Origin of the sequence: Streptomyces sp. NPDC046197, from assembly GCF_040646295.1 — a bacterium.
GTDB lineage: Bacteria > Actinomycetota > Actinomycetes > Streptomycetales > Streptomycetaceae > Streptomyces.
The window spans coordinates 56,410-113,383 of sequence record NZ_JBEYZY010000010.1 but is presented as its reverse complement, the minus strand read 5'-3'; the positions used below and the strand labels follow the sequence as shown (position 1 = coordinate 113,383).

Genomic DNA, 56,974 nt, shown 5'->3' with positions numbered 1-56,974 from the left:
GTACACCGTGCGCGTGGTGCCGTACGCACCGCTCGGTGACAGGTTCACCGGCGTCGCGAGCCTGGTCGCCAACCCGGCCGATCCGCCGCCGAGCACGGCGGTCCCGCCGACGTACGCCAACTCCTGGGCGCCTGACGGCATCAAGGACGCGCACAACGCCGGTGAACCCTCGATCGGCGTGGACCGCGCGAGTGGGGCCGCGATGTTCCAGGCGTACACCTCGACGCTCAAGGTCACCTACGACGGCGACGGCACCGCCACTTGGCAGGACAAGAGCGCGCACGCGGCCAACGGCTGTCCCCTGGGCAGCACCACCAGCCTCGACCCCATCCTGTTCACCGACCCTGCCGCCCACCGTACCTTCGAGTCACAGCTCGCCGGCAAGACTGCTCTGACCTGCTACACCGACGACGACGGCGAGACATGGACGCCGACGGGCGGCTCCGGCGTCAACTCCGGTGTGGACCACCAGACCATCGGTGGCGGCCCCTTCGCCCCAGGCGGACCTGGCGCCCTCACGTCCTACCCCAACGCCGTCTACTACTGCTCGCAGGACATCGCCGACGCCTCCTGCGCGGTCAGTCGGGACGGCGGTCTCACCTATGGGCCCGCCGTCCCGATGTACTCGCTGCTGGACTGTGGCGGCCTGCACGGGCACGTGAAGGTCGCGCCGGACGGCACGGTGTACGTGCCCAACAAGGGCTGCGGCGGCAACCAGGCCGTGGCCGTCTCGGAGGACAACGGGCTGACGTGGACGGTCCGCAAGAACCCCTCCAGCACGCCCGGTGACTCCGACCCGAGCGTGGGCGTCGGAGCCGGCGGGACGGTCTACATGGGCTATCAGAACAGCGACGGCACTGCGCGGATCGCCATCAGCCACGACAAGGGCAAGACGTGGCTGTACGACCAGAACGTCGGCGCGTCTCTCGGCATCAAGAACATCGTCTTCCCGGCCGTGACCGCGGGCGACGACGACCGCGCCGCCTTCGCCTTCCTGGGCACCACGACCGGCGGCAACTACCAGGACACGGCTGGCTTCAAGGGCGTCTGGCACCTGTACGTGGCCACCACCTACGACGGCGGCCAGTCGTGGGTCACCGTCGACGCCACACCCACCGACCCGGTCCAGAGGGGCTCGATCTGCACTAGTGGCACCACCTGCGGCCAGGACCGCAATCTTTTGGACTTCATCGACGTCACCCTCGACGCCCAGGGCCGCGTGCTCGCCGCGTACGCCGACGGCTGCACCGGCACCTGCGCTACCGGCGGGCCCCAGAACTACGACGCACTGGCCTCCATCGCCCGCCAGGCCACCGGCAACACGCTGTACGGCGCGTATGACGCCGTGGTCCGCGGCGCACACAAGAAGCCCGAAGGAGGCCAGTAGGTGAAGTCCTTCCTCCGCGCTGCCGCATTGGGCGGCGTAGTCCTCAGCCTGGCGACTGTCACGGGATGCTCGACGACCACCAAGCACGCCGGGCCCGAAAGACAGACGCGGTATGCGGCCGGGCAAGGTGGACATCCGTCTGCCGCGAATGCGGCCGACACCGCGTCCGGCGGCTGTCCTACCGCCGCCTCAACGCCGCTGCCCAGGGACTTCCCGGCGACCCTGCCGGTGCCCGCCGGCGCGGTCGTTACCTCGGTGGAGCACCGCACCGGTAACCGGCTCGTCGTTGTCACAGTCGTACGGGGCGGCTTCGACTCTGCGCTGTCCTTCCTGCACAAGCAACTCCCGAAGGCCGGATACGCCCTGAAGGAGGGTGAGGTGGAGCAGGACGACGCCGAGTCGAACTTCTCCTCCGCGACCGTGAACGGCCGCTGGACCCTGCAAAAGATGCCTGACTGTGAGGGAGGGGTGTGCCTGACGTACCTGACGTCCGCCGCCTCCTGAGCTCGGTCGGACCGACGCCACTTGTCGACCAGGTGGAACCACTAGGGCATCGAGCGCGCACCACATCACGGCCTCCGACGCGGACGGCCAGGCCTTCGCCATGGAACTGGCGCCGCGCGACGCCGGCCTGGCCCCGGCGGACATCGGGGTCGTACACGCCCACGCCACCTCGACGGAGTCCGGTGACCTGGCGGAGGCCGAGGCGATCGGCCGGGTGATCGGCAGCCACGCCGCGGTGACGGCGACGAAGTCGATGACCGGCCACATGATGGGCGCGTCCTACTCCGCGGCGGCCCACGCGGCCGTGCTGGCCGGCCACTGCCTGACCGCGGCCGGCGAACGGCCGCAGGTGCGGCAGGCACTGACGGACGGCGTCCGCGCCCTCATCCGCGCCGACGACGCTCCGACCGCCGGTGAACTCGAGCAGCTTGAAGCGGCACTCGGGCAGGCGGACGATCACCCAGCGGATCCGGGACGGCTGGCGTGGCTCGCACCGGACGCCACGGCACCCTCGGCACTGCTCGGCGGCCTGTATGTCGCCGCTTCCTTCCCCGACCGAGCCGAGGTGGGCGCCGCGCTGCGCTTCGCCGCCGGGGCGCCGGACGGCGACTCGGTCGCCTGCGTGGCCGGGGTACTGCTCGGAGCGCTGCACGGCGCGGAGGCGCTGCCCGTCGATCTGATCAGCCGCCAGGAACTGGCCTGGGTCCTCGACACCCTGGCCCGCGACCTCGTCGTCCAGCTCACCGACGCCCCCAGCGGCGGCGAGTACACCGCGGGCTGGGACCGGCACTGGTGGGACCGCTATCCCGGGTGGTGACCAGCGGCAGCGGCCCTGTCGGCGGCGCTCTGGCCGTCCGGTGGCAGGAGAGCGGCAGCCGCGGTGCGCAGCAGGCGGACGAGTTCGGGGGTGTCGGCCGCGGGGTCGTGCGCGTACAGGAGGTTGCTGGCGAGCATGGCGCGTTCCGCGGTCGTGCCCTGGCGGAAGTCAGTCGAGTCGGCCAGCCGGAGCACCCAGGCCGGAGCGGCGGCCTTCCACTGCTCCCGCTGCCGTTCGAGGAGGAGTTCTCGTGCGCTAAGTTCACAACGATTCGCTACCTGAATCGACACTCAGGCTGTCCATCGGCGAGCGGGAGGCATAGGCTCGCCCAGCAGCACATGGCCCACGGGGAGGGGACCGCCCATGCGGAAGGGCAGCCACGAATACGAACAGGCGCTGAACGCCCTGTTGGGGATTCTGCGGGACCGAGCGCGTCAGGGGGCGGAACCCTTGCAGTACGGCCAACTGAGCAACGATCTCCAGCGGCTCGGTCATCAGGTGCCGGCTCACGAGGGGCCGATGCCTTACCTGTTGGAAGACGCCTCCGCTCGCGAAAATTCGGACGGTTCGTTGCCCACGTTGTCGGCGCTGGTGGTGCTGCAGGAGACACGCATGCCGTCCGGCGGCTTCTTCAAACTGGCCCGCCGTGCTCCGTACCGACGCGGCGGCGACGACGTGGAGCTCTGGGTCAACGAGCTGAGGGCCCTCGCGGCGCATCACGCCCGCCGTTGACGCCTCACCGCGTCAACACACAGAAGCATTACAGCCCTGCCTGCTCGCCATGGCCGACCTGCCGCGCTGGTGAATGCGCTCCTGCTGTGCTCGCCGCGTCTTCGGACCTCCGATCCCTCTGACCACCCATCAGTCCCCTGGCCCGCTGGGGCAGACCAACAGTTCAAGGAAGTGTGCGTGAGCGAGAACGGCTCCGGCGGAAGAGTCCAGCCCGCCCGCCCCGGCGATCCCACCGGCATAGGCCCGTACCGCATCGTCGGCCGTCTCGGCGCCGGAGGCATGGGCACCGTCCATGCCGGAGTCACCTCCGACGGAATGCGAGTGGCGGTCAAGGTCGTCCACCCCGAGCATGCCCAGGATCCCGAGTTCCGGGCACGGTTCAGGCGTGAGGTGGAACTTTCCTCCCGGGTCACCGGGCCGCACCTCGTCCCGCTGCTCGCCGCCGATCCGGACGCGCCGACGCCGTGGCTGGCCACCGCCTACGTGCCCGGGCCGACGCTGAACCAGCACGTCAGCGCGCACGGGCCCCTCGACGAAGGAAGCCTGTACGCCTTCGCCGCCGCCACGGCACAGGCGCTGGCCGCCATTCACGCCGCGGGGGTGGTGCACCGCGACGTGAAACCGCAGAACGTCCTCCTCACCCCCTCCGGGCCCCGTGTGCTGGACTTCGGCATCGCCCACGCCGCCGACGGCACCAGCGTCACCCGTACCGGGGTGATGACCGGCACCCCCGGCTGGATCAGCCCCGAGCAGTACCGTCAGGGCACCGCGGGTCCGGCGGGCGACGTCTTCGCCTGGGGAGCGCTCGTCGCCTACGCGGCCACCGGGCGGCTGCCGTTCGGGGTGGGAGCACCCGACGTGGTGGCCTTCCGTGTGATGTCGGGTGAGGCGGATCTGGACGGCGTCCCCACCGCCCTGCGCGGAATCGTGGAAAAGGCACTGTCCAAGGAACCCGGTGACCGCCCGTCGGCCGCCGAAGCCGCCCGTGAGTGCGCGGTCCGGCTGGCCTCCGAGGCAACCCAGGTGGGCAGCGCCGGCTCGGGAGCGGTGACGGCCGTGGACATGGTCGCGGCGGTGTGGCATGTGCCGGCCGGGGATGATCCCTCATGGCACCTGACCGCAGGCCGGAAGCGGCCGAGGAAGCGGCTGGTCGGCGGCCTCGTGCTCGCGGCGGGCGTCATCGGCGGCCTGGCCGGAGGAGCGGCTGCGCTGCTGCCCCGGGACACGGGGACCGACACGCACGCGTCGTCGGCGGCGGCCTCGCTCGCCGCCCAGCGCTCGTCGTCCTCTTCGGCCGGATCCGCGCGACCGTCCGCGAAGACGGTGAAGGGCGGCGCGGCGGCGAATCAGCAGACCGCGAGCGGCGACTCGGCGACCGCGGAGAGCTGGAGCCAGGCGCGGGAGGCTCAGGGCGCGGGCGAGCACGACGTGGCGCGCGCGGTCCTGCACGACGAGGGTGTCGTCGCCCAGGAGCTGAGCAGCGGCGCCGACTTCTCCCCGGAGGCCGTGCGGTTCCACGCGTCGCGCCAGGAGGTCTACCTCTCGTACACGCTCAGCTCCGACGAGCAGGGCGCGATGTACGCGGAGACGGAGATCGCCAGGAACATGTGCCTGACGGCGCGGGATGTCGTACTCCGTCTGCACCCGGACCTTCCGTACCGCCGGTACGTGATGGTGAAGGAGGAGCCGGGCCGGAATCCCGAGGTCACCTGGCAGGACGACTTCGTCACCAACTCCAAGTGCCAGGTGGCGGCCGACGACGGCAGCGGGCAGGCCTCGGACGGCAACGCGCAGGACTGGGCACCGGACGAGGACGGCCTCGGTCAGGCGATGATCCCCAGCACCGACGGCGACGAGATCCGGGTCGCGGACCACCTCGCCCGGAGGATCATCCAGCGGAGCAACTCCATGCGCCAGTCCCTCGGCACCGATCGCGTGCTCGGCAACGCGGAGATCAAAGTGGGCTTCGACCCGGGCAACTCGGTGATGTACGTCTGGTCCGACTACGCACCGTGGAACCAGGGGAAGGCCGAGTCATGGGCGGCCATGGCCGCCGGCGAGGCGTGCCGGGCTCTCGTGGCCCAACGGGAGAGCGCGGGTGACGCGTGGCCGTACACGCGCTATGCCGTGGCTCAGATCGGCGGTAACCACTACCTGATGATGCGTTGGGGCGACGCCACCACAGGGGCCGCCTGCCCTGCCTGAGCGGTAGGCCGGAGTTGAGGCGGAGTTGACCCTCGACCTTGTCGAGGGCCCAGAGTTCCGGGTGTGGAGAACGAGATGCGCAGCATCGGGGAGATGGCCCGGGACAGCGGACTGAGCGTGAGCGCGCTCCGGTTCTACGACCGTGCCGGCGTCCTGATCCCTGCATGGGTGGACCCTGTCAGCGGGTACCGCTGGTACGAGCCGGAGCAGCTCGAAGAGGCCCGGCTGCTGGCCCGGTTGCGCCGGGCCGGTATGCCGTTGGCGGATATTCGCCTGGTGCTGGCCGGTTGGGCCGGCGCGGACACAGACCTCGTGCGCGGGCTTCTGCAGGCGCATCTGCGCCGCCTCGAATTGGGACTGTCCGACGCCCGTGGCGAGTTCTCCACCCTCCGAGCCCTTCTCGACCGCAGGGAGAACCCCATGACGTCGCTCCGCACCGCCACCGTCCGGCTGTCCGTCCCCGCACCGGAGCTGGCCGCCGCGCTGGACGCGGTCCGTTTCGCTGCCAGTACCGACCCGGAGCTGCCGGTGCTCGGCGGAATCCTGTTCGACATCGAGGGCGGGGAACTCCGCGTCGTGGCCACCGACCGTTACCGGATGGCCGTGGCACACGCGGGCACCACGGGTTACGGCGGTCCCCGCGTGGAGGTCGTCGTGCCCCTCCCCCTCGCCGACGCGATGCGGGCGCTGCTGAGCGGCGAGGTACCCGTCCGGCTCGCCGTGGACGGTGACCGTGTGACGCTGGAGGCCGGTGACCGCCGGGCGGTCGGCCAGTGCCTCGATCACGAATTCCCCGCCTACCGCCGCTTGATCCACGTGCCCGCCGGGCGGCGGGCCCTCGTCGGCGTGACGGCCTTCCGGAACATGCTCGAGTCCGGTCCGGTCCGGGCGAGCGAGGCGCGCGAGCAGGACGGCGTGTCCTACGACCTCAGTGTGCTCAGGGTGACGGACGACGGCACGGTCGCCCTCTGCGAGAAGGACGACGACGGCCAGAACAAGGTCGCCGTCAACCGCGAGTTCCTGCTGCAGGCGCTCGCCGCCGGGGCCAGGGACGAACTGCTCCTGGAGTTCGGCGCCCCCAGGGCGCCCCTCGCGATCCGCCGGGTCGACGACGAGCTGACGTTCTCGCTGCTGATGCCGGTCCGTCTGGAGGACTGACTCGGTCATCTCGACCACTGTGGCCGCCTACCGCCCGTGGCCCGGGAGTGGGCGGTCGCCGTTCATCCGGCCCTGCTGCCTCTTCCCTTTGCTCTTGGCGCTGCGTGCGGTAGCGGCCCGTGCGGACTGCTTGGACTTGGCGTTCTTCTTCTTGCCCTTCCCCGCTCCCTCGGCCAGGTGGCTCCGCAGCCAATTCCGGGCGTCGACGACCTCGGCGCGCAACTGAGCACTCTGCGCCCGGGCAAAGAGGGGAATCACCTCCTCACCTTCCCTGATCAGCGCGGCCACGAGTCTGGGGGCTCGGTCGTTGCGCGCCGTTGCAAGGTCCCGTCGGAGCTTCTCCGCACGGTTGAGGTCACGGGCCTGGCGGTACCGGTCGTCCTGCAGAAGCTCGCCTCTGCTGTGCACGATGACGCGGGGCTGTTGCGGCGGGGCGCTGTCCGCGGCGATGTGACCGTCCCTGTCGATCTCGAGCCGAGGAGGAGGGTCCGGGGCGGGGTCCCATGCACCGCGAAGGCACGGTCCACCTCGCGTTGGCACCAATGTTTCAGGACGGCGGCCGTCGCCGGTGATCCACAGCCGACTGCCCGGCTCAGCTGTCCGAGGTAGACCGGTGTGCCGCCCTCATCGGTTCGCAGCAACGCCGACAGCAGTGGCCTGCCTTCCCGTCCCGCCGTCTCGTCTACCTCCAACCGCGGTCTGCACCAGCCTGCTGTCCGCGTAGGTCATGTGCGCCCCCCTCAAGGCCTCGCGCCCAGGAATGCAGTCTCGACGCGACAGTCGGAGTATGCGCTCCGTGCACTGAGTTCACAAGCCATCATCGGCCGGGCAACTCAACCGACTTGACCACGACGCTGCTACGGGGCGCACGTGTATCGGAACTGAAATCCTGCACGCCCTGCGGAACCAGGAACGGCCGGCTGGGATCCTCGGGCACGGTGTGCCTGACGGCCAACTCGGTCGCGGCTGCGGCAGGTGGGGCGCGAGAGCCGCGTAGACCCCGGCGGCGGAGGAAGGACGGTCCTCGGGCCGTTTGGCGAGCAGGGTCGTGAGCAGGTTCTGCAGGTCGGCGGGCACGTCCACCCCGGAGTCGGCGATGACGGGCGGGGGGCGAGGCGAGATGGTGGGAGGACAGGAGCGCGGGCTGATGGGCGGGAAAGGGAGTCTCACCCATCAGCACGTGGTGCAGCAGGCAGCCCACGGCATACAGGTCGCTGCGGCCGTCGAGCCGGTCCCGCCCCGCCAGCAGCTCGGGTGAGGCGCAGAAGAGGTTGCCGATGCCCTCGCCGGTCGTGGTCAGCCGCGGATCCGTGTCACGGAGCAGCTTGACCAGCCCGAAGTCCAGGATCTTCACGACGCCGTCCCGCCGGATCATGATGTTCTGCGTGTTCACGTCCCGGTGGACGAGGTCGGCGGCATGGACCGCGGACAGTCCCGCGCAGAGCTGGGCCGCGACGGCGACCGCCGAGGCGAGGTCGAACCGCCCGTCCTCCTGCTGGTCGAAGAGGTACTCGAGAGTGGTGCCTTCGATCAGTTCCATCACGAGGCAGCAGGTGTCGTCCGTGAGCGATGCGTCGAAGACAGTGGCGACGTTCGCATGGTCCAGGCGTACGGCCGCCCGCGTCTCCCTGCTGAACCGGGCCAGGGCCGCTTCGCGGCTGCTCGCCACGGCCAGCAGCTCCGTTGCGACGGTCTTGACCGCGACGGGCCGGCCGAGGGGCAGGTCCTGCCCCTGCCACACCTGCCCCATCACACCGCGGCCCAGAACCGACTCCAGCCGATAGCGGCCACCAAGCACCATTCCCGGCGCGAGACCCGGCATCTTCCCCGACCTCCACATCTCCCACACATCGCAATGGAACGTAAACTCTGTGAACAGAGTCAATGAGCGTAGTAGCCTTCTTTTCATCGGTTGCTGGGGCCGACCACCCGCCAGCCACCAAGCACCTCGGAGACTGATCGATGAGTACCCCCGACGTCGTACCCGTCAACCTGGCCGAGATCGCCCGGATCGCCGGCGTCGGGCGAGCCGCCGTGAGCAACTGGCGCCGACGCCACGACTCCTTCCCCACACGGATCGGGGGCACCGACGTCAGCCCGCAGTTCTCGCTCGCCGAGGTCGAGCAGTGGCTGCGCGACAACGGAAAGCTGAGGGACGTCGGCGGCAAGGAACTCCTCTGGCCGCGCTTCGAGTTGCTCGGCAGCCGGAACGAGTCGGGGCTGGCCGTGGCCGAGGCCGCCCGCCGGATGCGGTCCTCCAGGGCGCGAATCTCCCATCCCGAGCTCTCTCCGCAGGCTCGTGAGCTGGTGGCCGAGGCAGCGAAGCTGGGGCGGGCGGAGGGGCCGCGCGACACCTTCGAGTTCCTGCTGCAACGGTGGCTGGAAACACATGTCCGACAGCTCAGCACTACACCACCACCACTCGCCACACTGATGACCCGGATCGCCCTCACCGCCCGTCTCGGTCCGCAGAATGGCGGACTGACCGTCCTGGATCCGGCTTGCGGCACGGGACACCTGGCGGCAGCTGCCGCTCAGGAGTACGATGCCCCGGGCCTCGAGCTGCTCGCGTGTGAGCGGGATCCGGCGCTGGCCGCGCTGGCGTCCGCCCGGCTCGGCTTCGTCGCGGACGACCGTCACATCCGTACACGGATCGCCACGGCCGACGCGCTGCGGGAGGACCCCTTCACCGGGGCCAAGGCCGACATCGCACTGTGCAACCCACCGTTCAACGAACGAGACTGGGGATACGAGGAACTCGCCACCGACCAGCGCTGGACCCATGGGCTGCCCCCGCGGACCGAGCCCGAACTGGCCTGGGTGCAGCACCTCCTCTCCCACCTCAGACCCGGCGGAGTCGCCGTGGTGGTCCTCCCACCCGCCGTGGCATCACGCAAGGCGGGTCGGCGTATTCGCGGCTCGCTGCTGCGCACCGGAGCACTTCGGGCGGTGGTGTCCCTGCCTCCGGGCAGTGCACAACCCCACAGCGTGTCACTGCAGTTGTGGGTCCTGCGAGCAGCGGCGGACGGTCCTGCCGCCCCTCCTCCGAGCCAGGACGCCCTCCTGGTAGACGCCACGGGCTTCGCACGACCGGGAACACGCGAGCCGAGCCCCGACTGGGACGCTCTCGGTTCCTTTGTCCTCACCGCGCTGGCGACCCTCGACCATTCCGATCAAGAGCCGCCGGAGAGCGCCGTGCGCGTTCCCTTGCTCGACCTTCTGGACGACGAGGTGGACGTCACCCCGGGACGCTACACCGCGTCGGCGTCCGAACCGTCGTCAAAGGAACTTGCCAATAAGTGGAGCGAGTTCGGGGCGCTGCTGAGCGACCTGGCCGACCAGGCACAACATCTGTCCGTACTCGATGTCGAGACCGGCACCCAGCAGACCACGACGACAGTGGGAGACCTGGTCAAGGCCGGCGCGCTGACGCTGCGCACCGGTCAGCAGCCTCCGGAGAAGTCGGCACCTGTCAGCGGGAACGCCGTACCGCTCCTCACCATCGCCGACCTGCTGCTCGACGGTGCGCCCAGCGCGCTGCTGGCCACCCAATCGGCCCACACCCTTGCCGAAAAGGGCGACGTAGTGGTCGCCGGAGTGACCCGGGCCTTCAAGGCGTGGGTGCATGAGGGCGCACCGATGGCTCTCGGCCCGCAGCTCTACACCCTGCGGGTGGACTCGGAGAAGCTCGATCCCCACTTCCTCGCCGGCTGTCTGAGCGCTCCGGCCAACGGCCGCCAGGCAGGCACCCATGCTTCCAGTTCCTCCCGGGTCGACATCCGGCGGTTGCAGGTACTCCAGCTTCCCCTGGAGAAACAGATGGTGTACGCGGATGCGTTTCGTCGCCTCAGGGCCTTCGAGGCGCTCGTCGCCAGAGCCGAGCGTTCAGGTCAGGGGTTGGTGAGCGACATGAGCGATCGCCTTGCGGCAGGTGGACTGGCTACCTGACCCCTACCGGACCGTCGGCCCCGGCTCAGCAAACACCGGTGTCGACCATGCGGTTGTCGATCCGGAACCCCCAACGGCCGCAGCGACTCGGCGCTGCTACCTCGGGTTGACGACTGCACTGGAAGTCCGTCACCGAGTCATGGCGAAGGTTCATGGCGGCGAGTGCCGGCCGAGCGCGTACAGCGGCGTCTGCGCGGCATACCGCGTCTGCGGTGATCAGTGAGACGGCGCAGCCGTTCTGCCGGCTCTGATCTCACATGCACGCCGCGCCTGCGCCAGCCATTTATCCAAGAACGGTCGGGTCCCAGGGCTTGGAGCGCCTCCGCCCCGTGTCCACCCAGGCAGTGCCGTGAGGCGTCGGGCAGAGCGCACGTTTCCGCAGCCTCTACCACCACTTCGGCAGCATCAGGGTCTGGTGCTGGGCATCACGATCACCCGCGAAAACGCAACGAGGACCACGACCGAAAGGTCGAGGCCCTCGTTACTATGAGTGTCCGAGGGGCAAGTCGACGGCCGACGATAGAGTCTTGGTGGCGCAAGGGCGGTTCCATGCACAGAGCGCGGCGTGAGCCATACGACTTCAGGCTTTATCCCCAATTTCTGACTCAGAATACCCGCGATCCTTCTCCTCCCCCCGTCACTTGACGGCACACAGAACGCCGGCCGCAAAGGGGTGACGCGACCGGGGGTTGTACCGCTCGGGCAACGGCGCTTCTTACCGAGCGGGGTCTGATGCGGGAGGCACGACTTGGGCATCGCCCCATCGATGCATGGGCGTGTGCAGAGCAATCTGGTGGTGGAACTGAACAGCGGTTGCCGTGCATGGCCGCAATCGGCCCGTCGGTTACGAGGTCACCGGGAGATTCTGCTCGGGGCCCCGGGTTGCCGGCTGCGCGCTCCTGGCGGCGACGCGGCGGACGGTAAGAGCGCCGACGGCGGACAGGACAAGGAAGACGGCCATCACGGCGGTTCCGGCGGTGTACCTGCCTGTGGTGGTGCGGAGTGCGCCGGTGATAGAGAGGCCGATGACGCCTGAGATGTTGGCCAGGGCGTTGGTCATGGCGATGCCTGCGGCGACGCCATGCCTTTGAGGTAGGTGGCGGGCAGTTGCGTTCGCGAGCGCCTGCACTTCTGCGCTCTGCATAGCTGGTCCCCTGTCAACGCGCAGGGGACCAGCGACCATCGGCCGGTCTCGCGAACGAGGAACCCGCACCCGACCTGCTCCGCACAGTCGGCGGCCCTCTCGGCGTCAACTCGCGGTGGGTGCTGAGGAGTCGGTACGCACCACCAGGCAGCACGCCGATCCTCGCGGCGGGAGGAACGACCGCCGCGGCTCAGGGTGGGGCGGCCGGTTGACCGAGCGAGGGCATCTGCGGGCACCGCCGGTACCTTGTTCCCTGTGGACGGACAGCTGAGCGATGCGGAACTCGATGAGCTGGTCGAGCAGGCCACCGTTGACGCCTACGACGGCGAGGAGCAGCTCACGGGCCTTTTCACGATGCTCGCAGAGCAGCTGGCTGTTCCGTTCAAGACGGTCGTTCTCGGGGTCGAGGTCACCGTGAAGAAGGTGGACCTGCTGCCCGGCAGCCAGATCGTGGCGGTCTGCACGCGCGGCAGGCACCGACAGGCGATCGGCATTCTCGACCTTCCGTTGCCGGATCCGGCGCCCGAGGGGGCCGAGTGGATCGAGGCCTACCGGCACTGGGGCCCGTGAAGGCACCCGGGTCAGTGGTCGCCCGACAGCGTCGGCCGGTAACCCTGATCGGCGAGCCAGGCCCGGGCCCGGCCCTGCTGCCGCTCCGCGGAGAACAACCAGTACCGCTGCAGCTGCGCCGGCGAGGTGGCCAGCATTTCCTTGAAGCGGCGGAACGCTCCTGGACCCTGGATCGCGATGCCGAGGAACCGGGCGAGGTCCGGGGCGTCGAGGGTGGTGATGAAGTCCTCCATGTCGCGGTAGGCGTCCCGCGATCCCTCGCACGGGACGTCGAGCCACCGCTCAGTGCCTTCCGGTTCCTCCTCGTCCCATGACTCCTCGGTGTCCGCGAGGGCAGGCCGGCACTCACCGGTGCCCAGGTCGATACGGCCACCACCCCAGGCCGGGTCCCCTTCGAGCAGACTGGAGAGTTCCTCCGGGTCGACCGGCAGCGGCCGCAGCAGGCAGAGGGCACGGCCTCCCGCCGTGTCGAGCTGTTCGGCGAGGACCTCGTCTCCGGGCCAGCCCCGTTCGCGCAGTGCGGACGAGCACGCGGTCGCTGCCTCCCGAGCGCCGGGCAGGCCCCGCGAAACTGCTGCGGTGAGTGCGTCTCCACACTGCTGCAGCACTCCGACGGGGTCATGCGCACGCAGCAGGGCGAGCAGGGACGGGCAGTCCGCGTTGTGGCGGGCGGCGCGGAGTGCCTTCAGCGCGTGGTCGGTCCATGCCTCGGTCACGCCCGCGAGGCTACTCCCCCGAGTTCTCGGCTTCGCTCGAACAGGGGGACCTCCGCCGTGCGTTGCGAGCGCCGCCGTCTCCGGTGCGACAAGGGTGGCGAACGCGTCGAGCAGCAGCGCCTCGGCGGGGGCCAGGCCGTCGAGTGCCACGATGTCAAAGTTCGGCAGAACCCTGACCGGGCTCCGCGCCACGGCGGCGGGCTCCGGGCGCGGTCGGTAGGCGTCGGTGCGCCCCGTCGCGTACGCCCCGAGCGGGTTCAACCGGATGGCGAGCAGCCCGTCGTAGCGGCTGAGCCGCTGAAGCCAGTCGGCACCCCACATGTGGCGGAAGTCGTCCCGGGCGCCCTCCGGGTCGATGTACTGGACGTCGACGAGGCCGAGGGTGGCCGCGTACTCGAACAGCACACACAGGGTGTAGCGGCCCTGCAGCACCGGCCAGTCGTGGTGTCCGTCGTAGCCGAGGCTGCCGTACTGCGCGTCCTCCAGGTACAGCGTCCACAGCGCCCGCTCGGAACGGACCAGGTACGGGTCATGCCCTGCGGTACGCATCGCCTTGAACAGCTCGTCCACCGCCATCCATTCCCCTGGCGGGCAGCACTCGGCGAGCGCCGCACCCACCGCCTTCCGGCGCGGTCCGGCCGCGCTGAGGACGTTCGCCGCGCGCTGCCCCTTGACTGCCTCGATGCGGCTGAACTCGTCCAGTACCCCCTGGCTCAGCCAGCGCCGCCACAGGTGCCGGATCGTCTCGTGGGCGGGCGCGGCCAGCGCCTTTCGCCCCGCGCGGTCAACTCCAGTCGGCCGCCGGATAGTTCGGCAAGACCGCCAGCCTGGAGCAGCAGCGGCCAGGCGAACGCCCTGACCGCCTCGCCCTCGTAGAATTCACTGCCGGTGAGGACCTCGCCCAGTGCGCGGAGGGTGGCCGCGGAGGGGCGCTTCGTCTTGTCGCCGCACCGCAGCCTGCCCGCGGCAACCAGCTGCAGCACGGCCGCGAGCTCCGTTCTTGCATCATGCTCCATCGCCCGCTCGGTCCACACCGCCACAGCCCGCTCCTCCCCGCCACGGCTCGCCTCGGCTCACCCTATGACGTTTGATTGCTGCCTCCGGTCGGCTCCGCTGCCGTGGCCCATCCGCGTCCGAGCCCACTCGCGCCGGCGATAGGGTCCGCCGTGTGAGCGAGTACCAGTACTACGAGTTCCAGGCCCTCGACCGGCCGCTCAGCCGCGAGGAACAGGAGCAGCTGAGGGCTATCTCCACCCGGGCCCGGATCACCGCCACCAGCTTCACCAACACCTACAACTGGGGCGACCTGAGCGCCAATCCGCGCAAAATGGTCGAGCGCTACTTCGACGCCCACCTGTACGTGACCAATTGGGGCACCCACCGGCTGATGCTCCGCCTGCCCAAGCAGACCTTGGCCCTGCCGGCGGTGCGGCCGTACTGTCTCAACCACCACATCGAGGCCTGGACCACCCGCACCCACCTCCTGCTCGACCTGACCAGCGAGGACGAGGGCGGCGACTGGATCGAGGGCGCCGACGACTCGCTGTCCTCCCTCATCGGCGTACGCGACGAACTCACCACCGGCGACATGCGCCCCCTCTATCTGGCCTGGCTCTCAGCGCTCGCCGCCTGGGAACTCGAAGACGACGACGAAGAGGAGTACCGGACCTGCCCCGAACCGCCCGCCCCGGCCGGGCTCGGCGAACTGACCGCCCCGCAGCGGGCGCTCGCGGATTTCCTGCGCGTGGACGACGACCTGCTGGCGGTCGCGGCCCAGGCCAGTCCCGCCGCATCCAAGAAGCTGACCAGGCCTGCGAAGAAGGAACTCGCCCCGCTGATCGCCGCAATGCCCCAGAAGGAGAAGGACGCTCTGCTGCTGCGGCTCGCCCTCGGCCCGGAACCTGGGCTGCACACCGAACTCCTGCATCGCCTGCGCGGCGCCGACGCCCCCACCACGGTCCCCGGGCGCCGGTCCGCCGCCCACCTCCTGGACGCCGCCCACACCCTGCGCACCGAACGCCGACAGCGCGCCGAACACGAACGGGCCACCGCCCGCGCCCGGCATCTGACCGCTCTCGCAGGCGAGGCCGAATCCGTCTGGCAGCAGATCGAGGCGCACATCGCCACCAAGAAGACCAGCTGCTACGACCAGGCCGTCAGCCTCCTCGCGGAACTGCGCGACGCCTACGCCCACGCCCGACAGCACACCGACTTCCACCAGCGCCTGGCCCGCCTGCGCGAGGACTACCAGCGCCGCCCCGGCCTCATCCACCGCCTCGACCGCCACGGCCTCCGATAGGCCGCCTCGTCCCGGCACCGATCGAGCCGCGTTGCGCCCTCCCCACCTCACTGAGGCAACGTGAGGCCCGCACGCCGGCATCGCGGCCGAGCTTGTCGAGCTGCACGGCGAACAGGACGTTGGCGGTCTTGGCCTGACCGTAGGCCTCCCACTTGTCATAGCCCTGCCGCCAGTGGATGTCGTCCCAGCGGATGCCGGAGAAGTGGTGCCCACGAGAGGAGACGGAGACGACCCGGGCACCGCCCGGCGCGATCGCGGGCCACAGACGGTTGACGAGGGCGAAGTGACCGAGGTGGTTGGTGGCGAAGTGGGCCTCCCAGCCGGGCCCCACCCGTGTCTCCGGGCATGCCATGATCCCGGCGCTGTCGATCACCATGTCGATGGTCCGTCCGGAGACGAGGAACCGCTCGGAGAAGCCGCGCACGCTGTCCAGGTCGCCGAGGTCCAACTCGTCCAGCTCGACTCCCGAGATGCCGGACAGCGCCTGTTCGGCCGTTGCCGGGCGGCGGGCGGGCACGACCACCTGGGCCCCGGCCTTGGCGAGCGCCCGTGTGGTCTCCAGGCCGATCCCCGAGTAACCGCCCGTGACGAGGGCAAGCTTTCCGGTCAGGTCGATGCCCTGCAGGACGTCGTCGACGGTGCTGGTGGCGCCGAAACCGGATCCGATCTTGTGCTGTGCAGTGCTCATACCCGGAACGCTACGAATTCGATGGCACTCGAAGTCAAGCGGAGCCCTCAGCCGCCACAGGAAGAGAGTTCATGCCGCAGACGGCCTCACCCTGGGCGAGTACCCTCACGTGCGTCGAACGGATGCGAGGAGACCCGGAACAGGCTCATGCGCTTCAGCCCGGCCCCCTTCCCGGACAGCGAGCACGCTCCGGTTCGCGATGTGCTCCGTTACCGACCTGGCGGCATCACCGCACGACTTTCCTCCCCTGCACCCGGCAGAGCAGTCACGACGGCTCCCCGGCACGATGCCCCCTTCGCGGTCCTCCCCGAGCCGATCCGGCTGACCTCTCTTCAGCGTGCGCCGACCAGGGATTCAGCCTCCCGCTCGTTCAAGGTTCGGCAATGACTGGCGCGGCCGTTGAACCGACCGTGAGCACGGCACGTACCGCGATGGGATCCGTCGTGCGGGGCGATCCGGTTGCTCGTTCTCCGCCACGCCCAGAAGGGTCCGCACTGTCATGACCGTCGTGCGCCCGCGCGACCGTGGGCCACTCCCCACGGGAGGACGCACAGTGAGGAGCACCGCAGTGGCCCGCAAGGACCTGACACAGACGTCGCGTACTGCGCGGCGGGAGCACGCCCGGCACCGGAAGCTGTCGAAGGTGTCACTCGCGCTGATCGGCGGCCCCGTGATTCTCGCCGTCGTCGCGGGGTCGGTGTTCGCGGCGGAAGTCCGTGCCCAGCACCGCCCGCAAAAAAACCAGGCAACCGCCGCGCAGCCCGACGCGGCGGCCCGCAGACCCGATCCCAACTGCACGCTGCTGGTGCCGGACAACCCGCTCAGCGCCCGCGGCCTGGCCACGCCGTACAGACTCGTCGCGACCGACCCGGCGCAGGGACCCTGCCACGAGGCCAACCCCGACCAGTCGGCGTTCGTGGAAGCCGCGATCGTCACCCCGAACGGCAAGCTGACCCTCTACAACCCGTTGGTGATCGACAAGGGAACGAAGCCGGCCGCGCCCACCGCCCGGCCGTCGGTGCCGCGCGGCTCGACCGTGGGTATCTGGTTCGGTTTCAACAACGCCGAGCTGACCTTGCGGGCAAGCGGCCGTCGGGACGGTCCGGCACGGGGCCAGTGTGTCAACGGCCTGCCTGGATCGGTCTTCGGCCAGTTCGCGTACTGCAATGCTCCGGCCTTCTTCCGGGCCGCCAACGCCCAGATCGCCAAGGGGCACCTCAGGATTCCGGCGCTCGGGAGGGCCAAGGACGGCCTGCCCTGCCCGACCACGCGGGACTTCTCCGTCGTGGACCAGGACGGAAGCGACAACGTGGTGACCCACTACCTCGCCGACGCGCACGGCCGTATCGCCCAGAACAACGCCGCGAGCAGGGCCGCACTCAAGGATGGCGCCCGGCTGACCAACCGCGGCGACCAACACCACCGGCACAACGGCGGGGCCAGGTCGGCGACCACCCGCGCCCCGACGGATCTGGCCAACGGCAGCGACAACCTGTTGCTGACCCAGTTCATGGACCCTGCTCTTGGCTGCAAGCCCTTCACCGCGCCCGACCAGTCCGGCGACGGCCGGGCCACGTCCGCCCTCGCGCTGGACGAACTGTCCGCCGCGGCACACCAGAAAGCGCCGATCGCGCTGGTCCCGCGGAACGACCCGATGACGCTCGTCGACGGCCGTAGCAGCGTCGCGAAGACCAACGCGTACCGCACCGGAGTCGACATGCCCGCGGTCGGTGCCGGCGCCGACGGTGACGGAGCGGGCTTCTGCACCACCCTCTTCCGCGATCCGGCCGGCATCCAGCGCGTCTTCAAGGACAAGCCACTCTTCGAGAAGGCGCCCTCGCCGGACCCGGCCATGGCGCCGAACCTCTTCGGTTTCCTCGCGGCACGGGCCAACCAGACGTTCACGAACCTGGGCTGCGATCATCTGCTCGGCGCCGCCGACCCCATCGTCCTCACCACGAACGCGGACGGAGTGGTCACCGACGCCGTGTTGACAGCGCTCGGCCGGACGCCTCCCTCGGCCGCTCCCTCGACCGGCACCTCCCCGTCCACGTCGCCGAGCACACCGTCTGCGTCACCGAGCACCCCGTCGGCCGGCAGGGGCGCAGGTCCGACCGCCACCAACCAGGCCACCGCGCCGACCAGCGCCTCCGCCTCCCCGTCCCCGGCAACACAGCAGCCCCAAGGCCACCGCTACGGCTCCCCGACAGCCACGCCGACCCCCGCGTCCCCCCGCCGCACAGCTCTTGACGGTGCTTCCCTACACCCAGCCCTCCGGTACACCCAACGCCTTCTACACCCGACGGAGTAGTCACGAAGGCTCCCCAGCACGATGACCCCGGGTGTGCCATGGACAAGGCCGTGGGCTGTGATGGCTGATCTTCGCCGAGCCGGAGACGGAGAGCGAGCCGGAGGCGGGCCTCCCTCCGGCGTCCACTCCGCCGTCAGCTCCTGCCGAGCGCGCGCACCGGCCACACCGCTCCCGGCCGCGGCGGCGTCTGCGACGCGCCGCGCCGCCTGTCCCGCGTGAAACCCCGAGTTCGGGCCCCTGATCAGGACGTCTCGCTGCGGGACGGTGATGGACCGGGGCATGATCGAGATCCATGCGGGGGTCATGGATCCATCTGCTGACGCTGCCCTTGCCGAATACCTCATCCATGCAGGTGGGAGCAGCTGTCGCGGGTGTCTGAGCGTCGTGACGCGGTGGACGTCTGCATGCGCCCACGTGAGCACGATCACCGCGACATGATGGGTGGTCGTGCTGCTGCGACTGGCATACCTGGGCGTGACGAACGCGTTCGCGTTGCTGCGACTGCTGCCGATGAGTGACCGGGAGAAGGATGTAGAGATCCTGGCCTTGCGCCACCAGGTCGCCGTGCTCGAGAGGCAACTGAGCGGGCAGCGGCTGCGATTCGACGCGGGTGACCGGGCGCTCCTCGCCGCACCGCTCCACGGTCTGCCGCAAGAGGCGCTTCGGCGGATCCGGTTGCTGGTCCGGCCGGACACGGTGCTGCGCCGGCACCGCGACCTGATCGCCCGACGTCACGCCGCCGCCTCCCGGCCCAAGCGAGGCGGCCGACCGCGTACCGTGCATCCCATCCGAGCACTGGTACTGCGTCTGCCCAGGGAGAACCCGAACCGGGGTTATCGGCGCCCGCACGGCGAACTGCTCCTCCTCGGGGTGAAGGTGGCGGCGTCCACCGTCGGGGAGATCCTCAAGGACGCGGGCATCGACCCAGCGCCGTAGTGAGGGGGACTACCACATGTTGAAGGGGTCCCCGGCTGCCTGCAGGTCCTGATAGCTGACGAAGCGGCATTCTCCCGTCACGCCGTGCACCGAGATGGCGGGAGCGCCGTACAGAAGGTACTTCTTATCCCCGGTCGTCAGGAATTTGACCGACTGATAGCTGAAGAAGAAGAACTCTCCCTTCTGCGCCTTGTACCTGTCCTCCTGGAAAAGGGATACCGGGTGATCCGAGCCCGCGCTCGCTTCCCGAAGGAAGTCGACCGCCAGCTGCTCCGCCTGCTCCATCGTGTACATCAGTTGGTCCTCATCAGCTTGAATGCCTTGAATGCCATGGGGTCGACGAGTCCGGTCTGTACGTCAAGGAAAAGCACCCGACCCTGACGCCGTCCCGGCTGAAGTCGACCTGCTCCAGCACGTCCACACGGTTGTCGGCGACACGCTGTTTGCTCACGCGCCGCCCGAGCGGGTCGTATTGGTAGCGCCACACCGTACCGTCCGGGGTGACGACCTGGGTGAGCCGGTCCTCGGCGTCCCAGCTGTAGCGCCAGGTGTCCGGTTTGCGGGAGAGTCGGGTCTTCTGACGGAGTACCACACGTCCGGCGGCGTCGTGTTCGTAGCGGATCCGGCCGGCGCGCACGATGTCGGCGCCCTGGTAGGCGCGATCGCCGCACCCCTCGTCGCCGAACTGCCGCGCGGGCCAGGCTGCCGACACCTGGTTGCCGAGCGCGTCGTAGGAGTAGGCCTCCGTCCATCCGTCGCCGTTGACCCGGGTAGTCCTGCCCGCGAGGTCCGGTTCGAACTGCCGAAGGCCGTTCAGCTGGTCCTGGATCTTCGTCAGACTGCCGTCGGCACGCCGACCGCCTCCGCGATGAGATCGGGCTCGTGGGCGGCGTCGATCACGAGGACCTGTTCGTCGTCGCCGACGATCCACACGTTGTTCTCCAGATGCACAGGGACGCCGTGCGCCCCGGTCAGGCTGCCGACCGTCACCAGGCGTTCGACGTGGCCGGTCATCGGGACGTCACCGCCGGGAGCCGGCCGCCATGGCGCACCATGCGCGTGATCGGATCGCGTACCTGCGGTTTCATGGAACGCCCCCTTCCCGGCGAAGCCCCCTGCGCCTGTGGACCTAGCAGGGCGCGGCGCGGCAAGTCCGGCACGCCCTGGAGGAACCGCTGGACGGTGACGGCCGACGCCGAACTCTTCGACCGGCAAGATCAACGCCGCGCCGGCTGTCACATCGGGCGAGGACTGGCAGTCTTGAGGGAGGTGCTGCCACCGGCGGGACACGGTGATCGCGGTGTATGCGGGTACCCGTCTGCTTGAGGGTGCCCGGGCCACGCCGGATGCCCCCGCCTGCACGCCGGTCGGCGGCCGCAAAAGCCGTTACCGGGGGCCGGAACGCTTCGGGAGGCCCAGCCACGGACCAGGACACCGCGCAACAACGAGTACCCGCAGGCACTGTGGGGCTGGCCGGGCAGGTGGGGGATGCCTGGACGTCCGCGTGGGACCGGGTCATCGCCTCCGATCCCGGGTTCATCCGGCTGCTGAACGCACTGCGCATCGTCTTGAGCGTGCTGCTGTCCGTCGTCGTGATGACTGCGCTGCACATCCCTCTTCCGCTCCTGGTCACCGGTGCGACGGCGGCGGAGGTCTTCTCGTTCGCCATTTCCGATCCGCACCGGCGCGATCAGGCGATCACGCTGGCTCTGGGACTGCCGACCGGTCTGACCGCGCTGGCTTTCGGAGCCCTACTGGTGCACCACCGATTGGTGAGCGACGTGGTCTGCGTCCTGGTGATCTTCGCGGCCGCCTACGCGCGACGGTTCAGCAGACGGTGCAGCGCGTTGGGCGTCATCGCCTTCCAGATGTTCTTCATCACCCAGTTCGTCAGGCCTCACCCGCAGTGGCTGCCTCAGCTGTGCCTGCTGCTGGTGATCGGTGCGGTCTGCAGCGCGGTGGTGAGGTTCGGGCTCGTCCCGACGTCGTCGCAGGGCACCCTGCAACGCCTGCTTGAGGCGTTCCGCGCGCGACTGGTGCAGCACCTTGAGGCAGTCATCGACCTGGCTCGGCAGAAGCCGGGAACACCCGGCGCCGGACGGGCCGTGCGCCGTCTGCGGCGGCGCACGGCTGCCCTGCATCAGGCAGCACTGATGATCCAGGGCCACTTGGACGACACGATCCGGGAGCACTGCACGGCAGCCCATGTCCAGCGGCGCATCGCCGAGGCGGAAGTCGCCGCCGAACACCTCGCGGTCCTGCTGACAGGGGCGCTCGGCCTGCAGGGGGTCAATCCCGTCGCCAGCGACATCACAGAGCGCACCGGCCGCGTGCCACCGGACGTCTCGGTACCTCTGCGCACGGCCGACGAGCAGGTCATCCACCGTCTCATCGCCGATCTGCACGCGCTGAAAGTGGTCGCCGGGCGGGCTCCCGGCAGCGACCACGGCGTCGGCCTGAAGATCGTGCGGGACCGGCTCCTGGGCTACCGCGACGACGAACGGCTGCCCGACGCGCCCCCTGCCGTGCAGGACGTGTTCCGGGCGATCGGCGACGTCAGCCGAGCCCTGCTCGGCCTGCGCCTGGCACTGACCGGGCCTGACGAGAGCGAGGAGAGTCCGGATGACAGCCCCGAGACCGTGCGCTGCCGGGAGGAGCTGCAAACCGAGGACGCCGTCCTCGACGCCGAGGACGCCCTGAGGGAGAAGTCCGAGGAGGAGGGCGAACCGGCCGGCCTGGAACGCACGACCACCCGCATCGCCGTGCAGGTTTCCCTCGCCTCGGCCCTGGCGATCGTGGGTGGCGAACTGCTGTCGCCGCAGCGCTGGTACTGGGCCGTCTTCACCTGCTGGGTAGTGTTCGTCAACACCTCCTCGGCCGGAGAAATCCTGGTCAAAGGGTCCCGGCGCCTGGTGGGCACCCTGCTCGGCGTCCTGGCCGGAATCGGCTTGGCCGGCCTGGTCGGCAACCAGCCCTGGGCCGCGTTTACGCTGGTCATCCTGTGCCTGTTCGGGACTTTCTACGCGATCTCCTACGCGGTGGTGTCCTTCTTCGTCACCGCGATGATCGGGCTGCTTTACACGCTGTTGCACAGCTTCACCCCGGACCTGCTCGTGATACGGCTGGGCGAGTCCGCGCTGGGGGCCGCCTGCGCGGTCGTGGTGGGCCTGCTGGTGTTGCCGGTGCGGACGCAGGAGCGCACCGAGGAGCAGATCCGCGAAGTGCTCTCACGACTGCGTGAGGTGACCGGCCAGGGTGTGGCCGAGCTCGGCGGCGGTCGCCCCGTCGACCTGCTCCACCGTTCACGGGCCTTGGACAGCGCACTGGCCGATCTGCGGACCACCACTCTGCCGCTGCGCCATCCGATCACCCCCTTGCGCCGTCGCCGGCGGCTCACCCGTTACGTCCTGGGACTGCTGGAGACGGCCGCCTACCACGCCCGCAACCTCGCGGCCATCGCCCAGCCCGCGCCAGGCAGCCGGGGGATCGTGAGCGATGCGCGGCTATCCGAGGCGGCAGGACGCGTAGACCGCAACCTCGGCGCGCTCATCGAGTGCCTGCAGACCAAGGGTGGCTGCCGGGAGCCCCTCGACGCCGAGGCGGGAACCGCCACCGCGCAGAAGGACTCCGAAGCCCCTCACGCCCCCGGATCCGGAAGGCGGACGGCGCCGGAGACGGAGACGGAGACGGAGCAGCAGCGAAACCGGCTCACTCAGGTGGCACTGCGTCATCTGCAGCGGGTGGACGAAGACGTCCTGGGACTCGCCCGCCCGCTCGGCATGGGATTCAAGGAACAGCAGGCCAAGCCGGACACCCGGCCGGCGGAGACAGCTGCCGCGGGCCGGTAGGACGTCGGCGCCCGCGGTGGGCCATCGCGGCGGTGGTTCGGCTGACGAGGCGTCACAGTCCCGGCGGCGCGACGATGCCGGCAGGGGACCTGCGCTCACCAGGCCGATCGGGGCCGGTGACCGGGTGGTGACAGATCCGCCCCGCAGCCGCCGTGGCGTCCGGGCCTGGACGGACGGCTGGCCCGGGAAGCTCCCCCGCGGCAAAGGCAGCACCTGCCATCCGGCCACAGCGGACGGCCGGCGATGTAGAGGTCCGTTATGCGGTCTCGCGCACGATCAATTCGGGATCGAAGACGACGCAGGTCGGTTCGAGGCGCCCCCCTGTGATGTGTTCGTCGAGGATGCGGACCATCTCGGCGGCCATCTGTTCGACCGGCTGGCGGATCGTGGTCAGTGGGGGGCGGCAGGACAGGGCGATGCCGGAGTCGTCGAAACCGATAACCGCGACGTCGTCGGGCACTCGCCTGCCCCGCTCGCGGAGTATCTGGCAGGCACCTTGGGCCATGAGGTCGTTGGCCGCGAACACGCCGTCTACGTCCGGGTGTTCGTCGAGCAGTTGCCCCATGGCCGCGACGCCGCTGTCGAAGGTGAAGCCGCCTTCGGCGACGGGCAGGTACGGATGGCCGTTGCGGGCCATGGTGTCGCGGAACCCGGCAAGTCGCTCCTGGCTCGCGGTCACGGCGAGCGGGCCGGCCACGCTGGCCGGTCTGCGGCAGCCGCGCGCCAGGAGATGCTCCGCAGCGAGCCGTCCGCCGTCGCGGTGGTCCAGGTCCACATAGCTCAGAGGCGTGGGGCGTGCCGGCCTGGCAAACAGCACGGCCGGCAGGTTCGCTTCGGCCAGCAGCGCGGGCAGCGGGTCGTCGGCGTGGGTGGAGACGACGAGCGCGCCGTCGGCCCGGCCCTGCCGCAGGTAGGTCAGCACCTCGTGCCGGTCCTCGGCCGACTCGGCGAACATCAGCACCGGATGCATGGAGCGCGGGCGCAGGAATCCGACGACTCCCGAGACCACCCGTCCGAAGAAGGGATCGGCGAAGGCCCTGGCGGCGAAGGCTTCGTGGGTGTCCTGTGGGGGGTCGCCGGCTCCGCAGATCACGAGCGCGATGGTCTCGGCACGCCGGGTCACCAGAGCGCGGGCGGCCCGGTTGGGTGCGTAGCCGGTCTGTTCGATGGCCTGGCGCACCAGTCGCTGGATCGCCGGGTCCACGTTGCGGACGCCGTTGACGACGCGGGAGACGGTCGCCCGGGACACGCCTGCCTCCCGGGCGACGTCTTCCAGGGTCGGGGCCTGTTTGCTCATGACGGCACCCTAGTGGCAGGCCAGCGACACCGTATAGAGCGCTCTCCGTCTCCCGGGCCGCGCGCTGGCCTGGGTGCGTGTCACGGTGCGAGCTGCTCAATCACGGGGCTGCAGGTCCACCTCCAGTCTCAGGGGCAGGTCTCCCGCCGAGCGGCCCGCCAGCACGAGGTGCGCGCGCCCAGGTCGACCTGGAGCCACTGCGGGTCGCTCCAGTCGCTGGCCCAGCGAGTGCTGAGGTTGCCGTCCACCGCGTTCGCCGCGGTGCGCGGGCAGTCGCCGTAGCTGCCCTGGAAGGACGAGGCCGTGGCGGGCTTGCCGAGCGCAATGTTCGTGCCGTTCACCGCGGGCGGCACCACCTTGATCGAGCGGGTCTCCACGCCGACGTTGCCATGGCCGTCGGTCGCCTTGACGTAGACCTTCCACACGCCGGGCCGGTCGGGCGCTGTGATCTTCAGCCGGCCGCCGCCCAGGTTGGTGGAGGGCAGGGATGCGAGTTGCTTGCTTCCGTCGATGTAGTTGCTGTTGTCGAGGACCTCGTAGCTGATGGGGTCGCCGTCGGGGTCGGTGGCCTGCACGTCCAGGATCAGGTCGCGGCCGGCCTGCACGTTGCCGGCGCCACCCTCGACGCTCAGGTCGGAGATGACGGGCGAGGTGTTGTCGTGCGAGGTGTCCCCTCCGTACGCGCGCTTGACCGCGTAGTAGGAGAGCCGCTTCTGGCCGGCCGGCAGCAGGTTGAACCAGATGCCGCCGAAGTCGTACTCGGTGCCGTAGTGGAACATCGTCGCGCCCAGTGCCACGCCCTTGTGCCCGGTGATGCAGCCCCACGCGCGGGTGTAGGCGTCGGCCTTGGCCTGGTCCGTGGGCTCCTGGGGTACGCCGTTGGCGTCGTGGGGCACCTCCCACTCTCCCGCAGGGCCGGTCTCGGTGACGATGTACGGCTTGGTGTACCCGCCCTGCTGCCAGGCGGACCTGACGTCGCAGACGGCGTCGTAGGAGTTGACGGCGTACAGGTCGAGGTCGGGCGCGTTCTTCTTGAAGTACGGCCAGGCGCCGACCCATGCGTCGGTGGAGGTCACCGGGTGGTTCGGGTCGATGCTGTGGATCCTCTTGGTGATGTCGTCGACGAGGGTGGTGTAGGCGCTGCGTTGTCTTTCCAGCTCGTCGCCGCTGTAACAATTCTGCAGGCCGAGTACGGACTCGTTGCCAACGTCCCACATGAGAACGCCCGGGTTGTCCTTGTAGGTTTGCACCCACTTGGGGAACTCGTCGAGCACCTGGTTCTTGTACGTCGTGTCGGTAATGTAGTTGACGCATCCGCCGGCGCCGGGGCCGCCGCCGGGCTGGAGCCAGAATCCGGCGATGACCTTGATGCCGTGGGTCGCGGCGGAGTCGAACAGCGGCTTGCTGGAGGCGTCAGTGCCCCAGGTGCGGATGGTGTTGACGCCCATGGACTGCAGGTCGGGCATGTACTTGTCCGCGTCGGAGACGGCCGGGCCCCACGTCAGGCCCTTGATCTGGTAGGGCTGTCCGTCCACGGTCAGCTGCCAGTTGCCCTGGGTGCCGGTCACCTTCACGACGCTTCCGGCGGCGTGGGCCGCGGTCGCGGGGAGGGCGGCAAGAACGCCGACGGTCAGGACGCCGGAGGTCAGGGGAGCCAGGAGCCGGCGCGTGCGGATGCGGGTGCGGGATCGGGACATGGTGTCCTCTTCTGGTGTGGGGAGGGAAGGTGGGCGGTCCGGCCGCAGCGGGGCAGGCGAGCGACCGGACCGCCCGGATACGGGGAGGGAGGGGTGCGGCCCGTTCAGGGCAGCTGGTAGTTGGCGTCGAGCGCCGCGCCCGCCTCGGGGTGCGTCTGGTCGTAGCCGCGTGCGTCGCACTGCAGGCCGCCGACGATGCAGTGGTCCACCAGTGCCTTGAGCGTGGCGTCGTCCCAGGCGTTGAAGAAGTCGTAGTGGAAGGAGTAGCTAGGCCCGCTGGCCAGTCCCAATCGGGAGAGGTCCCCGTTGACAGGGAAGGCCATCTTGAACTCGATCATGGGCACGGCCACTGGGTGGTCGGCGGGGCAGACGTTGTCGTTGGTGCCGGGTTTGACCACGGGGTAGGCCATGTGACTCCTGTGGTCGGGGGTGTCGAGGTACTTGCCGTCCCAGCAGCTGGGGGCCTGGAAGCGGATGTTGAGCTGGACGTCGGCCCGGTTTGGGCAGTCGGTGGGGAAGTTGACGTTGAAGTAGCTGTCGCCGCACTCCCAGCCCTCTACGAAGCCGGGGTGGTGGCGGAACTCGTCGGCACTCTGCATCGGGCTGCCCACGACGAACCTCAGCCCCTTGGGGAAGGACCGCACGCTGGTGTAGTCGGTCACGCCGGCCTTGTAGTAGATCGTCTGGGGGCCGACGGGAAGCACCTTCTGGTCGCCGTTGAACAGGGTGGGCATCCAGTAACCCGATTTGTCCCCGGGCGCCTTACACGTGGTGGCTCCCGCGTCCAGGGAGGCCGTGGTGCTGTCTGCGTTCGTCGACGTGTTGCCCATGAACGTGTGGTCGTGGGACTTGCCTGGCTGCCGCGGGTAGACGATCGGGTCGTCCGGGGCGGTGTGCGACACCGAGCAGTTGGCCTGGAACTCGTGGAAGTAGCGGTGCGGCGGATCCTGCGTGGACGGGGTCACCCCGGTGACCGGCGGATTCGCCGGAATGTAACCGTCACCGTGCGGGTCCTCTGACGACGACACGGCCGACACCGCCATGGTGTGACCTTCGTGGACGGCCGCGGACGACACGACGGCTTCGCTCTCGGACGTGGACGCTCCGGCTCTTGCGGCGGCGCCACCCAGGTCGACAGAGGTCAGCAGCAGCGCACCTGCGATCAGCGCGCCTGACAGAATCTTCGATCTCCGTGGCATGGAGACCTCCTGAAGATAGGGGAAGGGGAGGTCGTGCGGTCATGGAGCGGGGAGAGCGCTCTCCCATCCCGGAGTGTCAACGCGGTTACGCCTGAGTGTCAAGCGACCTGCGGACCGGAACGGGATCCCTTATGCCTACCGTCCTCACAGCAACGGCTCGGACCGCAAAGGGAGTTGAGCGACTACTGAGATTCGCCGCGTGATGTCGCTCGCTTCGGCTCCCCGGGCTGCGGTGATGGCCCGGACATGAGGGGCTCGATTCCTGTCATGGACCTCGAGGACACCGGCTGTCGAGCCCGCTACCTGATCAGGGACCGGGACGGGAAGTTCCCCCAGCCGTTCGATGCGGTCCTCCAGGACGCCGGCATCGAGATCGTCCTCGGCGGCATCCGGATACCCCGCATGAATTCGATCACGGAGCGGTGGGTGCAAACCTGCCGCCGAGAACTGCTGGACCGGACACTGATCCGGAACCAGCGCCATCTCCTCCACACCCTGCGCGAGTTCGAGATTTTCCACAACGAGCACAGGCCGCACCAGGGCCTCGCGAACGCCCGCCCTCCGCGTCCCTTGCCCGAACCAATCGACGATCCAGAACGGATCGCACGCCTCGACATACGACGACGCGCGCGGCTCGGCGGCACCCTGCACGATTACGCGCATGCGGCTTGACCAGCATGGATGAGGTATTCGGCAAGAGCAGGGTTCGCCTGCCTGTCGGCCGTCCCCGCACCCGTCCGGCCGCCGTCGCCGGCGATAAGACCTACTCCTCCCGCGTCAACCGAGCTCACCTGCGCAAACGCCGCATCAAGGCCGTCATCCCGGAGAGGAAGGACCAGGCTGCCAACCGCAAGAAGAAGGGCTGTCACGGCGGCCGATCCTCGGCTGAGCTTGATCGGAAACCGATTCCGCGCAGGGTGAGGCGAGAAGGCCGGACCGGGCGAGGAGAGGGATCACGTGGTTCCGTACTGCTGGAGCGACCATGGGTGCGTGCTCGTCGCCGCCGTTGGTCCATCGCAGGTCAGCCACTTCGGCGGCCGGCCGGGGTACCCGGTCGATCTCAGTCCTGAAAACCGTCATGTGCAACGGCAAGCCTTCGATCGCAGCGACATCCTCAACCTCGCCCAGCAAGTTGAGACTGGTGGGAGTCACGTTGAGCTCTTCATCGAGTTCACGGATGAGTGTCTCCTCGGTGCTCTCCCCCGCCTCGGGTTTGCCACCGGGCAGGTAGAAGACCTCTGGAGCGACCTCCTTACTGACCACGAGCAGCCGCCCCTGCTCTACGATCGCCGCTGCCACCACAATGATGGTCGATGGCCGCTGACCACCGTCAGTATTCATCGGTCACACCTTCATGTAGCACACACAAAATTCTGGCTCATCTTGAGCCAAGGGCTCCGCCCAGTCCCTCGGCCAGGCTGGCGAGGCTGTGTCCGCTGGAGAAGACATCGATGTGGGGCAGTGCGGCCTGCATTCCGCGTACCAGCGGTTCGTACGCCGGATCCTCCTTGAGGGGGTTGAGCCACACCACTCGGTGAGCGAGGCGGGACAACCGCAGCATCTGCTGTCCGAGCACCTGCGGGTCACCGAATTCGAGCCCGTCCGAGCAGATGACCACCCACGCCCCTCGGGCGAGCCCACCATGGCCGTATCCGTCGAGGAAGCGCTTGAGGGATTCGCCGATACGCGTGCCGCCGTCCCAGTCGACGACCTCGTCGGAGGCACGTCGCAGTGCTTCGTCCGGCGTGCCCTGCGCCAGCTCGCGGGTCACTCTCGTCAGCCGGGTGGCGAAGCAGAACACCTCCCACCTCCGCCGGGCCCGCACTCCGGCATGGGCGAAGAAGAGCAGCGCACGCGAGTAGGCCGCCATCGAACCGGAGACGTCGAGGAGGAGGATCACCCTGCGCGGGCGACGCCTGCGGACCCGCCAGGTACGCTGCACCGGCTCGGCTCCCGTACGGAAGGAGGCCCGCAGAGTGCGCTGGAAGTCGGGCGATCCCTTGCGGGCGGCCCGGTACCGCCGGGAACGCCGGGTGGCCACCGGCAGGTGCGCGCCGGCCGCGGACAACGCGTGGAGCTCGTCCTCGGTGCAGTCGGCGAAGGACTTCTTCCGCAGCAGCTCGACGTAGCTGGCCATGGCGACCTGCTGGTCGGCGTCCTCGTCGGACGGGTCGGCCAGCCCCGCGGTGTGCGCGGTCCGCCTCAGGGACGGCGCGTCCGGCTGCGGTTCCGGCATGGACACCGACTCGTGACCGCTGAAGAAGGCCCGGAAGACGCGGTCGTAGACCGCGATCTCATCCCGGTCGCTGACCAGGGTGGCCAGGCCCGCCCAGTAGAGTTCCTCGAGTTCGGCCGCGGCGCGGCAGAAGTCGATGATCTGGCCGCTGCCTACGGCCAGGCCCTCCGCACGCAGCACCCGGCAGAAACGGGTGGCGAGCTCTACCGGGTCACTCACCGACGAGCTCATGCAGTCGCGGTTCGACCAGGCGCATGTCGTCCTGGTTCTTGATCGCCCAGCCGAGCGTCAAGCGCCCTGCCTCACCGGTGACGGCCTCGGCTCCCAGCAGTGCGAGCGCGTTGGCCCAGTCGATCGCCTCAGCGCTTCCGGGCCGCTTGATCAGGTCGAGCTCGCGCAGACGCGCCACGGCGGTGACGACCGAACGGGCCAGCGGCTCCGACACGTTCGGGGCCCGCAGCCTTACGATCTCCACCTCCCGCTCGAGCTCGGGGAACTCGATCCACTGGTACATGCACCGCCGTTTGAGTGCGTCGTGCAGCTCCCTGGTGCGGTTGGACGTGAGGATGACCGCGGGCGGCGACGCCGCCCGGATCGTGCCCAGTTCGGGGACGGTCACGGTGAAGTCGGAGAGCACCTCCAGCAGGAAGGCCTCGAACTCGTCGTCGGCCCGATCGATCTCGTCGATCAACAGCACGGCCCGCTTCTCGGCCCGAATGGCCTTCAGCAACGGCCTGGCGAGCAGGAAGTCCGGACCGTACAGCTGCCGTACCCGGTCCTGGGCATCGATCTCCCCGTCCTGCAGGGCGCGGGCGAACAGCAACTGGCGTCCATAGTCCCACTCGTAAAGCGCCTGTGAAGCGTCGATGCCCTCGTAGCACTGCAGGCGTATGAGCTCGGTGTCGAGGACACCGGCGAGTGTCTTGGCGATCTCCGTCTTGCCGACCCCGGCTTCGCCCTCGAGCAGCAGCGGCCGGCCCATCTTGAGGGAGAGCAGGATCGCGGTGGCCAATCCGCGCCCGGCCAGGTAGTCGCGGCCGCGCAGGACGTCCTGCACTTCGTCGACGGTGTCGAACGGAAGACCGGACGGCCCACTGTTTCGGTGCTGCGCGTTGCTCATCGCTGCCCTTCCAGCTGGTGCCGGGGTTGCCGTGACCACCTCGGCCGCGGCAACCCCGGCACCGACTCTGCTCGATTGCTGTGCACTCGCCGCGTTCTTCGGCTAGCCGATCTTGCCCATCAGCCGCAGCACGTAGTCGGGCGTGAGCGGCAGCTTCTCGATGCGGGCTCTGAACGGGGTGAGAGCGTCCGCCACCGCGTTGGCCAGGCTGGCGGGGGCGGCGATCTGACCACCCTCGCCCATGCCCTTGATGCCGCCCACGGTGAAGGGAGACGGCGTCTCGATACTGATCACCTCGATCGGCGGCACGTCGGAGAACGTGGGCACCAGGTAATCCATGTACGTCGTGGTGAGCGGCTGGCCCTCGTCGCTGTAGATCAGGTGCTCGAGCATCGCGCCGCCGAGTCCCTGGACGATCGCGCCGTGCACCTGCGCTTCCACAATCATCGGGTTGATCACCATGCCGCAGTCCTCGACCGCGACGATGCGGTCCAGGGTGACCACGCCGGTGTCGGCGTCCACCTCGCACAGCGACACGATGCAGCCGTTGGCGTAGTTGGCGGGCGGGTCGTAGAACCGGGTGGCCGACAGCAGCGGTTCGCTGTTGCGCACGTCCGAGTCCCAGTGCGCCGCGTAGGCCACGTCGGCCAAGGTCTTGAACCGCGACGGGGAGCCCGCGACGGAGACCTTCCCGTCCTCGATCACCAGGTCCTCGGGGGTGGCCTCGAGCATCTTGCCGGCCACCTGCAGGATCTGCTCGCGGACGTCCGCAGCGGCCCTGGACACGGTGGCACCGCCGATGACGGCGCTGCGGCTGGCGTAGGTGCCGAGCCCGTACGGCGTGTTGGAGGTGTCGCCGTGCAGGACCACGACGTCCTCGATGTCCACCCCGAGGCCGTCGGCGGCGATCTGGGCGAGTGAGGTCTCGTGTCCCTGGCCGTGGCTGGACACGCTGACCGCGACGGTCACCTTGCCCGACGGATCGACGGTGACGGTGGCGTTGTCGTGTGACGGCAGCGGCGTTCCGGCCTGGGCCGAGGATTCGCTGCCCCACGCGGTCTGCTCCACGTAGGAGCTGATGCCCAGACCGATGTAGCGGCCCTGCTTGCGCAACTCCTCCTGCCTCTGGCGGAACGCCGTGTAGTCGACGGCCTCGAGCGCCTTGTCAAGAGACTCCAGGTAGCTGCCGCTGTCGTAGACCTGACCGGTGCACGAGAGGTACGGAAGCTCATCGGAGCGCAGCATGTTGCGACGGCGGAACTCCGCCGGGTCGATGTCGAGGCCGCGCGCGATCTCGTCGATGATGATCTCCCGCGCCGTGTTGGCGGCGGTCCAGCCCACTCCGCGGTACGCAGCGACGGGGCTCTTGTTGGTCAGGAAGGCGCCGACCTCCTCCCGGTAGTTTTCGATCCGGTAGGGGCCGGGCAGCGACTTGGCGGCCAGCGCCGGCTCGATCAGCGCGCTCTCGGTGTTGAACGAGTAGCCTCCGCCGTCACCGACGAACTCTCCGCGGACACCGAGCACCTTGCCGTCGTTGGTGACGGCGACTTCGAGGTTGATCGACTGCTGCTTGGAATGGGTGGCCGCGATCAGGTGCTCGTGCCTGTCCTCGATCCACTTGACCGGACGCCCGAGCTGGGTCGCGATGTAGGGAATGGCGATCTCTTCGGGCACCGTGCACATCTTCTGGCCGAATCCGCCGCCGACCTCGGGTGCGATCACCCGGACCTTGTTCTCGGGCAGGCTGAGCTGGCCGGCGATCACCGAGCGCAGGAAGTGCGGCATCTGGGTCGACGACCAGACGGTCAGCTGCTGGTCGGCCCGGTCGAAGTTGGCCAGCACGCCCCTGGTCTCCATGGGTGCCGCCATGTAGCGGTTGTGGTCGAACCGGCTGCTGAACACGCGGTCGGCCCTGGCGAACGCCTCGTCGACATCGCCATGCGTTTCCGCCTCGCGGTAGATCTCGTTCGTGCCGAGTTCCTCGAACAGCAGCGCGGCGTCCGCCGCGCCGGAAGCCGCCACATGCGGTACCGGTGGCAGCTCCTCGTACTCGACGACAGCACCGAGTGCCTCGGCCGCGTCTTCGGCTGCGTAGCGGTCCGCTGCGAGGACGATCGCCACAGCGTCCCCGACGAAACGGACCTTGTCGATCGCGATGACCGGCTGGGGCGTCCTCAGGAGGTTGTCGAGCGCGACGTGGTCGATCAGCGGCGGCACGTCACGCAGGTCCTCGCCCGTGAACGCGAACACGGTCTTGCCGAGCCCCGGCAGCACGGACTTGTCGATGGAGACGATACGGGCGTGCGGGAGGGGGGAGCGGACGTACACCGCGTGCAGCATCTGGGGCAGTTCAAGATCCGCCACATAGCGGGCCGACCCCGTCAGGTACCGCGGGTCCTCGAGGCGCTTGGCTGGCTTCCCGATCCACTTTCCCTTGCGGATCGCGCGGTTGTCGCTTCCCCATTTCTGGATCGCGAGTTCCCTCAGGTCCAACGTTTCAGACATGTGAGCTCTTCCTCTCGCCGGAATGTGTCGCCATGGCCCTGCTCTGCACCGGGAGAATTGCGATCACGAGGCCGACTTCGCCGTCTTCGCGGCGGCGGCAGCGGCCGCGGTCGACTTGATGATGTTCTGGTAGCCGGTGCACCGGCAGAGGTTCCCGTTCATCCCCTCGCAGATCTGCTCCCGCGTGGGCTCCGGGTTCTCGGCGAGGAAAGCGTGAGCCGTCATCAGCATCCCGGGCGTGCAGTATCCGCACTGCAAGCCGTGGTTGTCGGCGAAAGCCTGCTGGATGTGGTCGAGTTTGCCGTCCGAGGCGAGTCCCTCGACGGTGGTGATTTCCGATCCCTGGGCCTGGACGGCGAACATCAGGCAGGCCCGGACGGCACGGCCGTCGACCAATATGGTGCACGCTCCGCAGACGCCGTGTTCGCACCCGAGTTTGGTGCCGGTGAGGCCGAGGTCGTCACGAAGAACGTCAGCGAGCGTCCTCCGCGGCTCGGCCAGCACCTGATGGGGAATGCCGTTGACGTTCAGCTCCATGATGTGCTTCGAGCTCGTCGTCATGATGAATCTCCTTCGCCTTGGTCGGACAGCACGAGCGGGCTTTGCGCGTTGCGCAGTGTGGTCATGCGGAAGATCCCGCACGCTCCAGTGACCGGGTGATGGCCCGCTTCGTCAGCAGTCCCGCGACATACCGGCGGTAGTCCGCGCTGGCGTGGATGTCGTCGGTCGGCCGCACCGCGGCGGAGGCTTCGCTCACCGCACGTTCCAGCAGGTCACCGTCGATGTCGCTGGCCTTCACGCCAGTGATCAGCTGCTCGACGGCGGTCATCCGGAGGGGGGTGGCAGCCCCGCCGAAAATGGTGATCCGCGCCCTGCTGACGGTGTCACCTTCGAGCGAGACGAGCGCCACCACACCGAGAATGGCAAAGTCGCCATGACGGCGGGTCACTTCCTCGAAGTACCACCCGGTCCGCCCGCTCGGTACGTCGAACTTCACCTCCGTGACGATCTCGTTGGGTTCGAGCGCGGTGGTGAGATACGACTCGAAGAAGTCGTCCGAGGCGATGGTGCGCGTTCCCGAGGCACTGCGGGCGCTCACCTCGCCGCCGACGGTCAGGAACACCGCCGGCATTTCGGCGGCGGGGTCCGCGTGGCAGATGCTTCCGACGACCGTGCCGCGGTTGCGAATTTGCGAGTGGCCGACATGGGAAAGTGCCTCCCGCACCACAGGCAGCACCGAGTGGAGTTGGTCGGAGCGCTCCACGGCGAACTGCCGTGTCCCCGCGCCGATCGCCATGTGATCCGGTTGGACACGGATGTAGTCCAGGCCCTCGATGGAGTTGATGTCCACGAGGTTGTCAGGAGCGGCCAGCCGGAGATTCAGCACGGGAACGAGGCTCTGGCCTCCAGCCAGCACCTTCGAGCCGTCCGGGTCGGAATCGAGGATGCCGACTGCCTCATCGATCGTTCGGCAGGCGTGGTACGTGAACGGAGGTGGCTTCATGGGTGGTGGTCTCCCAGGTCGCGAGCGCTCGGATTCGGAAGCATTCAGGCAAGCTCGTGTTCATCACGGAAACGGGAGTTGCCCGACCGGAATGAGCTGATGACCTGGGAGATTAGTGGCCCGGCCACACTGCATCTTCGGGCGTTCGGCCGAAGCTGGGAAGGTCACTTGTCTGATGTGCACAAGGAATTCGTCCGCCGAGCGTGAGCGGCGTCCCTGTCGCCGCACGCGGCGGCAAAACGAAGTCCCCCGAGCGCACTATCTCGGGGGACTTCGCTCCGGCTTGCTGCGGCCTGCCCCAGCTATCCGGTCGTGCCGGCCCGGTCCGGCAGTTGCTCGGTCGCCCGCAGTACCGCCCGGACGATCTTCTGATAGCCCGTGCAGCGGCACAGGTTCCCGCCCAGCGCCAGCCGGACCTCGTCCTCGTCGGGCGACGGGTTGGCGTCCAGCAGGGCCTTGGCTGATATCACGATGCCCGGTGTGCAGAAGCCGCACTGCACACCGCCTTCGTCCAGTAGCGCCTGCTGGATCGGGTGCGGGCAGGAGGGTTCCGACACACCTTCGATGGTCGTGACCTCCCGCCCATCGGTCTGCAGGGCAAGGTAGGAGCAGGAGTTCACCGGCCGCCCGTCCACAAGCACCATGCACGCGCCGCATTCGGAGTCGTCACACCCCTCCTTCGGCCCGGTCAGACCGATGTCCTCCCGCAGCATGTTCAGCAGCGATCGGTGTGGCTCGACATCCACGGACGTTTCGACGCCGTTGACCCTTACGTTCAGCGGATACTTCATCCTGTACTCCCGGCGGTGACCGTGGGCAGATTGCGGTTGGCGGGAACGGCGATGTCGGTTCCCGCGGCGCGCGCGGCGGCGGCCGCCAGCGCCCGGCTCACGACGACCGAGATCATCGCTCGGCGGTACCGGGCGCTCGCCCGGACATCGGTGATGGGCTGCACGGCCTCGGTCGCGAGCGCCGCCGCGTCGCGGAAGGACGCGCCGTCCGGTTGGAGTCCGCGCAGGAGGTTTTCGGCCTTCCGTGCCCGCACGCACGTGGGTGCTGCCGCGCTCAGTGCGATCCGGGAGTCGGCCACCCGGCCGTCGTCCCCGAGTGTGACCAGTGCGGCCGCGCCGACGACCGCGATCTCCATCGCGCGCCGGTGCTCCAGACGGACATACGCGCTCCCCGTCGCGGGGGGCAGATCCGGCAGGCGCACGGAGGTGAGCAGTTCGTCGGGCTCGGCCGTGGTGCGGCCGGGTCCGGCCAGCAGATCCGCGACCGGCACGGTGCGGGTCCCGCGAAGGCTCAGCAGTTCGACACCGGCCTCGAAGACCAGGAGCGGCGCGCCGGTATCCATGGCGGGCGAGGCGTTCATCAGGTTGCCGCCCAGTGTGCCGCTGTTCCTGGTGGCAGGTGAGCCGACCAGGGCGGAAGCGTCGGCCAGCGCGGACCAGTTGGAACCGATCAGAGGCGATCGTTCGATCCATGCATGCGACGTCAGTGCTCCCAGGCGCAACCCGTCTTCGCTCTCCGCCTGGGAAGCCAGGTCGGTCGCGCCGTGGATGGCGATCAGCACCTCGGGCATCGGGTGTTTGCCGCCTCTGGCGGCCACGACCAGGTCGGTCCCTCCCGCGACCACGCGCGCGCCCTCGTACTCACCCAGCAGCGCGGCGGCCCCCGCTGCGGTGGTGGGTGCGAAATAGCGGCTCATGCCAGCTCTCCTTCGTGCTCGTGAAGTGCCGTCCACACTCGTTCAGCCGTCATGGGCAGGGCGCGGACCCGGGTGCCGGCGGCTGCCGCGATCGCGTTGCCGATCGCCGCGGCGGTGCCGACGACCGGAGGTTCGCCCACCGCCTTCGCACCGTGCGGTCCCCCATGGTCGACCTGGTCCTCCAGCAACTCGACGTTGACTCGGGGAGCGTCAGCGGCGGTGATCAGCTTGTAGCCGAGCAGACCGGGGTTGAGCTGGCGCCCGCCGTCGTACTGGCTGCCCTCCAGCACCGCCATGCCGATGGACTGGATGACCCCGCCCTCGACCTGGCCCTGAGCGCCGAGCGGATTGAGGACGCGGCCGAACTCGTGCACGGCGGTGACTTCGGGCACCGAGACGGTGCCGGTGTCCGGGTCGACGCGGACCCTGGCGATGTGGCAGAAGAAGGAGGGCGCGAGGAAGGCGGAGTACCCGAGCCGGCCCCCACAACCGCTCAGGTCGTGCTCGGGCAGTGCCGGCGGAATGCCCGAGCCGCTGCCGATCAGCAGGGACGACGTCTGCGACGCCGCCGCAACGCTCGCGATCGGCAGCGCTGTGGACGGAACGCCGCGGACGCGGGCGGCCCCGTCCACGAGCTCCAGGTCCTCCTCGGCGACCTCCAGCATCTCGGCCGCCTTGCGCAGGAGCTTTGTGCGGACCTCTCCGGCGGCCTCGATCACCGCCCGCCCATTGTTGAACGTGGTCTGGCTGCCGGCGCTACCCAGGTCGAACGGCCCGGCCTCGGTGTCCTGGTAGACGATGGAGAACTGCTCGGGCCGCATACCGAGTTCTTCGGCGGCGAGCGCGGCCAGGCCCATCACCGAGCCGCTGCCGTTCTCCTGCGCTCCGGTGACGATCGTGCCCGTTCCATCGGCGTTGAGCTTCACGTAGGCACCGGAGCTGGCGGGCAGGCTGAACCACCAGCCAACCGCGATCCCCAGGGCCTCCCCGGGAGCGAGGTCCTTGCCGGGCCACCCGGCGATCTCCGCCGCGCGCTGCAGGCACTCTGCCGCACTCGAGCTGATGAACCGCTGGCCGGTCTGACCGGTGTCGCCGGCCCGGACGAGGTTGCGGCGGCGGAACTCGAACGGATCCAGCCCCACGAGTTTGGCGAGTTCGTCGGTGTGCTGCTCCACCGCCCAGCAGGTCTGCGGCCCGCCGGGGGCGCGGACGCTGCCGGCCGGGGTGCGGTTGGTGTAGACGGTGTGTACCTCGGCGTGCAGGTTCGGTACTCGGTAGGGCCCGGCCACCATCATCAGGCCGATTTCCGTCGCGAACAGTGCGTCCCCGCAGTAGGCGCCGGAGTTCAGCAGCATCCGGGCTCGCCGCGCGGTGATGGTTCCGTCCACCTTGACCCCGGTGGTCAGCTCGATCTTCACCGCGTGCCGCACCTTGTCCGTGGCGACGAACTCCTCGCGGCGCGTGAAGACGAGCCGTACCGGTCGCCGGGCCTGCCTGGCGAGCAGTGCCACATGGGCTTCGAAGTGGAAGTCGCACTTCCCGCCGAACCCGCCGCCGAGGTGCGGAACCACGAGCCGCACGTTGCTCTGCGGGATCTGCAGGGTCTCCGCCACGCCGGCGCGGGCCGGGAACGGCACCTGGCTTGTGCTCCAGATGGTGACCTTGTCCCCTTGCCACTGCGCTACGACGGCGTGCGGCTCGATCGGGACGGCGTGCACCATGTCACTGTCGTAGGTCTCGGTGAGAACGTGGTCCGCCTCGGCGAAGCCCGCATCGACATCCCCCTTGACCGAAGTCATGTGGCCGCAGTCGTTCGGGCCCCGGTCCACGCCGTTTTGCGCCTGGTAGCTCTTCCAGTCCGGATGCACCAGCGGCGAGGAGTTCCCCAGCGCCTCGTTGACGTCGAGGATCGGGTCGAGGTCCTCATAGACCACGCGGATCGCGGCGCAGGCCGCCTCGGCCTGCTCGGGGGTCTCCGCCGCGACGGCGGCCACGATCTCGCCCTCGAAACGGACCACTTCGTGGGCGAACAGCGTCCGGTCCTTGACGAACATGCCGTACCGCACCATCGGGACATCGGCCTGGGTGAGCACGGCATGCACACCCCGCATGGCACGCGCCGCGGAGGTGTCGATGTCCACGATCCGGGCGTGTGACCGCTCGGCGTACAAGAACTTGGCATGCAGCAGTCCGGTGAACGCCAAGTCAGCGGTATACCGGGCTTGACCGGTCACTTTCTCCAGCCCGTCCTTTCGGACGAACGCCTGACCTATGAGCGAGGTCATGCCGAGTGCCTCCTGGCTCGTTTTTGCGGTTCTGGGTACTGCTGGTTGAAAGTCACGGGAGGACCGACTGCCCGAACCTTGATCCGGACCGCGGGCTCACGGAGGTAGGTCAGCGGCACTTCCTCGACATCGACAACTCGTACGCGTGTCGGGTCGGCGCCGGCTTGGATGGCCCGCCCGACGGCGTCGGCCGAGACCTCGTCCACGGCCGCCCGGAGCTGGTCGGGGCGGCTCGCGCAGATCCGTTCCGCGTGCCCGCTGACGGGAGCGATGGCGGCGCCGAGCGCGTTGGCGACCTCGAAGTGCGGTGGCCGGATGACCTCACGGACACCGGAGAAGTGGTCCGGTGCGATGTGGCCGCCCCCGCCGACCACGACCAGCGGGAGATCGTCGGCCCCCAGCCGGACCCGGTCGACGGCCTCGGCGAGCAACCCGTCGCACAGCGCCAAGTGCTGCGCCAGCCTGGTGTGCCACTTGGCCGGAACGGGGCAGGTGGCGATCGCGGCCCGCCCGGCGGCGACGGCCGCATCGGTGATAGTGGGTGTCGGTCCGCCGAAGCAGAGCGCTTCATCAACCAGCGAGCTGCCGACGTTCAGTTGGCCGTTCGCCCACTGCTCAGCCGGGCCCAGCACGACGGAGCCACCGCCGATCGGGATGCTGAGCACGTCCGGCAGCCGGAAGTTGGTGTCGACGCCGCCTATCGAATTGGGCGGCAGCGACTCCCAGGGAAAGCCGTTGACGAGCCGTCCGACCGCGGTCGTGGCGCCACCGATGTCGGCGACGATGGCGTCGGTGACTCCGCTGCTGTGTGCACCGCCACGCATACTGTTCGCCGGGCCGCTGCCGATGGTCAGCACCGGGAACCGCATCGAGTAGTCCAGCGCCATGAGAGTGCCGTCGTTCTGGGTGATGTAGCACTCGGCGTCGAGCCCGTTTCGCTCGACCGCGGTGTGGAACGACCGTCCGACGCCGGCCGCGACGCCGGAGAGAGCAGCGTTGAGAATTGTGGCGTTCTCCCGCTCCACCAGCCCCATGACGCCGATCTCGTGGCTCATCGAGATGGGGATCTCGCCCAGTTCTCGCCGCATGATCTCGGCGGCCCGCAGCTCGTCCGCCGGGTTCACCAGGGAGAACACGGCCGTGATGGCGACGGCTGCAGCACGCGTGCCGACCTCGGACGCGAACGCGACGATCGCCGCCTCGTCGAGCGCCGCGATCGGTTTGCCGTCGAACTCGCATCCCCCGGCGACGGTCGCGCTGCCGGCGTGAACGGCGCGGCGTAGCTCGGGCGGCCACGCCACCATCGGCGGTATCGCGGAAGTAAGCGGGGCGCCGATGCGCAAGACGGCGACATGGCGCAGGCCCGACGCGGTCCGGATCGCGTTCGTCGCGCGCCTGGCGCCCAGCGTGGCGCAGCGGACCCGCGCAGGGTCGACGGCCGGATCGGCGAGCAGCCGTGCGATCCCCTGCTCGACACCGACGCTCAAGTCGTCCGTGGTCGGAACCTTGGCCTTGGCGACCAGCGTTCCCGCGGAGTCGACGACCGCGGCGTCGGTGTTGGTGCCGCCCACGTCGATACCGAGTCGCAGCTCTTCAGTTGCCGTCACCGGTTGCCCCCCGCACGTAGTCCACGTCGTATCCGAACGACCTCGGGCCGACCACCCGCAGGCCCTCTTCGGTTCGCCACACGCCGGGTCCGGGGATGACGACGACACCGACCCGCTGCCCGTAGTGCAACCGCTCGGTACCCACCGGCCGCCCCTCCGCGAGCGTGAGCACGGCGATGATGTCCGGGACCGTGACGAGCACCTCGCCGTCCTCGAGAGCGACCAGCACCTCGTTCTGCAGCTCCAGGCGGAGTCGCCGTCCCGCGCTGGCGCCTGCGCCGTCGACGACAGCGTGACCGTGGCTGAACCCGGCTCCTGTCCGCCGCTGGATCTCGGTGACCCGTCCCTCGATGAGGACACGGCCGGCGGTCTCGTCGGCGAGGGCAGCGGGCCATCCGCCATGGCGGGTTCTCATCATTTCGCCGATCCGGAGCGCCCTGGAGACCGACCCGCGGATCGTGGCCGCCGCCGCGGAGCGGGCGGTCATCGGGTACAGCGCTCCGGCGCAGGTACCACCGAACGTGGCGGTGCAGCTGCGGGCGATGCGTTCGGCGTCCAGGTTCCCGGCCGCGTTGACGACGATGACGTTGTCCCGGCCATCGGTCAGCACGACCGGACTCGCGGCGATGCCGGCAAGATGCATCGCCTGCTGCTGCATTTCGGGGAACGCCCGTCCCATGCCGTCAGCGTCGAGCAGTGGCTTGCCCAGCCGGGACGCCCACATCACCGGCAGCAGGCCGTTCACCCCCGCGATCTCGTAGCACATCATCGCGCGGACCGAGGAGTGGGTGCACCCTTCGACGGCACGCACCAGTTGCGCGCCCTCTTGGCCGTTCCACACCCGCTCCTGAGCGACCGTGGGCGAGCCGATCAGACCGCAGGGCATGATCAGGGTCTCGGGATCAAGGGCGTCGGGATCGACGATCTCGACCGGGCCGCTCTCGGCGATGGCGTGGCGTGCCATGACGAGCCCGATGGCGGTGTCTCCGCCGCCGCCGGCGCTCAGGATCGCGCAGCCCAGCGCGAACGCCTCGATGTTTGCCGTGTCCAACAGCACAGCACCGAACCTAGGGCTCCCACGTCCTGGGGTTCATTGACGTTTGACACAAAAGGCTTCTATGTTTTCGTGCACTTCACCGAGGGAGGTTGCTGACCGTGCTCGCCGACCTGAAGGACACGCCCGGACTGCGGCTTGAGTGCCTGGTCGGCGGCAGCGACGTTGCGGTTGCCGACTGCGTCTTTGTGGCCGAGCGACTGTTGGACCTGCAAAACGCTCCGGCGAAGTCCGTCGCGGTCCTCGGCTCACACGTCTGCGCGGCCGTGGACGGCTACCAGTTCGACATCGCGTTGCGTCTGGCTGTGGCTCGAGGCGTGGCCGCTCTCGTCCTCGCTGAGCCCAATACACCCCCGCTGACCTCTACCTCGGTGGAAACGGCGCGCCGGTTCGGGATCGCCATATTTCGCCAGACCGAACCGGTCAACCTGGCGGACCTCGTCACCGCTCTCGACTCCGGCATGCGCGGATCGGCGGAGCTGGCGCTGCGCCGGGCGGTCGAGGCCTTCCAGCAGATCACCGCCAAGGCCCTGGACCCCGCGGCGATGGTCGAAAATGCCGCCAAAGCGGCATCTGCGGACATAGCCGTCATAGCGGAACCCGACGGCGACCTCACGTTCCCGGTCGAGCTGGACGGCGAACCGGACCGGTGGGTCGTCGTCCGAGACGCCTCGGCCCGGTCCCGCCCCGAGCTTCTGCTGGTCGGCAGGCTGCTCGCGGACACGCTCGCGCTCGCGGCGGACGCTGCCCGCCGCGCCGAGGAGCTGCCGATCCGGTCCCGTGCCGAGCTGTTGTCCGAGATCTTGGACAGTTCGGAGCAAGGCCGCTCGGAGCTGCTGCGGCGAGCCCGGGCCATGGGCCTGCCGATCGACGGCTTGCACGTCGTGGTGCGGATCGAGCACGACAACGCCGAGGAGCTGTGGCGGGAGGAAGTCGCCGGGTTCGAGGCGCGTCAACTGCTGGGCCGGACGGTCCTGGACGCCGTCCGGTCCACCGGCGGCACCTGGCACCTGGCCTGGACCGAACGCTCGCTGCTGGTCATCCGCATGTGGAGAAACGATCCTGGGCCCTCCGCGGGGGCCCAGGCCACGAAGTCGGCGAACCGGGCGTTGCAGGAGGCCATGCTCCGGATCCCCGAGGCGGTGCTGTACTGCGGCGTCGGCACCGCGCACTCAGGTTCGCTCGGTCTGATCAACTCCGCCGCCGAGGCCAGGGCGGCCGTGGCTGCGTCCCGGACCCGCAACCGACCCAACGTCGCCACCGCCTTCGACAACCTGGGCCTGCGGCGCACACTCGTGGAGTGGTACGCCTCGCACACCGCGCGCAAGGCCATCGCCACGGTACTCGCACCGCTCGACCGAATGGGCGGCGGCAAAGCCGAGGAGGCGATCAGGACGCTGCAGGTCTACCTCGACAACCACGGCTCGCTGTCCAAGACGGCGGCGTCGCTGCACCTCCACCGCAACTCGGTTGCCTACCGCATCGACCGGATCTTCTCCGAGCTCGATGTCGATCCGGACAATCCGGACGACTGGCTGCTTCTCCAGCTCGCCTGCCGAGCTCGCGGGCTCGTCTGAGAGCTCCTCTCAGTACGGGCGGCCGATCAAGCGAGCGACGGTCGGCGCACTTGTCCGTGGTGCCGTGCCGGGTGGCGTGCTCCTGCACGCCACCCGGCACCCCTCATCCGTGCTCAACCACCGTTGGAGCCGCGCGCTCACACATAGCCGAGTAGGTCGATGCCGGCCCGGATGGCGCACACCCACCGGGGGCGTTGGCCGGGCGGGTCCAGCCGCACCGGCCGCAACGACTCGCGGATTCCTGCCCATCGAGCCCGAATCACGCAACCACTGCATGAAGCTCTGTGGTGGGTAGCAGCACAGGATGGACGCGCGCCGCAGCTCGTCGATCTCGCCCCCGTGGCCGGTAGTACCTCGCAACTGTTCCTGGTCGTACTCACCAAATCACCTCGCGGTGTTATGTTTTTTGGAGTCTCGAGCCAAGCGGCGTCCGTTGCCGCTCCGAGCGGACTGGCGGACATGGCGAGAACGCAGACGCAGCGTCGTCCACGTGAGGGGTCCGAACCCCGGGCTCATGGACCCATGCCGATCCACTCGGCGCCGTCAGGAGAGATCTCCTTCTTCCAGATCGGCACTTCTTCCTTGAGCAACTCGATACACATCCGGGCCGCCTCGAACGCTTCCGCCCGGTGCGGGGCGGACACGGCGATGACCACGGCCGCGTCGCCGATCTCGAGTGGGCCGGTGCGATGGGCGACCGCGACGCGGACACCGGTCGCGATGGACTGGCACCGGTGGATGATGTCGGCCAGGGTCTTGAGGACCATGCCGGGGTAGGCCTCGTATTCCAGGCGCGTCACCTGCTTGCCGTGGTTGTGGTCGCGTACGGTGCCGACGAATACAACGGTGCCCCCCTGCCCCGGCCCTGTGACAGCGGCTAGGACTTCGTCCACGCTGAGGGGCTGTTCGGTGAGACGGCAGTAGGGCTCGGCACCACCGGCCACCGGGGGGATCATGGCTACGACGTCACCATCGGCCAAGGGCTGCTCCGGGGATGCGAAGTCCTCGTTCACGGCCGCTTTGACATGGCGGCGGACACCCGCCAGGCCAGGGTACGTGCGGCACAACTGGTCGATGAGCCCGCCGAGTGTCGTACCGTCGGCGACGGTGACCTTCTCCTCGTGGGCACCGACGAACCGTTCGCGCAGCGCACCGAAGTACAGCACGCGGATCTGCATGGAGGTCCTCTTTCTCTCCCCGGAGGAGCTCTCAGCCCCCGATGGCGGACATCGGCCTGGACGGCTGCAGGAATCCCAGGTCATCGATGCCCGCACCCGCCTTCTTCGACCACATCGCGGCTCTCCACCGCTCGGCGAGCTCCTCATCGGTGGCTCCGGCGCGCAGCGGGGTGCGCAGATCGGACTCCTCCCGCGCGAACAGGCAGTTGCGGATCTGACCATCCGCGGTGAGCCGGGTCCGGTCGCAGAAGCCGCAGAACGGCTGGGTCACGCTGGCAATCACGCCGACCCGCCCCGGACCACTGTCCACCAGCCACGTCTCCGCCGGGGCGCTGCCACGAATCCCTTCGTCCTGCGGGGCCAGGTCGAACACCGCCGACAGCGAGTCCAGGATCTCCGCGGCGGTCACCATGCCGTCACGGCTCCAAACGTGCTGGGCGTCCAGCGGCATCTGCTCGATGAAGCGGAGCTCGTAACCGCGCTCCAGACACCAGCGCAGCAGCTGGGGCGCCTCGTCGTCGTTGACGCCGCGCATGAGCACCGCGTTCACCTTGACCGGCCGCAGGCCCGCGGCATCAGCCGCCGCGAGTCCCGCGACCACGTCGGCAAGTCGGTCCCGCCGCGCGAGCTTGCGGAACCTCTCGGGCACCAACGTGTCCAGGGAGACGTTGACACGGTCGAGGCCCGCCTTGCGCAGCGGCAGGGCGAGGCGGGCCAGGCCGATGCCGTTGGTGGTCAACGACATCTGGGGCCGCGGCTGAAGCGTGGCGACCCGGCCAACCACATCGAGCAGGTCGCGCCGCAGCAGTGGCTCGCCGCCGGTGAAGCGGACCTCCTGGACGCCGAGCCGCGTCACCGCGATGCGGATCAGTCGGAAGATCTCGTCCGCGGCCAGCAGCTCGGGTTTGGGAAGCCAGTCCAAACCCTCGGCAGGCATGCAGTACGTACAGCGCAGGTTGCACCGATCTGTCAGCGATACCCGAAGGTCGGTAGCCACCCGGCCGTAGGTGTCGATGAGCATCGGTGTCTGCTCGGTAATCCGGCCCATGCGGTGCCTCGTCTCAGGTTGCGGGATGCAGGGTGTAGGACGGGAAGTTGCCGTGCAGGGGATCCTCGGGCGCACCGTCGGTCACCGCGCGTACGAGCAGCTCACCTCCCACGAATGCGCCGCGCCACGAGGCTCCGTTGCCACCGAAGACCTCCTCGCGGTCGCCGCGGGACCGCGGCTTGTTGATGCCCACCTTGAACGCCTGCAGCTGCCTGCCCAGCCGCTGGGCCGTCGTCTCGTCGTCGCAGGCGAGCGACGCGACCAGCGCTCCGTTGCTGGCGTTCATCGCGGCGAGCAGCTCAGCCTCGGTGTCGACGAGCACGACGGTGTCGACGGGGCCGAACGGTTCGGCGTGAAAGAGCGCGGACGAGCTCGGGGGGCTCAGGATCGCGGCCGGTGCCAGGTACGCGGAGGTGTCCTGGCCGTCGATGAAGCGGCCACGGCCGACCTCTCCCCGGTACAGGGGTACACCGCCCCGGTCGAGGGTCTCCCCCACGGCGTCGTTCAGCTCTTTGACCTTGGCGGCGTTGATCAGTGGCCCGTAGTCGAGATCGGGCAGCGCATCGTCGGGCGAGGCGACCGCGAGCGGGTGACCGAACCGGACCTGATCCAGCACGGGCAGGTAGGCGGCGAGGAACTCGTCGAACAGCGAGCGCTGCACCACATAGCGGGGGTAGGCGGTGCACCGCTGCTTGGCGTAGTCGAAGCTCTTGCCCAGGTGGCCGGCGAGTGTCTTCCAGTCGCTGAACTCCCACACCCCCCAGCAGTTCAGGCCTTCCTGCTCCAGGATGTGCCGCTTGCCCTGGTCGACGAGGCTTTCGACCTGGCTGCCGGCCGCCCGGCCGCCGACGAACGAGACGCAGCCGATCTCCGGCGCCGCCACCAAGGCCGGGGACAGTGTCCTGCCGGAACCGCTGACCAGCGTGATGGGCAGGCCCTCGCGTGCCGCGAGCGCACAGGCCAACGTCAGGCAGGCCAGCCCGCCGTCGGTCGGCGTCTTCGCGATCACGGCGTTGCCGGCGAGCAACTGGACGAGCATGGCGTGCATCAGCACGCTCATCGGGTAGTTCCAGCTCGCGATGTTGCTGACCGGGCCCGCCAGAGGCGTGCGGTCGCCGAGCATCCGGTCGATTTCCTCGACGTACCACCGCACTCCCTCGATGCAGCGGTCCACGTCATTGGTCGCCAGGCGCCACGGCTTGCCGATCTCCCACACCAGCAGCAGGGACAGCAGGTCCCGGTGGGCCTCCAGCGCGTCCAGCGCGGCCGTGACCTTGGCCTTGCGCTCCGCGCGCGGAACCTGACGCCACTCGCGGTGCGCCTGCGCGGCGGCGGCGACCGCGGCGGAGGCCTCCTCGAGGCTCAGAAACGGCGGACCGGCGATCTCGGTGCCGTCGAGCGCGGAGGTAGCCGGGATCGGGGCACCGTCGCGGCGCCACTGGCCGCCCCACAGGTTGAGCACGCGGTCGTCGTGGAAGGCCTCCGGCGCGACGGCCACGCAGCGCGCGTAGGCATCCGTCCAGGCTGTGCCAGGCTTGAGGATGAGAGACATGTGCACCTCCTAGTCAGTGACTTCTGGTCAGGCCGGTGACAGCGACGCCGGAGTGCGTCTTGTACTTCTTGTTGATCGAGATGAGCACCGCCGTCAGTGGTTCGAGCTGACGGGCCAGACGCAACGCCCCGGCATCCACTCCGGTCCGGCCGGTGACCGAACACACGAGTTCCTGCACGACTCCCTTCGCGGCCGCGTCGTCGCCGCAGACGAGGACGTCCTCCGCGTCGAGACACTCGGCATCACCGAGCAGACTCACCGCGGACACGTGGTGGAAGGCCCCGACCACGCGGCTGCCCGGCAGCAACCGGGCGGCCTGTTCGGCGGCGCTGCCCTCGCTCACCGGCAGGCCGTAAGGGCCGCGCTTGTCGAACCCCAGCGGATTGACGCAGCTGATCACGATCTTGCCGGCCAGCTCGTCGCACAGGCCAGCCACGAGCTCGGCGTGGCCGTTCCACGGAACGGCCAGCAGGACGACATCGTTGACAGAAGCGGCCGTCGCGTTGGATGTCCCGCTGACGGCCCGGGCTGCTGCGGGAAGTCTGGCGCCCAGCTCCCGCGCGGCCTCACGCGCCCGTTCGGGCGAGCGGGATCCGAGGAAGACCCGGTGTCCGGCGCGAGCGAACCGGTACGCCAGGCCCTTGCCCTGTGGGCCCGTGCCACCGATCACGCCGATGGAGTAAGTCTGCGACTGCATGGGTGCTCCTGGGGGTGAAGGATTCGGGTCACAGCGGTGCGAGCTTCTCGACCGGCGTCCAGTCGTAGTCCAGGCCGAAGGCTCGCGGACCGAAGACGTCCAGCGCCTCGGGGGTGCGCATGATCTCCGGCGTGGAGATGGCGAGCACCCGCACGCGCTGTCCGTAGCGCAGTGCCTCGGTGGTGATGGGCGTCGCGGTCTCGGCGTCGAGCACCGAGATCAGATCCGGGACGATCGCGAGCAGCCGTCCGTCGCTACGGGCCACCAGGTGCTCGTTCTGGAAGACGAGCTCCACCTCGGTCGCACCGTCGAAGGTCGCGATGGTCGCGGTACCGCGGACGAAACCGTCGGCACTGCGGCGCTCGATGTCGGTGACCTTGCCCTCGAGCAGGACGCGTGCGTGCTCGTAGATGGTGCCGGACAGGTACTCGATCAACGCCTGGAACGGATCCCGCTGGCTCTCCCTGGCTTCCCGGATCACCCGACCGAGGCCAAGGGCCAGCGTCATGGTCCCGGGGATCGCGGTGCGTTTCACATCGGCGCCGCTCATGGGGTATTCGGCGATGTAGGAGACGCCCCCCATCCGGATCGTCACTCCGCGCGCGAACCACTCCATGCTGCGGTTGTCGTCGCCGGTGTCGATGATCGTCACGTTCTGGCGCTCGTCGCAGATCGCCATCGGTGAGCCGGCGACTCCGTACACCCCGAAGGTCTCCATCTGCAGCTCGGGGAAGGCGCGTCCCATCCCGTCGCCGTCGACGATCGGCAACCCGGTTCGTGCCGCGACCAGCAGCGGAACCATCGAGTTCAAGCCGCCGCACTCCATCGGGATGATGGCGCCGGCCTTCCTGCCGAGATGCTGTTCCAGCCGACGCAGAGCCGTCACCGGCTCGTCTCCGCCCGGAATTTTTTCGATGACGACGGTCGGCGCGCCCATGAACGCGCTGGCGATGACGAGCGCCTCGTCGTCGACCTCGTCCGGCTCGACCAGCCGGATCGTGCGGCCGCGTCGGAGTTCCTCGCCCACCAGCAGCGTCCCGATGTAGGGATCTCCGCCGCCACCGGTCCCGAGCAAGGCGGCGCCCCGCGCCAGGTCTTCCAAGTCGTCAAGCTCAAGCGTGTACGCCATGTTCCCTTTGTCCTTTCGATCGCCCGACACCGCACCGCCTCACCGGGCGAGGACGAGATCTCCGACTGCCTTGACCCGGATCCGTGTGGCGTTACCCGGCAGGTAGGCCAGCGGCACTTCGTCGACATCCACGATCTGCACCGACGAGCGGCTCGCACCGGCCGACACTGCCTTGTCGACGGCCTCCTGCTTGGCCTCCTCGAGCACGGAGTCCCGCTGGCCGGGCTGGATCGAGTACATGCGGTCGACCTCACCCCCCACCTGCGCGATCGCGGCGCCGATCGCGTTCGCGGTGGCGAAGAACTCCGGCCGCCGCACCTCACCGACGCCGGGAAGGCTCTCCGGGACGAGGATGCTGCCGCCGCCGACGGCGACCACGGCGATGTCCTCGGCGCTGGTACGCACCCGGTCCACCACGCTGGTCATGTCCTCGGAGATCCGCCGCAGCACGGCGTCGATGAACGACCGGTCGAGGTGACGGACCAGGCTTCGGTCCCCGATGTCGGCGATCCCGGCGGCCACCGCGATGTCGGTGGTGGTCAACGTGTCCCCCCCGAACACCAGGGCCTTCTCGGTCAGCCGGTAGCCGACGCTGTCGGGGCCCACGCCGAACGGCTCGGACCGCACCCGGCTCCCTCCGCCGATACCGATCGAGAGGACGTCGGGCATGCGGAAGTTGGTGCGGATGCCGCTCACACTGACCTCGGTCGAGGCTTCGTGCGGGAAGCCGTTGCGGAGCATGCCCACGTCCGTCGTGGTACCGCCGACGTCCACCACGGCGCAGTCGCGCAGGCCGGACAGGAAGGCCGCGCCGCGCATCGAGTTCGTCGGTCCGGATGCGAAGGTGGCAACCGGGTACTTGCGCGCGAAGTCGACATCCATGAGCGTGCCGTCGTTCTGGCTGAGGAACAGGGGCGCATCGATCCCCGCGCCGCTCACGGCCTCGGCCAAGCCGCGGCAGATGTGGTCGGCGAGCTCGCTCAGACAGGCGTTGATGATGGTGGCGTTCTCGCGCTCCAGCAGGCCCATGCGCCCGATCTCGTGAGACAGGCTCAGCGACGCCCCGGGAAGGAGTTCCTTGAGGATCTCGGCGGCCTCGCGTTCGCACTCCTCGTTCACCGGGGAGTACACCGATGAGATCGCGATACTGCGGACTCCCTGCGCGGAGATCTCCTCGGCCGTCCTGGCCAATTCGTCGCGACTGAGTGGAGCGATCCGCCGCCCGTCGATCTCGTGCCCGCCGTGGCACAGGTACGCCCGGCCGTCGATCGCGCGCACCAGACGTTCGGGCCAACTCGACATCGGGGGCAGAGCGGCGGTCGCCGGCAGCCCGAGCCGGATCGCGGCTGTCGGGGCGAGACGGTTTCCTTCCACGATCGCGTTGATGAAATGCGTCGTGCCGATCATGACGCCCTGGATCGCCGATGGTTCGTATTGCGTGCCCGACAGCAGAGCTTTCAATGCCGCGGCGATGCCTGTCGTTACGTCTTCGGTGGTTGCGACCTTGGTCTGCGCGCACACCCGGTCGCCGTCCATGAGGACCGCGTCGGTATTCGTTCCACCTACGTCAATGCCAATCCGCATCGGCTCTCCATTGTTGTTTTCGGCAGGCCTCGGCCTCGCCCCTCGTCCGCGGCGTCGCTTCCTTTCCGCGGACGAACGCGTATCCCGTCGACCTGCATTGACCTTAGATTCGGCGCGCCCGACGGGTCATTGTGCTTAGTGCGACCAACGGAGCCGGAAATTGTGCAACCCGCCCGACACGGCCGGACGACCAGCGGCGTCACACAGAGTGTCGACTCGGACCGCGTCGGCGGCGTGTCCGCGATCACGCGGGAGGCTGCTTCGGCCGGGCTGTGGAATGCCCCGCTCCGGCCCCGCCGGGCCATCCTTGCGAGATGCACAAGTTCTCGCCAGGAATCGTGGGAAGCACCGAAGACCCCCAGGTCGGGGGCTCATAGTTTTCGGACATGGGGCCGGGGCGTCACCCCGACCACCGCTGATCCACTTCGGCGTTCGTCCCCGGCCCCCTCACCTTAGGAGGAGCGATGCTTGAGCAATCTGCGGTGCGGCACCCACGGGTGGGCGTGCGATGAACGGCCCGACTGGCATACCGGTCGGGCTGGTCCTGGGAAGCCATATGCCCGCGAAGGACATCGTGGCCATGGCCCGCCAGGCCGAGGATCTCGGTTTCGGAGAAATGTGGTTCTCCGAGGACTGTTTCTTCTCCGGTGGAATTGCTGGGGCCGCCGCGGCACTTGCCGGGACCGACCACTTGCCGCTCGGTCTCGGAATCGTCTCCGCAGTGACTCGGCACCCCGCGATCCTGGCCATGGAACTCGCCACTCTCGACGTACTGTTTCCGGGCCGCATTTACGGCGGCATTGGGCACGGTGTGCCTGCCTGGCTGAACCAGATGGGCCTCATGGCGCCGGCGCCGTTGAAAACCCTTCGCCAATGCGTGACCGCCGTCAGGCAGCTGCTTGACGGCAAATCGCTCACCGAAGAGGGCCACTTCACGTTCGACAACATCGAGCTGACGTACCCGGCGACCACCCGCGTGCCGCTCTACACCGGGGTGGTGAACGAGAAGGGGCTGCGGGTGTCGGGGGCTGTCGCCGACGGCACGATCCTGTCGGTCCTGGCCAGCCCGGCGTACGTCGAGTGGGCCAAGGCCCGGATCGCCGAAGGTGCCGAAACGGCCCAGCGCACCGACCCTCACCGACTGGTGACCTACACCATCTTCTCGGTCCACTCCGACTCCAAGGTCGCCAGGGCCGCGGTGCGGGAATCCATCGCCTTCTACCTCGCTGCGATGCCCAACAGCGCCCTGTCGCAGGTGTACGGGATCCAGGACGAGCTAACGGAGCTGCTGGCGGCCGGCGGAGCCGAGGCTGTCGCGCGGGACATGCCCGACTCCTGGATCGATGACCTGGCGGTCGCCGGCGACCCTGACGAGTGCGTTGCGAAGCTGCGCCGCCTGCTCGACGCCGGCTCCGACTCCATCGGGCTGTGGCTGTTCCCGGCGGACCAGGCCAGCGAGGTCGCCGAGCTCACCGCCCGCGAAGTGCTCCCCCGACTCTGAAGAAAGGTCCCGCCATGCCGTACCGCGTCTTCTTCCTCAACAAGCTCCGCGAAGGTGTCGACCCGGCCGACTACGAGAGCTGGATTCGGCGCACCGACTACCCCGTCGCTCGCCGGCACCCGGCGATCCAGCGCTACGAGGTCACCAGGCTCGACGCGACGCTGGACGACGGTTCCCCCTCCTACGACTACCTCGAGGTGCTGGAGGTCGTCGGGATCGAGGAGTACCGCCAGGCGCTGGCCACACCGGAGTTCAAGCAACTCTTGAGCGAGTGGTCGGAGTTCATCGCCTCCTCCGAGGCGGTCCACGGTGGAGTGATCGAGTGACCCTCCGCCGGTCGGCGGCCCCTCGTTTCAAGGAAGCGACGTATGCGTGACGTCCTGCAGGCCATCACCGGCTGGTACGACTCCGGGGAGCGGTTCGCCCTCGGCACCGTGGTCCATACCTCCCGCAGTGCGCCCCGCGGCCCGGGGGCGGCCATGGCCGTCTCCGCCGCCGGCGAGGTGGTGGGGAGCGTGTCCGGCGGCTGCGTCGAGGGCGCCGTGTACGAAGCCGCCCAACTCGCCGTCGACAGCGGCGAACCGGCGCTCGAGAAGTACGGGGTGAGCGACGACGAGGCCTTCGCTGTTGGCCTCACGTGCGGTGGAACCATCCACGTCTTCGTGGAGCCGGTCGACCGGACGACGTTCCCGCAATTCGGGGAGGTCGTCGCGTCGATCGAGCGCAGCGCGCCGGTCGCGGTGGCGACCGTGGTCGACGGCCGGGGCCGGCTCGGCGCTCACCTCGCGCTGTGGCCTGACCGCGCCTCCGGCTCGCTCGGCGACGAGCGCCTCGACCACGCGGTGACCGAGGACGCCCGCGCCATGCTGGCCCAGGCGCAGACCGGCACCCGGCACTACGGACTGCACGGGGAGCGACGCCACGACGAGGTGTCGGTGTTCGTGCAGTGCTACACGCCCGCCCCCAGAATGCTGGTGTTCGGTGCGATCGACTTCGCCTCCGCCGTGGCCAGGATCGGGGTCTTCCTCGGCTACCACGTCACCGTCTGCGACGCCAGACCGGTGTTCGCCACCCGCAGGCGGTTCCCGGAAGCGCATGAAGTGGTCTGCGAGTGGCCGCACCGGTACCTGGCCCGGACGACTGTCGACGAGCGCACGGTGATCTGCGTGCTCACCCACGACCCGAAGTTCGACATACCGCTGCTCCAGGTCGCACTCGGGACGCCGGCCGCCTACATCGGTGTGATGGGCAGCAGACGGACCCACAGCGACCGGATCGACCGGCTCCGGGAGCAGGGGGTCACCGACGACGAGTTGCGGCGGCTCGCGTCGCCGATCGGTCTGGACATCGGTTCGCACACCCCGGAGGAAACCGCGATATCCATCGCGGCGGAGATCATCCAATCCCGGGCGGGTGGGACCGGCGAGCGCCTGTCGAGGATCGATGGCCCCATTCACCGCGGAAGTGCCCGACCGACCGCATTGCTGGCAGATCTCAGGGAGTGATCCATGCAGCTCGAAAACACCTTCACCGTACCCCTGTCTGCAGACCAGGCGTGGCCGGTCCTGCTCGATGTCGAGCGAGTGGTGGCATGCGTACCAGGGGCGACACTGGACTCTGTCGACGGCGATGACATCTCGGCGCGGATGCGCGTCAAGCTCGGCCCGATCATGATGACCTACCGAGGCCAGGCCCGATTCGTGGTCAGGGACGAGATCGCTCGCCGGGTCGTCATCGAAGCAACCGGTAAGGACAGCAAGGGCGCCGGAACCGCAAGTGCGACGGTGGAGACATCCCTGCGTGAACGCGGCAACGAGACCGAGGTCCACGTGATCACGCAGCTCAAGTTGACCGGGAAGCCCGCACAGTTCGGCCGCGGGGCCATTCAGGATGTCTCGTCGGCGTTGATCGATCGGTTCGCCCAGGCTCTGTCTGCCGAGCTGGCCACCTCTGAGTCGGCCACCTCTGAGTCGTCACACGACAAGGATGCCCACCAGGACGCTGTGTCGCAGATCCCGGCAGCAGTATCCAACGGCAGCGGCGCTCCAACCAGCCTCACGGCTCCCGCTACTGCGGGGACTCACCTCCGTGTCGCGGAAGACCACCTGGATCTGCTCGAAGCGGTCGGTCCCGTGGCGAGGCGAATGGTGCCGAGGCTTGCCGGCGCGACACTGCTCGTCGGCCTCTCGATTCTCCTGGCCTGGTATTTCACCCGCAATTGATCGGTTTGCGCAGGCCGGTCAACCGGCTCGTCGGCCGGGGCCCCCAAAGAGGGGCCCCGGCCCACGGCCACTGCCGCCCGCTGGCCGTCAGTTCCTCTTCGAATCCGCGTACCTGATCAGGAACAGCGCCTCGGTGAGCGAGAGCCGCTCCAGCTCTTGAGGCGACACGCTTTCGTTCACCGCGTGGATCTGCGCCTCCGGCTCGCTGAGGCCGATCAATAGGATCTCTGTCTTCGGGTAAAGCGAGCCCAGTGTGTTGCAAAGCGGGATCGAGAAGCCTTGACCGGCGACTTGCATCTCCTCTCCCGGGTAGGCGATCCGCATGGCCTCCGCCATCGATGTGTACGCCGGGCTGGTGGTGTCCACCTGGAACGGCTGCCCCTGGCCAACCTGCTCCACCGCGACCCGCGCACCCCAGGGGACCTTGGCATCGAGATGCGCGGTCAGCAGTGTGGCCGCCTCGGCCACTTCCGTCCCTGGTGGCACCCTCAGGCTGACCAGCGCGCGTGCGGACGCCTGAATCGACGCAGTGGCGCCGGTCGTAGACGGGCAGTCGATGCCGAGCACAGTGACGGACGGCCGCGCCCATAGACGGTCCGCGATCCTTCCGCTACCCGTCAGTGCCACCCCTTTGAGAATCCCGGCGTCCCGCCGAAAGTCCTCCTCCTGGTACTGCAGTCCCTCCCATATTCCGTCCGCGGCCAGTCCTTCCACGGTCGTCGAACCGTCCTCGTCCCGCAGCGAGTCGAGGACGCGGATCAGCGCGGCGAGTGCGTCGGGCGCGGCTCCACCGAATTGGCCTGAGTGGAGATTGCCCTCAAGAGTGTTCACCTCCACGCGCATCAACGCCATGCCGCGCAAAGTCGCCGTGACTGTCGGCAGCCCGGCACGGAAGTTGCCGGCGTCACCGATGACGATCACGTCGGCCGAAAGCAGTTCCGGGTGCTGCTCGGCGTACTGCTGCAGGCCTCCGGTGCCCTGCTCCTCCGAACCTTCTACGACAACCTTGACGCCGACTGGTATCCCGCCATTGGCTTTGAGTGCACGCAGCGCGAGAATGTGCATGATCAGGCCGCCCTTGCAGTCGGCCGCACCACGCCCGTACCAGCGCCCGTCGCGCTCGGTAAGCTCGAACGGGGGCGAGAGCCAAGCGGAATCATCAAGTGGCGGCTGCACATCGTAGTGGGCGTAAAGCAGCACGGTCCGGGCATGCGCAGGGCCGGGAAGATATCCGTATACGGACTGCGTACCGTCCGGGGTGTCCAACAGTGCGACGTCCCTGAACCCCTCCGCGCGGAGCAGGTCGGCGACCCAAGTCGCGGCGGCCTCGCACTCGCTCTTCGGGAACTGGGCGGGGTCGGCCACGGACTGAAATGCAACCAGTTCGGCGAGCTCAGTCCTGGCGCGCGGCATTAGCGACGCGATGGTCTCGGCCAGCGCGGTCGCGGGCGGGGAGGTCATCGATATCTCCTCGTACGTGCTACAGGGTTACGCGGTTCACGGCCGCAATGACCCGGAGCTCGGCGCGTCTTGGGCCGCCCTTCGGGACGGCGTGGTGATCGGGATCTGCTGGCAGTGGGGCGGCATGCACTACAGCCGCACCCCGACGGCGGACGCTGTTCCCGGAAGAAAAATGCGTATCCAGAAAATAGGCCGCCACTCCCAGCACATCTCCGTGGAGTTCTACGAATCATTACGCAGAACTATGCAGTCTGCACCGCAGTGTCGGGCTATCGACCGGACGGCCATCATCTACGTCGCGGGGCACTTGACGGCCGCATGCGGTGCCCGTAAGTTGCCGTTCGAAGGATCGGACAACCAAAGACTCCGCTGACGATTCTGTGCGGGATAGTCCACGTTCTGTGTTGGCGTGGCGCCGAAGGCGCAAATCCTCCCCGGAAACTCTCAGGCCTCGTTACTGCGCAGAGGAGGCGAACTCTGGAAAGCAGGCGCTCACGCGCCTCGCCCACGGTACAAGCCGCGGATCCCCGCGGCTAAGCTCTCAGGCCAATGACAGAGGGGCAGGCCCACTTCGGCCGCACGGGCTCCTGCCTGTGCTCGACACTCGAGGAAGCCTCCATGGTGTGCTGTACCCCGTCGACGTTCAACCTTCGCGCATGGTCTCTCGGAGCCCGGAACACCTCGCCGCTCCGGCCTATGACTGCGTCGAGATCACCCGCGTCGCTGCCGCCACCGTGGTGTTCGACCTGATCACGCCCACCTGACCTTTCGGCCAGGCCCGACAGCTGAACATCGCGCTGTTCGAACCGAAGCGGGAGAGTCCTCGCCCACCCTTGGCGAGGCGCCGAAGGAGCAACTCTCCCCAGAATCTCTCAGGCCCAACTACCGCTTCGGCGAGGCTCCTCTGGAAAGACAGGACGTCACGTCCTGCGCCGACGGTGCAAACCGCCGGACCCGGTGGTGAAGCTCTCAGGTACCGATGACAGAGCGGGGAGGTCACCCGTCCACGGTGCCGCGTCCGCGGTGCCTCCAACAGGGAGCCTCCCGCCATGACCTCATCCGCGTCCGGCGCGTTCGCCACCCGTCACATCGGCGTCAGCGATGCCGACCGCGCCAAGATGCTGGCCGAAGTCGGCTACCCGACGCTGGCCGCGCTCATTGACGCCGCCGTTCCGAGCGGCATCCGGAGCACCTCCGACCTGAACCTGCCCCCCGCCGCCACCGAGGCTGAGGTGCGCGCCGAACTGCAGGAGATCGCTCCTTCTCCGTCTATCCGAGTTCACCGAGACGGAGGGCATCCCTTATCTCGCTGAGCTTCGCGGTCGTGGCCGGGGTCCGCTCCTGCGCTTGTTCAGTGAGTCGGAGGGCGTCGTCAATCTCGCTGAGCTTCACGGAGGACAGGACGGCCGCTCGCTCTATCAGGTCGTCCCGGGACACAGTGGTCAGCCACGTGCACGGGGTGAAGCCTGGACGCGGGAACGCGAGCCGCAGCACGCCTTCGAACGGCAGTCCTTCACCGGCGCCGACCGTCACTTCGATGCCCAGACCGC

The 56,974-nt window shown here is 68.9% G+C and carries 48 protein-coding genes, 4 pseudogenes and 2 riboswitches (2 of these 54 running past the window's edge); of the genes and pseudogenes, 20 read left to right on the top strand and 32 right to left on the bottom strand.

The annotated features are described in order from the left end of the window. The 3 genes and pseudogenes from AB0A61_RS16480 to AB0A61_RS16470 form a co-directional block, all read left to right on the top strand. Window positions 1-1,387 carry the 3' portion of a sialidase family protein gene (locus tag AB0A61_RS16480; protein WP_361292175.1) on the top strand. It extends 173 nt beyond the left edge of the window, so 1,387 of the gene's 1,560 nt are visible here — the last part of the coding sequence; its start codon lies beyond the left edge, outside the window; its stop codon occupies window positions 1,385-1,387. A gap of 228 nt (window positions 1,388-1,615) precedes the next feature. Continuing rightward, window positions 1,616-1,891 carry a hypothetical protein gene (locus AB0A61_RS16475; protein ID WP_361292173.1) on the top strand — a complete coding sequence of 92 codons (276 nt, stop codon included), beginning with the start codon at window positions 1,616-1,618 and terminating at the stop codon, window positions 1,889-1,891. A 61-nt stretch (window positions 1,892-1,952) separates the two neighbouring features. After that, a pseudogene (locus AB0A61_RS16470) lies at window positions 1,953-2,708 on the top strand (hypothetical protein); the annotation flags it as partial. Here AB0A61_RS16470 and AB0A61_RS16465 read toward each other — a convergent pair. Next, the gene (locus AB0A61_RS16465; protein ID WP_361292171.1) at window positions 2,693-2,998 is read right to left on the bottom strand and encodes a hypothetical protein; all 306 of its coding nucleotides are present in this window, start codon (window positions 2,996-2,998) and stop codon (window positions 2,693-2,695) included. The pseudogene AB0A61_RS16470 and the gene AB0A61_RS16465 overlap by 16 nt on opposite strands. A gap of 73 nt (window positions 2,999-3,071) precedes the next feature. Between AB0A61_RS16465 and AB0A61_RS16460 the strand changes: the two genes are divergently transcribed. From AB0A61_RS16460 to AB0A61_RS16450, 3 genes are all read left to right on the top strand, one after another. After that, window positions 3,072-3,440, top strand: coding sequence for a hypothetical protein (locus AB0A61_RS16460; protein WP_361292169.1), 369 nt, complete (start codon window positions 3,072-3,074; stop codon window positions 3,438-3,440). 177 nt (window positions 3,441-3,617) lie between these two features. Further along, window positions 3,618-5,645 carry a serine/threonine-protein kinase gene (locus AB0A61_RS16455; RefSeq protein WP_361292167.1) on the top strand — a complete coding sequence of 676 codons (2,028 nt, stop codon included), beginning with the start codon at window positions 3,618-3,620 and terminating at the stop codon, window positions 5,643-5,645. Window positions 5,646-5,720: 75 nt separating this feature from the next. Then, window positions 5,721-6,803 carry a MerR family transcriptional regulator gene (locus AB0A61_RS16450; RefSeq protein ID WP_361292165.1) on the top strand — a complete coding sequence of 361 codons (1,083 nt, stop codon included), beginning with the start codon at window positions 5,721-5,723 and terminating at the stop codon, window positions 6,801-6,803. 27 nt (window positions 6,804-6,830) lie between these two features. Here the strand turns inward: AB0A61_RS16450 and AB0A61_RS16445 are convergent, their stop codons facing one another. Further along, entirely contained in the window at window positions 6,831-7,061 is a 231-nt protein-coding gene (locus tag AB0A61_RS16445; protein WP_361292163.1) for a hypothetical protein, read from the bottom strand. A gap of 559 nt (window positions 7,062-7,620) precedes the next feature. Then, complete coding sequence (locus AB0A61_RS16440) at window positions 7,621-8,625, bottom strand: serine/threonine-protein kinase (protein WP_361292161.1); 1,005 nt, start codon at window positions 8,623-8,625, stop codon at window positions 7,621-7,623. Window positions 8,626-8,765: 140 nt separating this feature from the next. Here AB0A61_RS16440 and AB0A61_RS16435 point away from each other — a divergent pair, with 140 nt between their 5' ends. Further along, a complete protein-coding gene (locus AB0A61_RS16435; protein ID WP_361292159.1) occupies window positions 8,766-10,751 on the top strand; it encodes an N-6 DNA methylase in 1,986 nt (661 codons plus the stop codon). Window positions 10,752-11,595: 844 nt separating this feature from the next. Here AB0A61_RS16435 and AB0A61_RS16430 read toward each other — a convergent pair. Beyond that, window positions 11,596-11,895 carry a hypothetical protein gene (locus tag AB0A61_RS16430; RefSeq protein WP_361292157.1) on the bottom strand — a complete coding sequence of 100 codons (300 nt, stop codon included), beginning with the start codon at window positions 11,893-11,895 and terminating at the stop codon, window positions 11,596-11,598. Window positions 11,896-12,150: 255 nt separating this feature from the next. Here AB0A61_RS16430 and AB0A61_RS16425 point away from each other — a divergent pair, with 255 nt between their 5' ends. Further along, window positions 12,151-12,465, top strand: coding sequence for a hypothetical protein (locus AB0A61_RS16425; protein ID WP_361292155.1), 315 nt, complete (start codon window positions 12,151-12,153; stop codon window positions 12,463-12,465). A gap of 11 nt (window positions 12,466-12,476) precedes the next feature. Here AB0A61_RS16425 and AB0A61_RS16420 read toward each other — a convergent pair whose 3' ends face one another. Both AB0A61_RS16420 and AB0A61_RS16415 read right to left on the bottom strand, forming a co-directional pair. Then, a complete protein-coding gene (locus AB0A61_RS16420; protein ID WP_361292153.1) occupies window positions 12,477-13,757 on the bottom strand; it encodes a UPF0158 family protein in 1,281 nt (426 codons plus the stop codon). Between the two features lie 137 nt (window positions 13,758-13,894). Continuing rightward, window positions 13,895-14,164, bottom strand: coding sequence for a hypothetical protein (locus AB0A61_RS16415; protein WP_361292151.1), 270 nt, complete (start codon window positions 14,162-14,164; stop codon window positions 13,895-13,897). Window positions 14,165-14,349: 185 nt separating this feature from the next. Here AB0A61_RS16415 and AB0A61_RS16410 point away from each other — a divergent pair, with 185 nt between their 5' ends. Beyond that, on the top strand, window positions 14,350-15,480 hold the full coding sequence (locus tag AB0A61_RS16410; protein WP_361292150.1) for a hypothetical protein: 1,131 nt from the start codon (window positions 14,350-14,352) through the stop codon (window positions 15,478-15,480). Between the two features lie 64 nt (window positions 15,481-15,544). On the opposite strand, the pseudogene AB0A61_RS16405 reads toward AB0A61_RS16410, so the two are convergent. Then, a pseudogene (locus tag AB0A61_RS16405) lies at window positions 15,545-16,168 on the bottom strand (SDR family NAD(P)-dependent oxidoreductase); the annotation flags it as partial. Between the two features lie 553 nt (window positions 16,169-16,721). On the opposite strand from AB0A61_RS16405, the gene AB0A61_RS16400 reads away from it, so the two are divergent. Together AB0A61_RS16400 and AB0A61_RS16395 are read left to right on the top strand one after the other, a co-directional pair. Then, window positions 16,722-18,479 carry a hypothetical protein gene (locus AB0A61_RS16400; protein WP_361292148.1) on the top strand — a complete coding sequence of 586 codons (1,758 nt, stop codon included), beginning with the start codon at window positions 16,722-16,724 and terminating at the stop codon, window positions 18,477-18,479. A 447-nt stretch (window positions 18,480-18,926) separates the two neighbouring features. Continuing rightward, window positions 18,927-19,412 (top strand): annotated as a pseudogene (locus tag AB0A61_RS16395) (integrase); the annotation flags it as partial. 12 nt (window positions 19,413-19,424) lie between these two features. On the opposite strand, the gene AB0A61_RS16390 reads toward AB0A61_RS16395, so the two are convergent. From AB0A61_RS16390 to AB0A61_RS16380, 3 genes are read right to left on the bottom strand one after another with little or no spacing between them, the layout of a single operon-like run. Continuing rightward, complete coding sequence (locus tag AB0A61_RS16390; RefSeq protein WP_361292146.1) at window positions 19,425-19,709, bottom strand: hypothetical protein; 285 nt, start codon at window positions 19,707-19,709, stop codon at window positions 19,425-19,427. A gap of 13 nt (window positions 19,710-19,722) precedes the next feature. Continuing rightward, complete coding sequence (locus tag AB0A61_RS16385; RefSeq protein ID WP_361292432.1) at window positions 19,723-20,232, bottom strand: RHS repeat domain-containing protein; 510 nt, start codon at window positions 20,230-20,232, stop codon at window positions 19,723-19,725. 17 nt (window positions 20,233-20,249) lie between these two features. Next, window positions 20,250-20,429 carry a hypothetical protein gene (locus AB0A61_RS16380; protein ID WP_361292144.1) on the bottom strand — a complete coding sequence of 60 codons (180 nt, stop codon included), beginning with the start codon at window positions 20,427-20,429 and terminating at the stop codon, window positions 20,250-20,252. A 467-nt stretch (window positions 20,430-20,896) separates the two neighbouring features. On the opposite strand from AB0A61_RS16380, the gene AB0A61_RS16375 reads away from it, so the two are divergent. Then, on the top strand, window positions 20,897-23,263 hold the full coding sequence (locus AB0A61_RS16375) for an FUSC family protein (protein WP_361292142.1): 2,367 nt from the start codon (window positions 20,897-20,899) through the stop codon (window positions 23,261-23,263). Between the two features lie 256 nt (window positions 23,264-23,519). Here the strand turns inward: AB0A61_RS16375 and AB0A61_RS16370 are convergent, their stop codons facing one another. From AB0A61_RS16370 to AB0A61_RS16360, 3 genes are all read right to left on the bottom strand, one after another. Then, window positions 23,520-24,560 carry a LacI family DNA-binding transcriptional regulator gene (locus AB0A61_RS16370; RefSeq protein ID WP_361292140.1) on the bottom strand — a complete coding sequence of 347 codons (1,041 nt, stop codon included), beginning with the start codon at window positions 24,558-24,560 and terminating at the stop codon, window positions 23,520-23,522. A 128-nt stretch (window positions 24,561-24,688) separates the two neighbouring features. After that, window positions 24,689-26,257 carry a discoidin domain-containing protein gene (locus AB0A61_RS16365; protein ID WP_361292138.1) on the bottom strand — a complete coding sequence of 523 codons (1,569 nt, stop codon included), beginning with the start codon at window positions 26,255-26,257 and terminating at the stop codon, window positions 24,689-24,691. 104 nt (window positions 26,258-26,361) lie between these two features. Beyond that, a complete protein-coding gene (locus tag AB0A61_RS16360) occupies window positions 26,362-27,456 on the bottom strand; it encodes a DUF1996 domain-containing protein (protein ID WP_361292136.1) in 1,095 nt (364 codons plus the stop codon). A 267-nt stretch (window positions 27,457-27,723) separates the two neighbouring features. Between AB0A61_RS16360 and AB0A61_RS16355 the strand changes: the two genes are divergently transcribed. Together AB0A61_RS16355 and AB0A61_RS16350 are read left to right on the top strand one after the other, a co-directional pair. Next, window positions 27,724-28,128, top strand: coding sequence for an integrase core domain-containing protein (locus AB0A61_RS16355; protein WP_361292134.1), 405 nt, complete (start codon window positions 27,724-27,726; stop codon window positions 28,126-28,128). Between the two features lie 47 nt (window positions 28,129-28,175). Next, window positions 28,176-28,334, top strand: a pseudogene (locus AB0A61_RS16350) (IS5/IS1182 family transposase); the annotation flags it as partial. Here the strand turns inward: AB0A61_RS16350 and AB0A61_RS16345 are convergent. From AB0A61_RS16345 to AB0A61_RS16295, 11 genes are all read right to left on the bottom strand, one after another. Further along, window positions 28,273-28,797, bottom strand: coding sequence for an NUDIX domain-containing protein (locus AB0A61_RS16345; protein ID WP_361292132.1), 525 nt, complete (start codon window positions 28,795-28,797; stop codon window positions 28,273-28,275). The pseudogene AB0A61_RS16350 and the gene AB0A61_RS16345 sit on opposite strands and share 62 nt — an antisense overlap. A gap of 37 nt (window positions 28,798-28,834) precedes the next feature. After that, window positions 28,835-29,911, bottom strand: a complete 1,077-nt coding sequence (locus AB0A61_RS16340; RefSeq protein ID WP_361292130.1) for a VWA domain-containing protein — start codon at window positions 29,909-29,911, stop codon at window positions 28,835-28,837. Continuing rightward, window positions 29,904-30,812: a MoxR family ATPase gene (locus AB0A61_RS16335; protein WP_361292128.1), complete on the bottom strand. Its 909-nt coding sequence runs from the start codon at window positions 30,810-30,812 to the stop codon at window positions 29,904-29,906. Before AB0A61_RS16335 ends, AB0A61_RS16340 begins: the two co-directional genes overlap by 8 nt. A 102-nt stretch (window positions 30,813-30,914) precedes the next feature. Continuing rightward, window positions 30,915-33,317, bottom strand: a complete 2,403-nt coding sequence (locus AB0A61_RS16330; protein WP_361292126.1) for a xanthine dehydrogenase family protein molybdopterin-binding subunit — start codon at window positions 33,315-33,317, stop codon at window positions 30,915-30,917. Window positions 33,318-33,380: 63 nt separating this feature from the next. Next, window positions 33,381-33,878, bottom strand: a complete 498-nt coding sequence (locus AB0A61_RS16325) for a (2Fe-2S)-binding protein (protein WP_361292124.1) — start codon at window positions 33,876-33,878, stop codon at window positions 33,381-33,383. Window positions 33,879-33,939: 61 nt separating this feature from the next. After that, window positions 33,940-34,821 (bottom strand): xanthine dehydrogenase family protein subunit M, encoded by an 882-nt coding sequence (locus tag AB0A61_RS16320; protein WP_361292122.1) that lies wholly within the window; start codon window positions 34,819-34,821, stop codon window positions 33,940-33,942. A gap of 302 nt (window positions 34,822-35,123) precedes the next feature. Then, window positions 35,124-35,612, bottom strand: a complete 489-nt coding sequence (locus AB0A61_RS16315; protein ID WP_361292120.1) for a (2Fe-2S)-binding protein — start codon at window positions 35,610-35,612, stop codon at window positions 35,124-35,126. After that, complete coding sequence (locus tag AB0A61_RS16310) at window positions 35,609-36,529, bottom strand: FAD binding domain-containing protein (RefSeq protein WP_361292118.1); 921 nt, start codon at window positions 36,527-36,529, stop codon at window positions 35,609-35,611. Before AB0A61_RS16310 ends, AB0A61_RS16315 begins: the two co-directional genes overlap by 4 nt. After that, complete coding sequence (locus AB0A61_RS16305) at window positions 36,526-38,814, bottom strand: xanthine dehydrogenase family protein molybdopterin-binding subunit (RefSeq protein WP_361292116.1); 2,289 nt, start codon at window positions 38,812-38,814, stop codon at window positions 36,526-36,528. Before AB0A61_RS16305 ends, AB0A61_RS16310 begins: the two co-directional genes overlap by 4 nt. After that, window positions 38,811-40,421: a hydantoinase/oxoprolinase family protein gene (locus tag AB0A61_RS16300; RefSeq protein WP_361292114.1), complete on the bottom strand. Its 1,611-nt coding sequence runs from the start codon at window positions 40,419-40,421 to the stop codon at window positions 38,811-38,813. Before AB0A61_RS16300 ends, AB0A61_RS16305 begins: the two co-directional genes overlap by 4 nt. Beyond that, window positions 40,408-41,478, bottom strand: a complete 1,071-nt coding sequence (locus AB0A61_RS16295; protein ID WP_361292112.1) for a DUF917 domain-containing protein — start codon at window positions 41,476-41,478, stop codon at window positions 40,408-40,410. The genes AB0A61_RS16300 and AB0A61_RS16295 overlap by 14 nt, the downstream gene beginning before the upstream one ends. A gap of 98 nt (window positions 41,479-41,576) precedes the next feature. On the opposite strand from AB0A61_RS16295, the gene AB0A61_RS16290 reads away from it, so the two are divergent. Further along, window positions 41,577-43,052: a helix-turn-helix domain-containing protein gene (locus AB0A61_RS16290; RefSeq protein WP_361292110.1), complete on the top strand. Its 1,476-nt coding sequence runs from the start codon at window positions 41,577-41,579 to the stop codon at window positions 43,050-43,052. A 512-nt stretch (window positions 43,053-43,564) separates the two neighbouring features. Here AB0A61_RS16290 and moaD read toward each other — a convergent pair. Genes moaD through AB0A61_RS16260 form a run of 6 tightly spaced genes read right to left on the bottom strand, consistent with a single transcriptional unit; the run spans window position 43,565 to window position 50,240 of the window. After that, window positions 43,565-44,230, bottom strand: coding sequence for a molybdopterin converting factor subunit 1 (gene moaD / locus AB0A61_RS16285; protein ID WP_361292108.1), 666 nt, complete (start codon window positions 44,228-44,230; stop codon window positions 43,565-43,567). A 31-nt stretch (window positions 44,231-44,261) separates the two neighbouring features. Beyond that, on the bottom strand, window positions 44,262-45,251 hold the full coding sequence (moaA, locus tag AB0A61_RS16280) for a GTP 3',8-cyclase MoaA (protein WP_361292430.1): 990 nt from the start codon (window positions 45,249-45,251) through the stop codon (window positions 44,262-44,264). A 40-nt stretch (window positions 45,252-45,291) separates the two neighbouring features. After that, window positions 45,292-46,830 carry an aldehyde dehydrogenase family protein gene (locus AB0A61_RS16275; protein ID WP_361292106.1) on the bottom strand — a complete coding sequence of 513 codons (1,539 nt, stop codon included), beginning with the start codon at window positions 46,828-46,830 and terminating at the stop codon, window positions 45,292-45,294. A 13-nt stretch (window positions 46,831-46,843) separates the two neighbouring features. Then, window positions 46,844-47,527 carry an NADPH-dependent F420 reductase gene (gene npdG, locus AB0A61_RS16270; RefSeq protein ID WP_361292104.1) on the bottom strand — a complete coding sequence of 228 codons (684 nt, stop codon included), beginning with the start codon at window positions 47,525-47,527 and terminating at the stop codon, window positions 46,844-46,846. A 28-nt stretch (window positions 47,528-47,555) separates the two neighbouring features. Continuing rightward, a complete protein-coding gene (locus AB0A61_RS16265; RefSeq protein ID WP_361292102.1) occupies window positions 47,556-48,656 on the bottom strand; it encodes a DUF917 domain-containing protein in 1,101 nt (366 codons plus the stop codon). A gap of 39 nt (window positions 48,657-48,695) precedes the next feature. Continuing rightward, a complete protein-coding gene (locus tag AB0A61_RS16260; protein ID WP_361292100.1) occupies window positions 48,696-50,240 on the bottom strand; it encodes a hydantoinase/oxoprolinase family protein in 1,545 nt (514 codons plus the stop codon). A gap of 508 nt (window positions 50,241-50,748) precedes the next feature. Here AB0A61_RS16260 and AB0A61_RS16255 point away from each other — a divergent pair. Genes AB0A61_RS16255 through AB0A61_RS16240 form a run of 4 tightly spaced genes read left to right on the top strand, consistent with a single transcriptional unit; the run spans window position 50,749 to window position 53,963 of the window. Beyond that, window positions 50,749-51,741, top strand: a complete 993-nt coding sequence (locus tag AB0A61_RS16255) for an LLM class flavin-dependent oxidoreductase (protein ID WP_361292098.1) — start codon at window positions 50,749-50,751, stop codon at window positions 51,739-51,741. A gap of 14 nt (window positions 51,742-51,755) precedes the next feature. Then, window positions 51,756-52,067, top strand: a complete 312-nt coding sequence (locus AB0A61_RS16250; RefSeq protein WP_361292096.1) for a hypothetical protein — start codon at window positions 51,756-51,758, stop codon at window positions 52,065-52,067. Between the two features lie 42 nt (window positions 52,068-52,109). After that, a complete protein-coding gene (locus AB0A61_RS16245) occupies window positions 52,110-53,246 on the top strand; it encodes an XdhC family protein (protein ID WP_361292094.1) in 1,137 nt (378 codons plus the stop codon). Window positions 53,247-53,249: 3 nt separating this feature from the next. Continuing rightward, window positions 53,250-53,963 (top strand): SRPBCC family protein, encoded by a 714-nt coding sequence (locus AB0A61_RS16240; RefSeq protein ID WP_361292092.1) that lies wholly within the window; start codon window positions 53,250-53,252, stop codon window positions 53,961-53,963. 87 nt (window positions 53,964-54,050) lie between these two features. Here the strand turns inward: AB0A61_RS16240 and AB0A61_RS16235 are convergent, their stop codons facing one another. Beyond that, a complete protein-coding gene (locus tag AB0A61_RS16235; protein ID WP_361292090.1) occupies window positions 54,051-55,424 on the bottom strand; it encodes a dipeptidase in 1,374 nt (457 codons plus the stop codon). Between the two features lie 373 nt (window positions 55,425-55,797). Then, a riboswitch (glycine riboswitch) is annotated at window positions 55,798-55,894 on the top strand. A 332-nt stretch (window positions 55,895-56,226) separates the two neighbouring features. Beyond that, window positions 56,227-56,322, top strand: a riboswitch (glycine riboswitch). A 151-nt stretch (window positions 56,323-56,473) separates the two neighbouring features. Here AB0A61_RS16235 and AB0A61_RS16230 point away from each other — a divergent pair. Next, the gene (locus AB0A61_RS16230; RefSeq protein WP_361292088.1) at window positions 56,474-56,737 is read left to right on the top strand and encodes a hypothetical protein; all 264 of its coding nucleotides are present in this window, start codon (window positions 56,474-56,476) and stop codon (window positions 56,735-56,737) included. Here AB0A61_RS16230 and AB0A61_RS16225 read toward each other — a convergent pair. Further along, window positions 56,694-56,974, bottom strand: the 3' portion of a protein-coding gene (locus tag AB0A61_RS16225) for a type II toxin-antitoxin system PemK/MazF family toxin (RefSeq protein ID WP_361292086.1). It continues 124 nt past the right edge of the window; only the last 281 of its 405 coding nucleotides appear in the window; the start codon falls outside the window, past its right edge; the stop codon is at window positions 56,694-56,696. The two genes, AB0A61_RS16230 and AB0A61_RS16225, sit on opposite strands and share 44 nt — an antisense overlap.

Coding starts and splice junctions, on each gene's coding strand:
- AB0A61_RS16450 (WP_361292165.1), top strand. CDS start 5,721: ATGCGCAGCATCGGGGAGATGGCCCGGGACAGCGGACTGAGCGTGAGC.
- AB0A61_RS16460 (WP_361292169.1), top strand. CDS start 3,072: ATGCGGAAGGGCAGCCACGAATACGAACAGGCGCTGAACGCCCTGTTG.
- AB0A61_RS16305 (WP_361292116.1), bottom strand. CDS start 38,814: ATGACCTCGCTCATAGGTCAGGCGTTCGTCCGAAAGGACGGGCTGGAG.
- AB0A61_RS16335 (WP_361292128.1), bottom strand. CDS start 30,812: ATGAGCAACGCGCAGCACCGAAACAGTGGGCCGTCCGGTCTTCCGTTC.
- AB0A61_RS16345 (WP_361292132.1), bottom strand. CDS start 28,797: ATGAATACTGACGGTGGTCAGCGGCCATCGACCATCATTGTGGTGGCA.
- AB0A61_RS16435 (WP_361292159.1), top strand. CDS start 8,766: ATGAGTACCCCCGACGTCGTACCCGTCAACCTGGCCGAGATCGCCCGG.
- AB0A61_RS16315 (WP_361292120.1), bottom strand. CDS start 35,612: ATGAAGTATCCGCTGAACGTAAGGGTCAACGGCGTCGAAACGTCCGTG.
- moaD (WP_361292108.1), bottom strand. CDS start 44,230: ATGCAGATCCGCGTGCTGTACTTCGGTGCGCTGCGCGAACGGTTCGTC.
- AB0A61_RS16310 (WP_361292118.1), bottom strand. CDS start 36,529: ATGAGCCGCTATTTCGCACCCACCACCGCAGCGGGGGCCGCCGCGCTG.
- AB0A61_RS16430 (WP_361292157.1), bottom strand. CDS start 11,895: ATGCAGAGCGCAGAAGTGCAGGCGCTCGCGAACGCAACTGCCCGCCAC.
- AB0A61_RS16440 (WP_361292161.1), bottom strand. CDS start 8,625: ATGCCGGGTCTCGCGCCGGGAATGGTGCTTGGTGGCCGCTATCGGCTG.
- AB0A61_RS16420 (WP_361292153.1), bottom strand. CDS start 13,757: ATGGCGGTGGACGAGCTGTTCAAGGCGATGCGTACCGCAGGGCATGAC.
- AB0A61_RS16390 (WP_361292146.1), bottom strand. CDS start 19,709: ATGTACACGATGGAGCAGGCGGAGCAGCTGGCGGTCGACTTCCTTCGG.
- AB0A61_RS16330 (WP_361292126.1), bottom strand. CDS start 33,317: ATGTCTGAAACGTTGGACCTGAGGGAACTCGCGATCCAGAAATGGGGA.
- AB0A61_RS16230 (WP_361292088.1), top strand. CDS start 56,474: ATGACCTCATCCGCGTCCGGCGCGTTCGCCACCCGTCACATCGGCGTC.
- AB0A61_RS16360 (WP_361292136.1), bottom strand. CDS start 27,456: ATGCCACGGAGATCGAAGATTCTGTCAGGCGCGCTGATCGCAGGTGCG.
- AB0A61_RS16320 (WP_361292122.1), bottom strand. CDS start 34,821: ATGAAGCCACCTCCGTTCACGTACCACGCCTGCCGAACGATCGATGAG.
- AB0A61_RS16255 (WP_361292098.1), top strand. CDS start 50,749: ATGAACGGCCCGACTGGCATACCGGTCGGGCTGGTCCTGGGAAGCCAT.
- AB0A61_RS16275 (WP_361292106.1), bottom strand. CDS start 46,830: ATGTCTCTCATCCTCAAGCCTGGCACAGCCTGGACGGATGCCTACGCG.
- npdG (WP_361292104.1), bottom strand. CDS start 47,527: ATGCAGTCGCAGACTTACTCCATCGGCGTGATCGGTGGCACGGGCCCA.
- AB0A61_RS16355 (WP_361292134.1), top strand. CDS start 27,724: ATGGACCTCGAGGACACCGGCTGTCGAGCCCGCTACCTGATCAGGGAC.
- AB0A61_RS16325 (WP_361292124.1), bottom strand. CDS start 33,878: ATGACGACGAGCTCGAAGCACATCATGGAGCTGAACGTCAACGGCATT.
- AB0A61_RS16250 (WP_361292096.1), top strand. CDS start 51,756: ATGCCGTACCGCGTCTTCTTCCTCAACAAGCTCCGCGAAGGTGTCGAC.
- AB0A61_RS16380 (WP_361292144.1), bottom strand. CDS start 20,429: ATGACCGGCCACGTCGAACGCCTGGTGACGGTCGGCAGCCTGACCGGG.
- AB0A61_RS16370 (WP_361292140.1), bottom strand. CDS start 24,560: ATGAGCAAACAGGCCCCGACCCTGGAAGACGTCGCCCGGGAGGCAGGC.
- AB0A61_RS16245 (WP_361292094.1), top strand. CDS start 52,110: ATGCGTGACGTCCTGCAGGCCATCACCGGCTGGTACGACTCCGGGGAG.
- AB0A61_RS16240 (WP_361292092.1), top strand. CDS start 53,250: ATGCAGCTCGAAAACACCTTCACCGTACCCCTGTCTGCAGACCAGGCG.
- AB0A61_RS16260 (WP_361292100.1), bottom strand. CDS start 50,240: ATGCGGATTGGCATTGACGTAGGTGGAACGAATACCGACGCGGTCCTC.
- AB0A61_RS16235 (WP_361292090.1), bottom strand. CDS start 55,424: ATGACCTCCCCGCCCGCGACCGCGCTGGCCGAGACCATCGCGTCGCTA.
- moaA (WP_361292430.1), bottom strand. CDS start 45,251: ATGCTCATCGACACCTACGGCCGGGTGGCTACCGACCTTCGGGTATCG.
- AB0A61_RS16365 (WP_361292138.1), bottom strand. CDS start 26,257: ATGTCCCGATCCCGCACCCGCATCCGCACGCGCCGGCTCCTGGCTCCC.
- AB0A61_RS16265 (WP_361292102.1), bottom strand. CDS start 48,656: ATGGCGTACACGCTTGAGCTTGACGACTTGGAAGACCTGGCGCGGGGC.